The organism is Nocardia amikacinitolerans NBRC 108937, assembly GCF_001612615.1.
GTDB lineage: Bacteria > Actinomycetota > Actinomycetes > Mycobacteriales > Mycobacteriaceae > Nocardia > Nocardia amikacinitolerans.
Window position 1 is genome coordinate 57672 of sequence record NZ_BDAU01000026.1, and the last position, 52713, is coordinate 110384.

General features: G+C 69.3%; 45 protein-coding genes, 2 tRNA genes and 1 pseudogene (1 of these 48 cut by a window edge). 20 read left to right on the forward strand and 28 right to left on the reverse strand.

Features of this window, described 5'->3' with window-relative positions:
- The 11 genes from proB to NAM01S_RS19910 form a co-directional block, all read right to left on the reverse strand.
- Window positions 1-70, reverse strand: partial view of a glutamate 5-kinase gene (gene proB, locus NAM01S_RS19860; protein ID WP_067787494.1) — the beginning only. 1046 nt of this gene lie to the left of the window's left edge; the window shows 70 of its 1116 coding nt (coding positions 1-70); it begins with the start codon at window positions 68-70; its stop codon lies off the left edge, out of view.
- A 136-nt stretch (window positions 71-206) separates the two neighbouring features.
- Window positions 207-1661 (reverse strand): GTPase ObgE, encoded by a 1455-nt coding sequence (gene obgE, locus NAM01S_RS19865; RefSeq protein WP_067787414.1) that lies wholly within the window; start codon window positions 1659-1661, stop codon window positions 207-209.
- 141 nt (window positions 1662-1802) lie between these two features.
- On the reverse strand, window positions 1803-2069 hold the full coding sequence (gene rpmA / locus NAM01S_RS19870; protein ID WP_067478569.1) for a 50S ribosomal protein L27: 267 nt from the start codon (window positions 2067-2069) through the stop codon (window positions 1803-1805).
- A 22-nt stretch (window positions 2070-2091) separates the two neighbouring features.
- Window positions 2092-2403, reverse strand: coding sequence for a 50S ribosomal protein L21 (gene rplU, locus NAM01S_RS19875; protein ID WP_067787416.1), 312 nt, complete (start codon window positions 2401-2403; stop codon window positions 2092-2094).
- Window positions 2404-2701: 298 nt separating this feature from the next.
- Entirely contained in the window at window positions 2702-5842 is a 3141-nt protein-coding gene (locus NAM01S_RS19880) for a translation initiation factor IF-2 N-terminal domain-containing protein (RefSeq protein WP_067787418.1), read from the reverse strand.
- A 527-nt stretch (window positions 5843-6369) separates the two neighbouring features.
- A complete protein-coding gene (ndk, locus tag NAM01S_RS19885; protein WP_067787420.1) occupies window positions 6370-6786 on the reverse strand; it encodes a nucleoside-diphosphate kinase in 417 nt (138 codons plus the stop codon).
- Between the two features lie 113 nt (window positions 6787-6899).
- Window positions 6900-7184 (reverse strand): hypothetical protein, encoded by a 285-nt coding sequence (locus NAM01S_RS36160; protein WP_218018423.1) that lies wholly within the window; start codon window positions 7182-7184, stop codon window positions 6900-6902.
- Between the two features lie 432 nt (window positions 7185-7616).
- Entirely contained in the window at window positions 7617-8039 is a 423-nt protein-coding gene (locus tag NAM01S_RS19895) for a DUF4233 domain-containing protein (RefSeq protein ID WP_067787422.1), read from the reverse strand.
- Entirely contained in the window at window positions 8036-9493 is a 1458-nt protein-coding gene (gene folC, locus NAM01S_RS19900) for a bifunctional tetrahydrofolate synthase/dihydrofolate synthase (protein ID WP_372508405.1), read from the reverse strand. Before folC ends, NAM01S_RS19895 begins: the two co-directional genes overlap by 4 nt.
- Window positions 9490-12168 carry a valine--tRNA ligase gene (locus NAM01S_RS19905; protein ID WP_067787424.1) on the reverse strand — a complete coding sequence of 893 codons (2679 nt, stop codon included), beginning with the start codon at window positions 12166-12168 and terminating at the stop codon, window positions 9490-9492. The genes folC and NAM01S_RS19905 overlap by 4 nt, the downstream gene beginning before the upstream one ends.
- 233 nt (window positions 12169-12401) lie before the next feature.
- Window positions 12402-13352 carry an NAD(P)/FAD-dependent oxidoreductase gene (locus tag NAM01S_RS19910; protein WP_067787425.1) on the reverse strand — a complete coding sequence of 317 codons (951 nt, stop codon included), beginning with the start codon at window positions 13350-13352 and terminating at the stop codon, window positions 12402-12404.
- A 92-nt stretch (window positions 13353-13444) separates the two neighbouring features.
- Between NAM01S_RS19910 and NAM01S_RS19915 the strand changes: the two genes are divergently transcribed.
- Both NAM01S_RS19915 and NAM01S_RS19920 read left to right on the forward strand, forming a co-directional pair.
- Entirely contained in the window at window positions 13445-14041 is a 597-nt protein-coding gene (locus tag NAM01S_RS19915; RefSeq protein ID WP_067787427.1) for a helix-turn-helix domain-containing protein, read from the forward strand.
- 103 nt (window positions 14042-14144) lie between these two features.
- Window positions 14145-14837, forward strand: coding sequence for a P-loop NTPase family protein (locus tag NAM01S_RS19920; RefSeq protein WP_253798969.1), 693 nt, complete (start codon window positions 14145-14147; stop codon window positions 14835-14837).
- Between the two features lie 4 nt (window positions 14838-14841).
- Here NAM01S_RS19920 and NAM01S_RS19925 read toward each other — a convergent pair whose 3' ends face one another.
- Window positions 14842-15807, reverse strand: coding sequence for a diacylglycerol kinase family protein (locus NAM01S_RS19925; protein ID WP_067787429.1), 966 nt, complete (start codon window positions 15805-15807; stop codon window positions 14842-14844).
- Window positions 15807-17381, reverse strand: a complete 1575-nt coding sequence (locus NAM01S_RS19930) for an FAD-binding oxidoreductase (RefSeq protein WP_067787431.1) — start codon at window positions 17379-17381, stop codon at window positions 15807-15809. Before NAM01S_RS19930 ends, NAM01S_RS19925 begins: the two co-directional genes overlap by 1 nt.
- 139 nt (window positions 17382-17520) lie before the next feature.
- On the opposite strand from NAM01S_RS19930, the gene NAM01S_RS19935 reads away from it, so the two are divergent.
- Complete coding sequence (locus tag NAM01S_RS19935; RefSeq protein ID WP_084483108.1) at window positions 17521-18141, forward strand: TetR/AcrR family transcriptional regulator; 621 nt, start codon at window positions 17521-17523, stop codon at window positions 18139-18141.
- The gene (locus NAM01S_RS19940; RefSeq protein ID WP_067787433.1) at window positions 18138-19685 is read left to right on the forward strand and encodes a glycerol-3-phosphate dehydrogenase/oxidase; all 1548 of its coding nucleotides are present in this window, start codon (window positions 18138-18140) and stop codon (window positions 19683-19685) included. The genes NAM01S_RS19935 and NAM01S_RS19940 overlap by 4 nt, the downstream gene beginning before the upstream one ends.
- A gap of 390 nt (window positions 19686-20075) precedes the next feature.
- Here the strand turns inward: NAM01S_RS19940 and NAM01S_RS19945 are convergent, their stop codons facing one another.
- On the reverse strand, window positions 20076-20603 hold the full coding sequence (locus tag NAM01S_RS19945) for a GNAT family N-acetyltransferase (RefSeq protein WP_067787435.1): 528 nt from the start codon (window positions 20601-20603) through the stop codon (window positions 20076-20078).
- 376 nt (window positions 20604-20979) lie between these two features.
- Between NAM01S_RS19945 and NAM01S_RS19950 the strand changes: the two genes are divergently transcribed.
- The 4 genes from NAM01S_RS19950 (at window position 20980) to NAM01S_RS19965 (ending at window position 26128) form a co-directional block, all read left to right on the forward strand.
- Window positions 20980-22161: an FHA domain-containing protein gene (locus tag NAM01S_RS19950; RefSeq protein WP_169810876.1), complete on the forward strand. Its 1182-nt coding sequence runs from the start codon at window positions 20980-20982 to the stop codon at window positions 22159-22161.
- A gap of 82 nt (window positions 22162-22243) precedes the next feature.
- On the forward strand, window positions 22244-24553 hold the full coding sequence (locus NAM01S_RS19955) for an FdhF/YdeP family oxidoreductase (RefSeq protein ID WP_067787438.1): 2310 nt from the start codon (window positions 22244-22246) through the stop codon (window positions 24551-24553).
- A 64-nt stretch (window positions 24554-24617) separates the two neighbouring features.
- Window positions 24618-25454, forward strand: coding sequence for a formate dehydrogenase accessory sulfurtransferase FdhD (gene fdhD / locus NAM01S_RS19960; RefSeq protein ID WP_067787441.1), 837 nt, complete (start codon window positions 24618-24620; stop codon window positions 25452-25454).
- Between the two features lie 140 nt (window positions 25455-25594).
- A complete protein-coding gene (locus tag NAM01S_RS19965; protein WP_067787443.1) occupies window positions 25595-26128 on the forward strand; it encodes a hypothetical protein in 534 nt (177 codons plus the stop codon).
- A 139-nt stretch (window positions 26129-26267) separates the two neighbouring features.
- Here the strand turns inward: NAM01S_RS19965 and mihF are convergent, their stop codons facing one another.
- Window positions 26268-26582, reverse strand: coding sequence for an integration host factor, actinobacterial type (gene mihF / locus NAM01S_RS19970; RefSeq protein WP_067787445.1), 315 nt, complete (start codon window positions 26580-26582; stop codon window positions 26268-26270).
- Window positions 26583-26764: 182 nt separating this feature from the next.
- Here mihF and NAM01S_RS19975 point away from each other — a divergent pair, with 182 nt between their 5' ends.
- Both NAM01S_RS19975 and NAM01S_RS19980 read left to right on the forward strand, forming a co-directional pair.
- On the forward strand, window positions 26765-27376 hold the full coding sequence (locus NAM01S_RS19975; RefSeq protein WP_067787448.1) for a dihydrofolate reductase family protein: 612 nt from the start codon (window positions 26765-26767) through the stop codon (window positions 27374-27376).
- 295 nt (window positions 27377-27671) lie between these two features.
- Window positions 27672-28049, forward strand: a complete 378-nt coding sequence (locus tag NAM01S_RS19980; protein WP_067787449.1) for a nuclear transport factor 2 family protein — start codon at window positions 27672-27674, stop codon at window positions 28047-28049.
- A 61-nt stretch (window positions 28050-28110) separates the two neighbouring features.
- On the opposite strand, the gene NAM01S_RS19985 is transcribed toward NAM01S_RS19980, so the two are convergent.
- From NAM01S_RS19985 to NAM01S_RS20010, 6 genes are all read right to left on the reverse strand, one after another.
- Complete coding sequence (locus tag NAM01S_RS19985) at window positions 28111-28515, reverse strand: STAS domain-containing protein (protein ID WP_067787451.1); 405 nt, start codon at window positions 28513-28515, stop codon at window positions 28111-28113.
- A gap of 230 nt (window positions 28516-28745) precedes the next feature.
- Window positions 28746-30026: an ATP-dependent Clp protease ATP-binding subunit ClpX gene (gene clpX, locus NAM01S_RS19990; RefSeq protein WP_067787500.1), complete on the reverse strand. Its 1281-nt coding sequence runs from the start codon at window positions 30024-30026 to the stop codon at window positions 28746-28748.
- Window positions 30027-30466: 440 nt separating this feature from the next.
- Window positions 30467-31132: an ATP-dependent Clp protease proteolytic subunit gene (locus NAM01S_RS19995; protein WP_067787453.1), complete on the reverse strand. Its 666-nt coding sequence runs from the start codon at window positions 31130-31132 to the stop codon at window positions 30467-30469.
- Window positions 31133-31202: 70 nt separating this feature from the next.
- Entirely contained in the window at window positions 31203-31790 is a 588-nt protein-coding gene (locus tag NAM01S_RS20000; protein WP_067787454.1) for an ATP-dependent Clp protease proteolytic subunit, read from the reverse strand.
- A gap of 217 nt (window positions 31791-32007) precedes the next feature.
- Window positions 32008-33369 carry a trigger factor gene (gene tig, locus NAM01S_RS20005; protein WP_067787502.1) on the reverse strand — a complete coding sequence of 454 codons (1362 nt, stop codon included), beginning with the start codon at window positions 33367-33369 and terminating at the stop codon, window positions 32008-32010.
- 149 nt (window positions 33370-33518) lie between these two features.
- Window positions 33519-34079 carry an FKBP-type peptidyl-prolyl cis-trans isomerase gene (locus tag NAM01S_RS20010; protein ID WP_067787456.1) on the reverse strand — a complete coding sequence of 187 codons (561 nt, stop codon included), beginning with the start codon at window positions 34077-34079 and terminating at the stop codon, window positions 33519-33521.
- Between the two features lie 142 nt (window positions 34080-34221).
- Here NAM01S_RS20010 and NAM01S_RS20015 point away from each other — a divergent pair, with 142 nt between their 5' ends.
- The 4 genes from NAM01S_RS20015 to NAM01S_RS20030 all read left to right on the forward strand — a co-directional run bounded on the left by NAM01S_RS20015 (window position 34222) and on the right by NAM01S_RS20030 (window position 43277).
- Window positions 34222-36681 (forward strand): phosphoketolase family protein, encoded by a 2460-nt coding sequence (locus tag NAM01S_RS20015; RefSeq protein WP_372511693.1) that lies wholly within the window; start codon window positions 34222-34224, stop codon window positions 36679-36681.
- A 133-nt stretch (window positions 36682-36814) separates the two neighbouring features.
- Window positions 36815-38599 carry a 3' terminal RNA ribose 2'-O-methyltransferase Hen1 gene (locus NAM01S_RS20020; RefSeq protein WP_067787506.1) on the forward strand — a complete coding sequence of 595 codons (1785 nt, stop codon included), beginning with the start codon at window positions 36815-36817 and terminating at the stop codon, window positions 38597-38599.
- The gene (locus tag NAM01S_RS20025) at window positions 38599-41277 is read left to right on the forward strand and encodes a polynucleotide kinase-phosphatase (protein WP_067787457.1); all 2679 of its coding nucleotides are present in this window, start codon (window positions 38599-38601) and stop codon (window positions 41275-41277) included. The genes NAM01S_RS20020 and NAM01S_RS20025 overlap by 1 nt, the downstream gene beginning before the upstream one ends.
- 755 nt (window positions 41278-42032) lie before the next feature.
- Window positions 42033-43277, forward strand: a complete 1245-nt coding sequence (locus NAM01S_RS20030) for a serine hydrolase domain-containing protein (protein ID WP_067787459.1) — start codon at window positions 42033-42035, stop codon at window positions 43275-43277.
- A gap of 4 nt (window positions 43278-43281) precedes the next feature.
- On the opposite strand, the gene NAM01S_RS20035 is transcribed toward NAM01S_RS20030, so the two are convergent.
- Window positions 43282-43674 carry a DUF1801 domain-containing protein gene (locus NAM01S_RS20035; RefSeq protein WP_067787461.1) on the reverse strand — a complete coding sequence of 131 codons (393 nt, stop codon included), beginning with the start codon at window positions 43672-43674 and terminating at the stop codon, window positions 43282-43284.
- 215 nt (window positions 43675-43889) lie between these two features.
- On the opposite strand from NAM01S_RS20035, the gene NAM01S_RS20040 reads away from it, so the two are divergent.
- The 3 genes from NAM01S_RS20040 to NAM01S_RS20050 are packed head-to-tail and all read left to right on the forward strand — an operon-like array spanning window position 43890 to window position 45552.
- Entirely contained in the window at window positions 43890-44258 is a 369-nt protein-coding gene (locus NAM01S_RS20040; protein WP_067787462.1) for a hypothetical protein, read from the forward strand.
- Complete coding sequence (locus NAM01S_RS20045; RefSeq protein WP_067787464.1) at window positions 44255-44839, forward strand: WXG100 family type VII secretion target; 585 nt, start codon at window positions 44255-44257, stop codon at window positions 44837-44839. The genes NAM01S_RS20040 and NAM01S_RS20045 overlap by 4 nt, the downstream gene beginning before the upstream one ends.
- The gene (locus tag NAM01S_RS20050) at window positions 44836-45552 is read left to right on the forward strand and encodes an ESX secretion-associated protein EspG (protein WP_067787465.1); all 717 of its coding nucleotides are present in this window, start codon (window positions 44836-44838) and stop codon (window positions 45550-45552) included. Before NAM01S_RS20045 ends, NAM01S_RS20050 begins: the two co-directional genes overlap by 4 nt.
- A gap of 51 nt (window positions 45553-45603) precedes the next feature.
- Here NAM01S_RS20050 and NAM01S_RS20055 read toward each other — a convergent pair whose 3' ends face one another.
- A complete protein-coding gene (locus NAM01S_RS20055; RefSeq protein ID WP_253798967.1) occupies window positions 45604-47370 on the reverse strand; it encodes a TerD family protein in 1767 nt (588 codons plus the stop codon).
- A 286-nt stretch (window positions 47371-47656) separates the two neighbouring features.
- On the opposite strand from NAM01S_RS20055, the gene NAM01S_RS20060 reads away from it, so the two are divergent.
- Window positions 47657-48145, forward strand: a complete 489-nt coding sequence (locus NAM01S_RS20060) for an FBP domain-containing protein (protein ID WP_067787469.1) — start codon at window positions 47657-47659, stop codon at window positions 48143-48145.
- Window positions 48146-48326: 181 nt separating this feature from the next.
- Here NAM01S_RS20060 and NAM01S_RS20065 read toward each other — a convergent pair whose 3' ends face one another.
- The 3 genes from NAM01S_RS20065 to NAM01S_RS20075 form a co-directional block, all read right to left on the reverse strand.
- Window positions 48327-48575, reverse strand: a complete 249-nt coding sequence (locus NAM01S_RS20065) for a hypothetical protein (RefSeq protein ID WP_067787471.1) — start codon at window positions 48573-48575, stop codon at window positions 48327-48329.
- A gap of 36 nt (window positions 48576-48611) precedes the next feature.
- Window positions 48612-48688: transfer RNA gene (locus NAM01S_RS20070), tRNA-Pro, on the reverse strand.
- Window positions 48689-48735: 47 nt separating this feature from the next.
- A tRNA-Gly gene (locus tag NAM01S_RS20075) sits at window positions 48736-48806 on the reverse strand.
- 648 nt (window positions 48807-49454) lie between these two features.
- Here NAM01S_RS20075 and NAM01S_RS20080 point away from each other — a divergent pair.
- Window positions 49455-50411 carry a GGDEF domain-containing protein gene (locus NAM01S_RS20080; protein ID WP_067787473.1) on the forward strand — a complete coding sequence of 319 codons (957 nt, stop codon included), beginning with the start codon at window positions 49455-49457 and terminating at the stop codon, window positions 50409-50411.
- Between the two features lie 45 nt (window positions 50412-50456).
- Here NAM01S_RS20080 and NAM01S_RS20085 read toward each other — a convergent pair whose 3' ends face one another.
- Together NAM01S_RS20085 and NAM01S_RS20090 are read right to left on the reverse strand one after the other, a co-directional pair.
- A complete protein-coding gene (locus NAM01S_RS20085) occupies window positions 50457-51254 on the reverse strand; it encodes an Fpg/Nei family DNA glycosylase (protein WP_067787475.1) in 798 nt (265 codons plus the stop codon).
- A 14-nt stretch (window positions 51255-51268) separates the two neighbouring features.
- Window positions 51269-51742 carry a ribose-5-phosphate isomerase gene (locus tag NAM01S_RS20090; RefSeq protein ID WP_067787476.1) on the reverse strand — a complete coding sequence of 158 codons (474 nt, stop codon included), beginning with the start codon at window positions 51740-51742 and terminating at the stop codon, window positions 51269-51271.
- A 305-nt stretch (window positions 51743-52047) separates the two neighbouring features.
- On the opposite strand from NAM01S_RS20090, the pseudogene NAM01S_RS37370 reads away from it, so the two are divergent.
- Window positions 52048-52713, forward strand: a pseudogene (locus NAM01S_RS37370) (hypothetical protein); the annotation flags it as partial.

Here is a 52713-nt window from a genome sequence, read left to right on the forward strand (position 1 = left end):
CGATCTTCACCACGACGCTGCGCGCGGCGGCGATCGCCTGCCGCGCGTCGCTGAGCCCGCCGGGCGACACCGCGTCCGCTAGCCCCGAATTCACCTGCGTCACAACTGAACTCCCTGTACCGCAACCGAATGTGCTGTCCGACGGGCGGTCCGCCCGAACCCACCGCCGAACGATCGAAACCGTTCGGCGGCAACGGTTTGCACGATCAATCCTCGTCCTCGGTGACCAGACCGCGGCGCACCCGCGAGGCGTGCTTGCGCTCCGCCGCGCTGACCCGGTCGGTCTGCTCCAAGCGGATGTCGGTGCCGCGCCCGGTCGGCACGTGGTCGATGCCCGCCGAGATCTGCGGCTCCCAGTCGAAGCTGACGTCGCCGATGGTGACCGGAGCGCCCGGTTCGGCGCCGAGGCGCACGAGCTCGTCCTCGACACCGAGGCGGGCCAGCCGGTCGGCCAGGTAGCCGACGGCCTCGTCGTTGTCGAACTGGGTCTGGCGCACCCACCGCTCGGGGCGCGTGCCGCGCACGATGAAGCCGCCCGGCTCGTCCGGATCGGCGATCACGCTGAATCCGGACTCGTCCACCGCGATCGGCCGGATCACCGGACGCTTCGGCGCGGCCTTCGGGTGCGCCTCGCGGTACTCGCGTACCAGGTCGGCGAGCGCGAAGGTCAAGGGGCGCAAGCCAGCTCGGCTCACCGCGGAGATCTCGAAGACCGGCCAGCCGCGCGCGGTGAACTCGGGCGTCACCATCTCCGCCAGCTCGGCGCCGTCGGGGACGTCGGTCTTGTTCAGGATCACCACGCGCGGGCGGTCGGCCAGGTCACCGAGGCCTGCGTCGGCGGCGAGCGCGGGCTTGTAGGCGGCGAGTTCCGCTTCGAGGGCGTCGACGTCGGAGACGGGATCGCGGCCCGGTTCGAGGGTCGCGCAGTCGACGACGTGCGCGAGCACCGCGCAGCGCTCCAGGTGGCGCAGGAAGTCAAGGCCGAGGCCGCGGCCCTGGCTGGCGCCGGGGATCAGGCCGGGCACGTCGGCGATGGTGAAGGTGGTGTCGCCGCTGGCCACCACGCCGAGGTTGGGCACGAGCGTGGTGAACGGGTAGTCGGCGATCTTCGGCTTGGCCGCGGAGAGCACCGAGACCAGCGACGACTTGCCCGCCGAAGGGAAGCCGACCAGGCCGACGTCGGCGACGGACTTGAGCTCGAGGACGAGCTCGCGTTCCTCGCCCTCCTCGCCGAGCAGCGCGAAACCGGGCGCCTTGCGCGCCTTCGAAGCCAGCGCCGCGTTGCCGAGTCCGCCGCGTCCCCCGCGCGCGGCGACATAGCGGTTACCCGCGCCGACCAGGTCGGCGAGGATCTCGCCGTCCTTGTCCAGCACGACGGTGCCGTCGGGCACCTTCAGCAGCAGGTCGCCGCCGGTCTTGCCGTCCCGGTTGCCGCCCTCGCCCGGCTTGCCGTTGCCCGCCTTGGCGTGCGGGTGGAAGTGGAAGTCGAGCAGCGTGTGCACGTTGGCGTCGACCTCGAGGATGACGTCGCCGCCGTTGCCGCCGTTGCCGCCGTCCGGTCCGCCGAGCGGCTTGAACTTCTCGCGGTGCACCGACGCGCACCCATGACCGCCCTTTCCGGCACGCACGTGCAGCACGACACGGTCGATGAATTTCGACATGGTCGAATCATCCTCCTTCTGGGCTGGTCGTTCTTCGAGGGCTCGCGCTGATTCTTCGGCGGTCGCCGCCACGAGAACGCGAAAAGCGGGTCAGGGTGACATACCCTGACCCGCTCGGCTTTGTCTGGATCGGCTAGGCGGTCAGGCCTGAACCGGCTCCGGGACGACGATGTTGACGGTCTTGCGGCCACGCTTGCTGCCGAACTCGACCGCGCCCGCCGCGAGGGCGAACAGGGTGTCGTCACCACCGCGACCGACGTTCACGCCGGGGTGGAAGTGGGTGCCACGCTGACGCACCAGGATCTCGCCTGCCTTGACGGTCTGGCCGCCGAAGCGCTTGACGCCGAGTCGCTGGGCGTTGGAATCGCGTCCGTTCCGGGAGCTGGACGCGCCCTTCTTGTGTGCCATAGCTGAGTCTCCTCGGGATGTCTTACTTGATGCCGGTGACCTTCAGGACCGTCAGCGGCTGACGGTGACCCTGGCGCTTGTGGTAGCCGGTCTTGTTCTTGAACTTGTGGATGCGGATCTTGGGGCCCTTGGTCTGCTCGACCAGCTCCGCGGTCACCGAGCGCTTGGCCAGCTTGGCCGCGTCGGTGGTCAGTTCGGCGCCGTCCACCACGAGGACGGGCGAGAGCTCGACGGCGGAACCCGGCGCACCCTCGATCTTTTCGACCTTCACCAGGTCACCGACCGCGACCTTGTACTGCTTTCCGCCGGTCTTGACGATCGCGTACGTTGCCATCGGTCGGCTTCCTCCACTCGATGTCTTTTCGTGCTTCACTCACGCCACAAGTCGCGACGTGAATTGTCTTGGCTGGTTGCTGCACGGGGGCGCATACCTCGCTGCGTCAGCAGCTTCGGGCGCATCGCCAGGCAGCGACTGTCCAAGGCTACCAGACCCCCGGTCTCCGACCCAATTCGGTGGTCGGCAGCCTCCCGGCAACCCCGGCACGCGCGGTTTCCACCGAGCGGACCGGCGCCGGAACGGATTCGGCCGGTCGCCCCTCTCTGGTCCGACCGGCCGAATCGCCACGATCTTCTCAGTTCGGCGAGTCGACCGGCGGGCCCGCGGGACGGCCGACGGCCCTGCGCCTCGGACGTGCGCGCTGCGGCAGCTCGACCGGTGCCGGTTCCGAGTAGTCGACGGCGGGCGCGGTGTCCTGATCGCCACTCGACAGCACGAAGACCGCTCCGGCACTGTCGGCCGCCGGCGCGGCCGCCGAACGCGCCACGCGGCGACGGCGGCCGGTCTGCCGTGGCTCCGGTTCACCGTTGGCAACCGAACGATCCGCGGCGGCGACAGCGGCTTGCGCGACCGCGGGCTCCTCCCGGACCGGCTCGGCCGCGGCGGGAACCTCGGCCTCGGTCACCGGAGCCGGACCGGTCTCGACCGGCACCGCAACGACAGGCTCGGCCTCCCGCTCCTCGACCTCGACGACCGGCTCCTCCGCCGCCTCGAACTCGACGACCGTTTCGGCCTCGGCGGCCTCCTCGACCAGCGCCTCCTGCGCGGCGGCCACGGCATCGGCCACATTCGCCGCCACCGCGTCGGCATCGGTCGCGACGACCTCCACCTCGGCGACCTCGGCCTCGTCCGGCTCGGTGTCCGTCGCGCTGTGCGCGGCCATGGCAAGCGCCACCGGATGCGCCCGCTTGACGGCGGCTTCTTCGACCGACTCGCTCGGCTGCGGCGTCCCGTTGGTGGCGGCCGCGGCAGCCGCGCCCTTGTCCCTGCCACGTCGGCGGCGCGAACCGCCCTCGCGGCGGGTCGAGGTCTCCTCGGCGGCCGCCAGCTCGACCGGGTAGCTGTGCACCAGGATGCCGCGTCCGTGGCAGTGCTCGCAGGTGGTCGAGAACGCCTCGACCAGACCGGTGCCCAGCTTCTTGCGGGTCATCTGGACCAGGCCGAGCGAGGTCACCTCGGAGACCTGGTGCCTGGTGCGGTCCCGGCCGAGCGCCTCGGTCAGGCGGCGCAGCACCAGGTCGCGGTTGGACTCGAGCACCATGTCGATGAAGTCGACGACGATCATGCCGCCGATGTCGCGCAGCCGCATCTGGCGCACGATCTCCTCGGCCGCCTCCAGGTTGTTCCTGGTGACGGTCTCCTCCAGGTTGCTGTTGCCCGAACCGGTGAACTTGCCGGTGTTCACGTCGATGACGGTCATGGCCTCGGTGCGGTCGATCACCAGGGTGCCGCCGGAGGGCAGCCACACCTTGCGATCCAGCGCCTTGGCCAGCTGCTCGTCGATGCGGAAGGTCTCGAACACGTCCACGCCGTTGTTCTCGTGCCGGGAGACCCGCGCGAGCAGGTCAGGCGCGACGGTGCGGATGTAGTTCTCGACCGTGCTCCATGCCCGGTCGCCCTCGATGACCAGTCGCGAGAAGTCCTCGTTGAACAGGTCGCGGATGACCTTGACCAGGAGATCGGGCTCCTCGTACAGGGTCTTCGGCGCGCCGCCGTCCTTCTTGGTCTGCTCCTCGATGGAACGCCACGTGGTCTGCAACCGCTCCACGTCGCGAGCCAGCTCGGCCTCGCTGACACCCTCGGAGGCGGTGCGGATGATCACGCCGGCGTCGGCGGGCACGATGTCGCGCAGGATCTCCTTGAGCCGCTTGCGCTCGGTGTCGGGCAGCTTGCGGCTGATGCCGGTGGAGGTGCCGCCGGGCACGTAGACAAGGAAGCGACCGGCGAGGCTGATCTGAGTCGTCAACCGTGCGCCCTTGTGACCGACCGGGTCCTTGGAGACCTGGACGAGCACCTGATCGCCAGGCTTGAGCGCCTGTTCGATCTTGCGCTCCTTGCCGCCGAGCCCGGCGGCCTCCCAGTTCACCTCGCCCGCGTACAGCACGCCGTTGCGACCACGGCCGATGTCGACGAATGCCGCCTCCATGCTGGGCAGCACGTTCTGGACCTTGCCGAGGTACACGTTGCCGACCATGGACGCCTGGCCGGTGTTGGTGACGAAGTGCTCGACGAGGATGTTGTCCTCGAGCACCGCGACCTGAGTTGCGGTGGGGTGCTCGGAGAACGACTTCTCGCGCACCACCATCACCCGGTCGACCGCCTCGCGGCGGGCCAGGAACTCCGACTCGGTCAGGATCGGCGGGCGACGGCGACCGGCCTCACGACCGTCGCGGCGACGCTGACGCTTCGCCTCGAGACGAGTCGAGCCGGTGATGCCCTGCACCTCGTCCGAGACGGCGCGGCTGCGGCTCTTGTTGCGCGGCTCGCGCTCGTGCACGACCGTGTTCGGCGGGTCGTCGTCGGCGGGCTCGGCGTCGCCACCCTCACCGCCGACCTTCCTGCGGCGACGGCGACGGCGACGGCGGCTCGCGCCCTCCGGCACCGACTCGTCGGACTCGGTGTCGGTGTCGCCCTCGTCGGTCGGCTCGGCGGATTCCGCGCCCTCGGCGGTCTCGACGCCCTCGTCCTCGGTGTCGGACTCGGCCTGCTCGCCCTCGTCACCCTCGAGGTCGGAGTCGGCGTGCTGCTCACCGCGGCCGCGGCCACGACCGCGCCTGCCACGGCGCCTGCGACGCGGCTGCCCGTCGGCCTCGCCCTGCTGGTCGGCCGTTTCCCGCTCGTCCTCGGTGGTGTCGGGTTCCTCCTCGACCACCTCGGGGGCCGCGGACTCCTCGGTGCGCTTGGCCTCGCGTTCGGCACGACGCCGCTTGCGCATCTCCTCGGCGGCCGCCGCGTCGGGCGACAGGAAAAGCGGCGCGGCGACGGACGGCGCCTCGAAGACCGGCGGCGGCGGCGCGACGTGCGGCTCGCCCTGCACGGCGTGGGTGAACAGCTGGGTGGGCTGCGCAGGCGTGTCTGCCCCGGTCGGTAAGCCGGTGTGTAGCGGATCCGGTGCGGAGAAGAGCAACCCGCTCGGCTGCCCGGCCCGCTCCGGCTCGGCCGCGTCGGCTGCCTCGGCCGCCGGGGCCGGAGGTTCGGCTTCCGCGGCGGGCGTCGTCTCGGGTTCGGTGGCGACGAGTGCGTCGCGTACCGATTCCGCGACCGCCCGGTCGACATTGGATTGCGCGCTGCGCGCGTCGGCGCCCAGCTCGGTGAGTTTGGCCAGGATGCGCTTGCTCGTCACTCCCAGCCGCTTGGCAAGCGCGTGAACTCGGATTCGCTCCGGCAATTGATCGGCATCCTGTGATGTTGTTTCCAGCGGCTCTTGATCGGCCACGAAGTCTCCTCGGGCCCCCGGGCGCGTCCCTCCCGGTACGGAGTGACGCGGCCAACGCGGGGGCGCTGTCCGTACACCTCACGCCGTCGACGCGAGGTCCTGTGGTCTCGCCCCGCGTGCCCGGTTGTCACCTGGTTCTTCGTCTTCGGGCTAACTGGTCACGCGGCGCCTGGCTGTTGGCTGAACTCCACGGAAACGAGCGCTCATCCAGCGTGCCGACGCGAACTCCCACACCCTCAGCAACCGGGCGCGGCTGTCCGTGGCAGCGATGATCGGCATCGAACCGCGGTGTCATCCGGTCGCCATCGTCACCCACGATTCGCGTACCTGCGCGAACTGCCGGTGTCGTTGACGACCACTGCCAGTATCCCACACCGCGCGCCGGTGGTTCGCCATCGGCGCGTGACCTGCCCGATGCTCCGGGTTTGCCACCTCGCCGCGACCGGGCGCGACAAGGGCCGATGCGGTGCTCGAGCGGGGCTCGCCGCGCCGACGTGACGACGGCGCGGCGAGTACGCGGGGGGAACTCAGGCGGGGAACTCGGGGAACCAGAGTCCGATCTCGCGTTTGGCCGACTCCGGGGAGTCCGAGCCGTGCACGAGGTTGTACTGGGTCTCCAGGCCGAAGTCGCCGCGGATGCTGCCAGGCGCGGCCTTCTCGACGGGGTCGGTACCGCCCGCGATCTGCCGGAACGCGGCGATGGCGCGCGGGCCTTCCAGGACTGCGGCCACGACCGGGCCGGAGGTGATGAACTCGATCAAGGAGCCGAAGAACGGCTTCTCGGCGTGCTCGGCGTAGTGCTCCTTGCCCAGTTCCTCGGACACCTGCTTCAGCTCGAGGGCCGCGATCTTCAGGCCCTTGCGCTCGATACGGGCCAGCACCTCGCCGACCAGGCCACGGGCCACGCCGTCCGGCTTGATGAGTACCAACGTCTGCTCAGTCACGGCGCACAGCCTAATTGACCCTGCCGAACGGAGTCCGCCCAGAGCCCGCGCACGACCGGAGCGAAGGCGGAGGTACGCGTCATCGACCTTCGCGCCACTCACCGAGCCGGCGTTCAGCCGAGGTGCTCCCAGCCGCGTTCGGTGCGCGTCAGCTCGACGAAACCGCAGTCCAGCAGCAGTGGCAGCGCCTCGTCGTCAGGGTCGCGATAGTCGAGGACGCGGTCGATCCCGCCAAGTCGCAACCAGGAACCGGCCTGGCCGAAGAGCCACCGGACGACCTCCGGCTCCCCCTCCGTCCGGCACACGTCGGCCCAGCCGCCGAGCCGCGAGATCCGCTCCGGCGGCGCCAGATCCGTGTCGATCTCGAGGTAGCCGAGATCCGTGCCAAATGCGGCCACTGCTCGGGGAGGCCGTAGGTGGCCGGTGCGGGTTCCCAGTTCGCGGCCACGAACCATTCCAGGACTCCGGCGTCGCGGTAGTCGTCGGAAACCTCCCGACCCGCTCCGTAGCGCAGCAGGTGCGCGGCGGCGACCACCGCCCCGGCTTGTTCGGCGACCAGCGTGACGCGTTCGATCACCCACGGATCGATGATCACTTCGGCCGGACGCCGTTCCAGCTGGCTCAACACGGTGTTGACGGAAGCGGATACGCCGGGGATCACGGCCGCGATGTGGGCGTTGACGAGCCGGGTCAGCTGGTCGCGATCGTCGCGGCGGAAAGAACGGATGACGAATTCGGGCATGGCGAATCTCCGGTGTTCGGTCGAGAGCACTCGACGAGGGGGATCCGCCAGGGGGACGGTATAGCGAGAACTATCGCAGCGCAGCCGTTTACCGGTTCATCCGCTGGCTCGGCAGCAGTCCGTGCTCCATGCGGCGCTTGACGTCGGCGCGCAGGATCAGGATGAACGCCCAGACGGCCACGAACAGCAGACCGATGACGCCGATCGAGATGTGGATGAAGCCGCCAAGGATCACCAGCATTTGGAGGCCGAGGTTGAACGCCAGCGCCCATGGGCGGCGCTGCAAGCCCGCGCCCAAGATCATCAGCAGCGCCAGGATCACCAGGTAGCTGCCGGAGAACCAGCTGATCCCGCCGCCGACGTCGGCGACGACCGGCAGCGCCAGCAGCACCACGATGGACTCGAGGACCAGCGTGCCCGCCATGACGCCGCGCAGACCCTTCCACGGATCGGGCGCGGACGGTTGCGCGGGTGCGGTCGCGTCCTTGTCCCGCTCGCTTGGCTCACTCATGCCGGGTCCTTTCCGAACAGCGCGCGGGCCGCGCCCGCCGTGACCACCGAGCCGGTGACGATGACGCCCGCCCCCGAAACGGCCTCGCCGGGGTCGCCGACCTCTTCGGCGATGGCGATGGCGGACTCCAGCGCGTCGGGCAGCGTGTCGGCGGTGACCACGCGCTCGTCGCCGAACCGCTGCACGGCCAGATTCGCCAGGCTGTCGACGTCCATGGCGCGCGGCGAGCCGTTGGTGGTGACGACGATCTCGTCGAACACCGGCTCCAGCGCCTCCAGGATGCCCGCGGCGTCCTTGTCGCCGAGCACCGCGACCACGCCGACCAGCTTGCGGAAGTCGAATTCCTCGCCGAGGGTCGCGGCCAGCGCCCGCGCGCCCGCCGGGTTGTGCGCGGCGTCGATGAAGATGGTCGGCGCGCTGCGCATCCGTTCTAGGCGGCCGGGGCTGGTGACCGACGCGAAACCGGCGCGCACCGCATCGATGTCGAGCTGACGCTCGGCGCCCGCACCGAAGAACGCCTCCACCGCCGCCAGCGCCAGCACCGCGTTGCGCGCCTGGTGCGCGCCGTGCAGCGGCAAGAAGATCTCGTCGTAGACCCCGCCGAGGCCCTGGAGCTCGAGCTGCTGGCCGCCGACGGCGACGCGGCGCGCGAGCACCTGGAACTCGGAGCCTTCGCGGGCCACCGCGGCGTCCACCTCGACGGCCCTGCGCAGCAGGACGTCCATCGCTTCGGGTTCCTGCTGCGCGATCACCGCGACGGTGTCGCGCGGAACAAGGCTCTCCGGCGCGCGTTTGATGATTCCGGCCTTCTCCCCCGCGATCGAGGTGAGGTCGGGGCCGAGATAGTCGATGTGGTCCAGCCCGATCGGGGTGATCACCGCGACCTGACCGTCGATCACGTTGGTGGCGTCCCAGGTGCCGCCCATGCCGGTCTCCACGACCGCCACGTCGACAGGGGCCTCGGCGAACGCCGCGTAGGCCATGCCGGTGAGCACCTCGAACTTGCTCATCGCCGGACCGCCCGCCGTGGCCGACTGCGCGTCGATCATCTCGATGTAGGGCTGGATCTCCCGGTAGGTCTCGACGTACTTGGCCGGGCTGATCGGCGCGTTGTCGATGCTGATCCGCTCGGTGGCCAGCTGCAGGTGTGGGCTGGTGATGCGGCCCGTGCGCCGGTGCAGCGCGGTGAGCAGCGCGTCGATCATCCGGGTGACCGAGGTCTTGCCGTTGGTGCCCGCGACGTGGATCGCCGGATAGCTCTGCTGCGGGGAACCGAGCAGATCCATCAGCGTCGCGATGCGGGTCAGCGAGGGCTCGATCTTGGTCTCCGGCCAGCGCTGGTCGAGTTCGGCCTCGACCAGCGCCATCTCGGCGAGCTCCACCGGCGACGGGCCGGACCCGAGCCGGGCGCCTCCGTCGTCGTCGCGGTACTGCCGCTCCGGCTCCTCGTTCACTTGACCGCCAATTCCGCCAGGCGCGCCCCGATGCGCTCCACCTCGGCGGCGGCGACATCGCGACGGTTCTTGATCTTGGCGACCACCGGTTCTGGCGCCTTGGCCAGGAACGCCTCGTTGCCCAGCTTGGCCTCGGTGCCCGCCAGTTCCTTCTCCGCGGCGGCCAGATCCTTCTCCAGGCGGCGGCGTTCGGCGTCCAGGTCGACCGCGCCGGAGGTGTCCAGCTCGACGGTCACCGTCGCGCCGCTCAGCCGCACCTCGACCGAGGCGGTGGCCGCGAACTCGGCGCCGGGCGCGGTGAGCCTGGCGAGGTTGGCGACCGACGGCTCCAGCGCCGTCAGGTCGGCCTGCTCCAGACCGATCAGCTTGGCCGCGACCTTCTGCTTGTCGGCGAGGCCCTGGTCGCTGCGGAACCGGCGGATCTCGGTGATCAACCGCTGAGCGTCCGAAACACGCTGCGCCGCAACGGTATCGGTGGCGTTTCCACTGGCCTGCGGCCACGCGGCGATCACTACGGACTCACCGCCGGTGAGCGCCTGCCACAGCGACTCGGTGACGAACGGGATCACCGGATGCAGCAGGCGAAGCACCGAATCCAGCACGTTGCCGAGCACGGTCCTCGTCGCGGCCGCCCGCTCCTCGTCGTCGGAGAACTGCACCTTGGCCAGTTCCAGATACCAGTCGCACAGCTCGTCCCATGCGAAGTGGTAGAGCGCCTCGCACGCCTTGCCGAACTCGTAGGCGTCGAAAGCCGAATCCACTTCCGCCAGAACCTGATCCAGGCGATCGAGGATCCACCGGTCGGCGTCGGTGAGTGCCGCGCGGTCGGGCAGTTCGCCGGGCTCGGCGCCGTTCATCAGCGCGAACTTGGTGGCGTTGAACAGCTTGGTGACGAAGCTGCGCGAGGCCAGCGCGTGCGGCTCGCCGACGGACAGGTCGCCGCCGGGCTGCGCGCCGCGGGCCAGGGTGAAGCGCAGCGCGTCCGCGCCGTAGGCCTTGATCCAGTCCAGCGGGTCGATGCCGTTGCCGCGCGACTTCGACATCTTCTTGCCGAACTGGTCGCGGATCAGGCCGTGCAGGAAGACGTCCTTGAACGGCACCTGCACCGCACCGGACTTGCCCGCGAGAATCGCCGGATCCTCGGAGACGAACATGCCGAACATCATCATTCTGGCGACCCAGAAGAAGAGGATGTCGTAGCCGGTGACCAGCACGCTGGTCGGATAGAACTTCTCCAGCTCCGGCGTGGCCTCCGGCCAGCCCATCGTGGAGAACGGCCACAGACCCGACGAGAACCAGGTGTCGAGCACGTCCGGGTCCTGCACCCAGCCCTCGGGGGCGGTCTCGTCCGGGCCGACGCAGATCACTTCGCCTTCGGGGCCGTACCAGATCGGGATGCGGTGGCCCCACCACAGCTGGCGCGAGATGGTCCAGTCGTGCATGTTGTCGACCCACTCGAACCAGCGCGGTTCCTGGCTGGCCGGGTGGATGACGGTGTCGCCGTTGCGGACCGCGTCACCGGCGGCCTTGGCCAGCGACTCCACCTTGACCCACCACTGCATGGACAGCCGCGGCTCGATGGGCTCGCCGGTGCGCTCGGAATGGCCGACGCTGTGCACGTACGGACGCTTCTCCGCGACGACGCGGCCCTCCGCTGCGAGCCGCTCGCGGACCTTGACGCGGGCCTCGAAGCGGTCCATACCGTCGAATTCGGTTCCGGTGTTCGCGATGCGGCCGCGCTCGTCCATGATCGTCGGCATCGGCAGGTTGTGCCGCAGACCGATCTCGAAGTCGTTCGGATCGTGCGCGGGGGTGATCTTCACGGCGCCGGAGCCGAACTCGGGGTCGACGTAGTCGTCGGCCACGATCGGGATCTGGCGGCCGGTGATCGGGTGCTCCAGGGTGGTGCCGATCAGCGTCTGGTAGCGCGGGTCGTCCGGGTGCACGGCCACCGCGGTGTCACCGAGCATCGTCTCCACCCGGGTGGTCGCCACGATGACGTGCGGTTCGTCGTCGTTCAGCGAGCCGTAGCGCAGCGAGACGAGCTCGCCCGCGACTTCCTCGTGCTTGACCTCGATGTCGGAGATGGCGGTGCGCAGCTCGGGCGACCAGTTCACCAGTCGCTCGGCGCGGTAGATGAGCCCGGCGTCGTAGAGGCGCTTGAAGATGGTCTGCACGGCCCGCGACAGGCCCTCGTCCATGGTGAAGCGGTCGCGGCTCCAGTCGACGCCGTCGCCGAGGGCGCGCATCTGCCACTGGATGGCGCCGCCGGACTCGCGCTTCCAATCCCAGACCTTCTCGACGAACAGTTCGCGGCCGAAGTCTTCCTTGGTCTTGCCGTCGACGGCGAGCTGCTTCTCCACCACGGTCTGGGTGGCGATGCCCGCGTGGTCCATGCCGGGCAGCCACAGCACCTCGTAGCCCTGCATGCGCTTGCGGCGGGCGAGGGTGTCCATCAGCGTGTGGTCGAGGGCGTGGCCCATGTGCAGGGTGCCGGTCACGTTCGGCGGCGGCAGCACGATCGAGTACGCGGGCTTGCCGCTCGCGGTGTCGGCCTGAAAATACCCAGCGGCTACCCAGCGCTCGTACGTCTCGGCCTCCACGACGCTGGGGTCCCAGCTCTTGGGGAGGGCATCGGCACGATTACGCGAGTTGTCAGGGGCTGCGCTGGTCACTCCGTGATTCTAGGGGTTGGCTCGACATGGCCTCGCCGCCTCCCCGCGCCCGCGCTCCCGGTGCGGACTCGGGTGCGGAAAAGAAAGGAGGCGGAGCCTTCGGTGGATGAGGGACACCGAACACTCCGCCTACGCCTCACAGCTTACCGGCGATCCGCGAAACGGCCCCGAATCCTCGAGCAATTCTCAGCTTCCGCCGACACCGCAGGGAGGCATTCGGCCACGGGGCCGTTTCAGTGCACCGGAGCGGGGACCGCGGACTCCTCCTCGACCAGGTCACCGTTGATCGCGATGGCGGCCGCCGAGCCCGCGCCCGCTGCGGAGATCACCTGGGCGCCCGGGTCGGCGACGTTGCCCGCCGCCCACACCCCGGCCACGCTGGTCCGGCCGCGCGCGTCGGTGACCACGAAGCCGTCCGGACCGGTCGCGCAGCCGAGCGCGGTCAGCACGTCGTCGTTGGGCACGAAGGTGGGCGCGACGAACATCGCACCGCGCGGTACGGCCCGCCCGTCGACCATCTCCACGCCGCACAGTCGACCGTCCTCGACAACCAGCCGCGCGACCTCGCCGGGCACGACCCGCACACCGCGCGCGGCGAGCCGGGCCAGATCGTGCTCGGACAACTCCATCGTGTGCGGGAAGAACGTCACGTCGGCCGACCACTGCGGCAGCAGCAGCGCGACGTGCACAGCCCTCGCCACCGCACCCGGTTCTTTTCCGCCGAGCACGCCGAGCGGTCGATCGCGCACCTCGTAGCCGTGGCAGTACGGGCAGTGCAGCACGTCCGCGCCCCAGCGCTCGCGCACGCCGGGCAGCTCGGGCAGCACATCGCGCAAGCCGGTGGCGACCAGCACCCGTCGCGTCGTCAACCGCCCGCCGCCCGCCAGGTGGAGCGTGAATTCGCCCGTGCTCTCGTTCTTTTCGGCGCCGATCACCGCGTCGTCGAGCAACTCGCCGCTGTATCCCGCGACTTCCGCCGCGCCGATCGTCAGCAGCTCGCCGGGCGGAAGCCCGTCCCGCGACAGGAAACCGTGCATGTGCGCGGCGGGGGCGTTGCGCGGCGCACCGCCCCTGACCACCGCGACCCGCCGCCGCGCCCTGCTCAACACCAGCGCCGCCGACAATCCCGCCGCGCCGCCGCCGACGACGACCACGTCGTGGATCGCCTTGTCTTGTTCGATCATTCGCGATCACCTCCGAACCTCAGGCTGCCGAGGACGGCCCGGTATCGGCAACAATATTTGCCGTTTCCGGGAAATGAGCGTGCACTGGGGACATGGACCAACCGGGCATCATCCAGGCGCTGGCCGAGATCGGCCCCCGGCTCAGGGCGTTGCGCACCCACCGCGACATCACCCTGACCGCGCTCTCTGCGACGACCGGCATCTCCAAGAGCACGCTCTCGCGGCTGGAATCCGGCCAGCGCAAGGCCAGCCTGGAATTGCTGCTGCCGATCGCGCTGGCCTTGCAGGTGCCGCTCGACGAACTGGTGGCGGCCCCCAAGATCGCGGACCCCCGTGTGCACACCACGCCGCGACAGGTCAACGGGTACACCGTCCTTCCGCTCACCGCGCGGCCCGGCCCGCTCCATGCGTTCAAGATGATCCTGCCGCCCGAGCGCAAGGACCCCGATCCCCGCGTGCACGAGGGCTACGAGTGGCTCTACGTGCTGTCCGGCAGGCTGCGGCTGATCCTCGGCGAACACGATCTGATCATGGGTCCCGGCGAGACCGCGGAATTCGATACCCGGCAACCGCATTGGTTCGGCAGCACCGGGCGCGGGCCGGTGGAGATCCTGAGCCTGTTCGGCAGTCAGGGCGAGCGGATGCACGTGCGCGCCAGGCCGCGTCGCCCGGCGGTGACCGATCGGTAGCTCAGCGAGATACCAGCCGGTCGCGACGAATCATCCCTTCGATCGCGCGATCTCAGGGTTTTCCCGGTTGCCGAATCGGACCGGACTAGGGAGTCTGGAAGGGGTGAACCCCCCGCTCGATGCGCTCCCCCTGCACTCCCCCGAGCCGCGCATGCCGCTGGCCGCCGTCGGCGCGCTGACGCCGGTCGGCGTGCACGACCTGCGCGGTCGGACGATCGATGAATTGCGTTACCCCACAACGGCGGCCCTGATCTTCGCCGGAGTGCCCGGTGCGGGCAAGAGCACAGCGCTGCGGAAGTTCTTCGGTGCGACGGCGCAGGCCGAGGAGCCGCCCGCCGGTCCGTCCGGTTCGATCGTCCTGGATTCCCAGCACGCGCGAAACCGCTGGCGGCACCGGCTCGGCTGGCTCCCCTATCCGCTGTGGCGTCCGGTCGTGCACGTCGCGCACTACGCGGGGATCAAGGCGGCGCTGCGCGACGCCGACGGACCGGTGGTGATCCACGATTGCGGCACCTTCGGCTGGAGCCGCAGGATGATCGCGCGCTGGGCGGCGGAATATCGCAGGGACTTGCACGTCGTCATGCTCGACGTGCCCGCGACGGTGGCCAGGGCCGGCCAGTACGCCCGGGGCCGCCGCATCAACGGAATGTTCTTCACGTTGCACTGCCGCCGCTGGGACCGACTGATCCGAGACCTGGACCTCGAGGACCGGAACGCGCCGGTTCCGTCCTCGTCCGTCGTCATCGTGGACCGCTCCACCGTCAACCGCATGAGTCGCGTCGCGTTCGACGGCTGATCGCTCAGCGCACGAGCACCGTCAGTGCCGCGGGCACCGCGCGCAACGTGATCGGCAGCGTCCCCGCCGGTTCGCCATCGGCGGTGGCGGGCGCGCCCGGTGCGGTGAGAGTCACCGCGGCGGCACGGTATTGGGCCACGGCGGGATGGTCGATGCGTTTGCCCGCGGAGAGGGCGGGCAGCAGCCGCAGCATCTCCGCCCGGGACACCGCGCCGACCACCGTGAGATCCAGCAATCCGTCGTCCATTTCGGCGTCGGGGCAGATCAGCATGCCGCCGCCGTAGGTGCGGGTGTTGCCCACCGCGACCATCACCGCGTCGGTCTCGACGACGCCGTCGCCCGGCGGATTGTCCACCGCGCCTTCGGCAACGCCGGACAGCTCGATCCGGTAGGGCACGGTGAAACCGCCGGTGATCTCGGCCAGCGCGGCGAACGTGTAGCGGAGCCTGCCCTTGGGCCAGCTCATGCTGTTCGCGCGCAACGTGACTCGCGCGTCGAACCCGGTGCCGGTCACGGTGGCGAACCACATCGGAGTGAAATCCGGTGCGGGCGAATCGATCCGGCCGAGATCCAACACCTTGCGGCGCCCGGCGAGCACCACGTCGACCGCCGCGGCGGGATCGTCGGTGGGGATGCCGAGCGCCCGCGCCAGGTCGTTGCCCGTTCCGCTCGGCACCAGGCCGAGCGGGACGCCGGTCTGCGCGACCGCCTCCAGGATCACGCAGATCAGGCCGTCACCGCCGACGCACACCACCGCGTCGGGACGGGCGGCGGGATCCGGGTTCGCCAGCGAATCGCGCACCAGCCGGACGGATTCGGCGGCGGACGGCGCGCGAATCTCGGTGACCTCGACACCGCGCTCGGTGAGCCTGGCGATGGCCGCCGTCGCGGTGTCGTGGCCCTTGCCAGCGCCGGAGAGCCGGTTCGTGACGACCAGCGCCGAGCGAATGGCGCTTACCTGCGGGTTCATCAGATCAGTTTTCCAGGATTGAGGATGCCCGCGGGGTCCAATTCCCGTTTCACCGCGCGCAACACCCGGATGCCCAGCTCACCGACCTCGGCGGGCAGCCACGGGCGGTGGTCGGCGCCGACGGCGTGGTGGTGGGTGATGGTGCCGCCCGCGGCCATGATCGCGTCACCCACCGCGCGCTTGGCGATCTGCCACTGCGCGAGCGGATCGTCGAGTTGTTTGGCGACGACGGTGAAGTACAGCGAGGCGCCCGTCGGATAGGTGTGCGAGATGTGGCACATCACCAGCGGCGGCGTGCCCTGCGCACCGAGCGAATCGGTCAGCGCCGCGGTCACTTTCGCCTTGAGTTCGGCGATGTTGGACCAGGTCGTCGCGGTCTCCAGCGTCTCGCACAGCACCCCGACATCGAGCAGTGCGTCGCGCATGTAGGGCGCGGCGAACCGGCCGTGTTCCCATTCGCGGGCGGGTTTTTCGCCGAGTGCCGTGCCGCCCGCGGCGGTCAGCAGCGCGGTGGCTTCGGCGGAGCGGGCCGCGACGTGCTCGGCGGTGCCCTCGAAGGTGGTGATCGCGAGGCAGCCCGTCACCGCCTGGCCGCCGATGTCGCCGGAGCGGGCCAGGTTCAGGCCGGTCTCGGCCTCGTCGGACAGCCGGAAAACGGTCGGCGCGGCGCCCGCCTGCACCACGGTGCGCAGCGCGGCCGCGCCTGTGGTGAAGTCGGGGAACGACCACGCCTGGTACGCGGTGGTTTCCGGCAGCGGATGCACGCGCAGCGTGACCTCGGTGATCACGCCGAGCGCGCCTTCCGAGCCGACGAACAACTCGCGCAGATCCGGCCCTGCGGCGGAGGCGGGCGCGCGACCCAGCTCCAGCGAGCCGGTCGGGGTTGCGATCCGCAGGCGCTGCACCATGTCGTCGAAGCGCCCGTATCCGGCCGAGGCCTGACCGGAGGACCTGGTCGCGGCGAAGCCGCCGATGCTGGCGAATTCGAAGCTCTGCGGGAAGTGGCCCAGCGAAAGCCCGTGCGCGGCAAGCAGTTCCTCGGCCTGCGGTCCGGTGAGGCCCGCGCCGAGGGTCGCGGTGCCGCTCACCGGGTCGACCTCGGTGAGTCCGTCGATGCGGCGCAGGTCCAGTGCGATGACGCTGTCGAACTCGCCGCGCACCGGATCGACACCGCCGACGACGCTGGTGCCGCCGCCGAAGGGCACCACCGCGATGCCGTGCTCGGCGCAGTAGGCCAGCACCGCGAGCACCTGCTCGTGGTCGGCGGGAAAGACGATGGCGTCCGGTGCGTCTTGCGGACCCTCGGCGCGACGCCGCAGCAAATCGAGAGTGCTCTTGCCACCCGCGTGCCGTAGTCGATCGTGATGGTCGGCCGACACGTTGTCCGCGCCGACCACCTCGACCAACCCGTCCCGCTGCGCCGGCGTCAACGCCGACGCGCGGAGCGGCACGTCACCCTCATCGCGGCGCGCCACCGGGTCGCCGGACACCCCGAAAACCTGCGCGAGCAGGCCGCGGATCTGCGCCGAAAGCGGCTTGTGTCCGGCCGGGATACCCCAGGCGTCCCACACCATACTCGGTACCCGCGCGTCCGCGCCCGGGTTTGCCGCGGGAACGGAATGCCCGCCTGACTGCTGCGTCTCGACCATGCGTTACAGTTTGACATAGACTGTCAAGCAGTAACTGTCCGTCCCCGCTCGAAGCCCGGTGGTGATTCTCGTGACCGACGACCCGGACGCCGAACTTTCGGCCATCGACCTGGCCATTTTCGATGCCGCGCGCGCCTGCGTCCAGGAGTTCGGTGTCCGCCGGACCACACTCACCGAGGTGGCGCGGCGCGCCGGCGTCAGCAGGCCCACCGTGTACCGCCGCTGGCCAGACACCGGCGCACTGGTCGCCGAGCTACTGGTCCGCGAACTGCGCGGCATCCTCACCGCGGCCATGCCCGAGTCCGGCCCCGCGCGGGCCCGCCTGGTCGAAGGCGTGGTCGAGGGCGCGGGGATGGTGCGCTCGAATCCATTGTTCGGCAAGATCTTTCGCACGGACACCGATCTGATGCTCACCTACGTCTTCGGCAGGCTCGGGCGCAACCAGCGCACCCTCATCGAGCTGTTCGCCGCGGGGATCCGGGACGGCCAGCGCGACGGCTCCATCCGGTCCGGCGATTCGCTCCAGCTGGCCACCATGCTGCTGCTCATCGTCCAGTCCGCGGTGCAGTCGGCGGGGACGGTCGCGCCACTGCTACCCGCCCCCGAACTGGACACCGAACTGGCCCGCGCCATCGACGGCTACCTCCGCCCCGGCGATCCCGAACGACGAAAGGTTCTGGCATGACCGACAATCCGGTGACCCGCGGGGACTCCGCCCTCAATGCCGAGCGCCGCGCGCGCGAACTGCGCGCACTCGGCGACGGCGGCGCGATCGACGTGCTGGTGATCGGCGGCGGCGTCACCGGGGCCGGCGCCGCGCTGGATGCCGCCGCGCGCGGGCTGCGCACCGTGCTGGTGGAGCGGCACGACCTCGCGTTCGGGACGAGCCGGTGGAGTTCGAAGCTGGTGCACGGCGGTTTGCGCTATCTCGCCAGCGGGCGGGTCGGGATCGCGCACGAGAGCGCGGTCGAGCGCGGCATCCTGATCGGCACCACCGCACCGCATTTGGTGCGTCCGCTGCCGCAACTTGTTCCGCTGCTGCCGAATATCGGTGCGGCGCAACGGGCATTGATCCGCGCGGGGTTCGTCGCGGGTGACGCGCTGCGGCGCGGCGCGGGCACGCCTGCCTCGATCCTGCCGCGCTCGCGGCACGTCGCCGCCGCGGAGGCATTGCGTTTGGCGCCGACCGTGCGTCGGGCGGGTCTGCGCGGCGGGCTTCAGGCGTGGGACGGGCAGCTGGTGGACGACGCGCGCTTGGTCGTCGCGCTGGCCCGCACCGCGGCGGCCGAGGGCGCGACAGTGCTCACGAGAGTGGAAGCCATTGACGTGACTGGAGATTCGGCCTCCTTGCGCGACACGCTCTCCGGCGAGACCCTTTCCATCCGTGCCCGCGCGGTGATCAACGCCACCGGCGTGTGGGCCGACCAGGTCGACCCGAGCATCGAGCTGCGCCCGAGTCGCGGCACCCACCTGGTCTTCTCCGCCGAGGCCTTCGGCGGGCTCAGCGCCTCGCTCACCGTGCCGGTGCCCGGCAGCACCAGCCGATTCGTCTTCGCCTTCCCCGCCGCGCACGGGCGGGTCTACCTCGGGCTGACCGACGAAGACGCGCCAGGCCCGGTGCCCGACGACCCGCAGCCCACCGAGGCCGAGGTCGACTTCCTGCTCGACACCATCAACACCGCGCTACGAGAACCATTGACCCGCGCCGACATTCGCGGCCGCTACGCGGGTCTGCGCCCGCTGCTGAAGACCGAAGACGGCAGCACCGCCGACATCTCCCGCGAGCACGCCGTGCTGCACTCACCGACCGGCGTGATCACGATCGTGGGCGGCAAACTCACCACGTACCGGCAGATGGCCGAGGACGTCGTCGACGCGGCGGTGCGCCACGCCCGCCTCGACGCGGCGCCCTGCTCGACCAAGCGGCTGCCGCTGGTCGGCGCGGTCTCCGGCGCGGCGCGGGATCGCCTCGTCGCCGCCCCGCTGCTGGTGGAACGCTACGGCAGCGAGGCGCCCGCCGTCACCGCCCTGGCGGCCCTCGACCCGGCCCTGCGCGAACCCGTCGCGCCCGGAATGGACGTCATCGGCGCCGAATTCGCCTTCGCCCTCTCCCATGAGGGCGCACTGCACGTCGACGACCTGCTCGACCGCCGCACCCGCATCGGCCTCGTTCCGGAAGACCGCACCGCCGCCCTCCCCGCGGCCACCGCGGCCCTCGCCACGACCTGACCGACCGCGGTTCGAGCTACGTGCCTCGCCCTGCTCTCAGACAACGCATTACATACCCGGTATGCTGAGACGCGTCACATGAGTGATGCTGAGAGGTGGGACCGCCGTTCGAGCGACGGCCCCACCGGGTGGGTCAGGAGGCCCGCACTCGGCGGACCAGAACGAGTGCCCCGGCGATCACGGCAGCTATGGTCAAGATGATGCCGTAATCGACCGGGGCCTCACTCTTTTTCCGGCGATGTTTCGCCACTCCCACCACCTCCTCCCTGGGCGCGGTGTCTGGACCAATGTCCACCGCCCCTCGGCAGGAGGTGAGAGCACTCTACGTGAGCGCGCCGACGGAAATTCTTGCCCCCCAAAGTGATCCGATGACCAAATCGCCCCTGGTGATCAGTCGCGGACCCACGTCGCCAGTTCCGCGCGCATGCAGGCGCGGGGCCAGCGGTCCAGGCCGTGGTCGGCTTCGGCGCGGCGCAGGGTGCGCAGGCCCGGCGTCTCCTCGTCGGATGCGAGGTAGCGGAAACCGAGGCGCTCGTAGTACGGCCCGTTCCAGCTCACGTCGGTGAAGGTGGTCAGGGTGATGGCGGGCAGGTCGTGTGCGCGCGCCCAGTCGACGGCGTGGTCGATGAGGTGCTTGCCGATGCGACGACCGGCGTATTCCGGGTCGACCGATACCTGGTCGACGTGCGCGTTGCCGTCGACGATGCCGAGGACGAGGTAGGCGATCGGCCGGTCGCTGTCGTCGGTCGCGACCCAGGCCCGCCCGGCGCGCTGGAACTCGCGGAGGGTGGCGAGCGGCGGCGGCTCGTCGTCCGCGACGGCCGTCATGCCGATATCGGCGAAAGGCTTACCGGCCGCGCGTTCGATGTCCTGGAGAACGGGCAGGTCGGCCTCGGTCGCCGGTCTGATGGTTGGCATGTCAGGAGTATCGCCGGACAGCCGGACGAAGTCGCGCGCATTTCCCGCCCGGGGATGTGCCCCGCCCCGGGGCACATCCCCGGATCCGTCTACGTCGACTCTCGGTCATGCACCGGCAACCCCGCAGCGGCGGAACGAGACCGCACGTGATCGAGACGACAACGGAGCGCGGGGGAACACCCGTCGGCCGCGAAGTCGACTCGATCACGACCGACCGATCCGCCGGGCCGGAATCTTCGCGCGACTCTCCGCGTTTCCCTGCGGATTCCCCGCTCGGAGCGACCGGTCGGCCGGTTGCTCGCGACCCGATCCGCCCGGTCGCGTAGCGTGCGAGCCTCTATGCTGGACGCCGGTAGTGCGCGGGAAGGAGGCGCGGGTGCGCAAGAACCCGTCGACCGTAGGGATCGCGCCGGGCGATGGTCTGATTGCACGCTTCGGCGCGGTGGTGGTGTATCTCGCGGGTGAAACCGCTTCCACCGACCGGATTCTCGGTGCGATCGAGGCGGTCGCCGAGGGGGACCACCCCGGTGCCGCGATCGCACAACGACTGGCCGCCGTGGTGTTCGGCAGCGGCTCCGAACCCCCGCCGTTCGGGGTGGTCGCACCGACCGACGACGGCACGGTGATTCTGCTGCGCGGAAAGGTCGCCGCCGAGATCCACGGCGCGGAGGGCGCGCGCAGGCTCTCCGGCGCGCGTGCGTTCACCTGGGTGGACGAGATCGTGCGCGAGCCGGTGCGCCGCATCACCGTGGGCGCCGACACCGGTTCCACGATCACCGCGCTGCCCCGAACCGACCTGCGCGCGGGCATTGTGCCGGGCGGCGGGTTCGAATGGCGCGTGGCCGTGCGTCGAGCGGGCGGCGCACCGAAGTCACCGCAGCGCGCCACCGTCACCGCGAAACCCGGGGCCGCCGAACCGCCCGCGACCGCGCCCGCCGGCTTCGAGGCCTTGACCGACGATTCCGACGACGCCCGAAGCGACGACCTCCCCGCCGAGACGAGCGCCGGTCGCCCGTCCGTGACCGACCGCCCGCTGGACATCGGCACCAGGGCGATGCCGCTGGCCTGGTCCCAGACGTCCGGCTTCGGCTCCGCACGACCCGAACCCGTTGCCTTGCAGAAGAACCCCGCCACCCGCGGCGTCCGCGTCCCGCCGCCGCGGCCGCCGAAGGGCTCGCCGCAGGCCGACGCCCCGACGGGCGCGCTGGTCTTCGAGGACACCGCCTACCCGCTGGACCGCCCGTACGTCATCGGTCGCAGCCCCACCGCCGACGACTCGGTGCGCAACGCCATCGCGTCCCCGCTGGCGGTGCCGAGGGACCGCCACGTCTCGCGGGTGCACGCCTACATCTCGCTCAATCGCGGCAAGGTCTTCGTCCGCGACGCGTCCACGCCCGCGGGCACCTACGTCGCGGGCCCCGGCACGGACACCTGGACTCGGATCGGGACCGCGCCGGTCGAGCTGCCGCCCGGCTGGCGTATCCGGATCGGCGAGAAGGTCCTCACCCACCGCACCGACGAGCGCCATCCGGCGACGGCCCAGACCCGCAGATCCTGAGGCGACCGGCCCCGCTCCGCGGCCTACGATGCGAAGACTGCGCCAGCTGAGACAGTCGTCGTGCGGAGAGGACAATAGGGACATGCATCGTCACGGCCCGACCGAGGACATCGATGAATCCGCGCTGACCGTCACCGCGCCGAAAGAGCAGGCCGCGGGGGTCACGGCGGTGGCCGTGGCGCTGAAACGCTCGGTCGAGGAGATGGGCGTCGTCCGCACCGCCCGCACGCTGGCCAGGCTCAACCAGGTCAACGGCTTCGACTGCCCCGGCTGCGCGTGGCCGGAGCCGAGCGGGCACCGACGCCCCGCGGAGTTCTGCGAGAACGGAGCCAAGGCCGTCGCCGAGGAGGCGACGCTGCGCACCGTGACGCCGGAGTTCTTCGCCACCCACTCGGTCGACGAGCTGGCCGGGAAATCCGGCTACTGGCTCGGCCAGCAGGGCAGGCTCACCCATCCGATGGTGCTGCGCCCCGGCGACACGCATTACTCCCCCATCGCCTGGGACGAGGCCTACCGCCTGATCGCCGACCAGCTGCGCGCACTCTCCTCGCCCGACGAGGCCGTGTTCTACACCTCGGGCCGCACCGCCAACGAGACGGCGTTCCTCTACCAGTTGCTGGTCCGCAGCTACGGCACCAACAACCTGCCGGACTGCTCGAACATGTGCCACGAGTCCTCCGGCGCGGCGCTGATCAGCTCCATCGGCATCGGCAAGGGCTCGGTCTCGATCGACGACTTCGGCAAGGCCGATCTGATCATCGTCGCGGGCCAGAACCCCGGCACCAATCATCCCCGCATGCTCAGCGCGCTCGCCGACGCCAAGGCCAATGGCGCCAAGGTGATCGCGGTCAACCCGCTGCCCGAGACCGGTCTGCTCGGCTTCCGTGACCCGCAGACCGTGCGCGGCGTCACGACCGGCGTCGCCATCGCCGACGATTTCCTGCAAATTCGGCTCGGCGGCGATATGGCTCTGTTCCAAGGTCTCGGCAAATTGCTCTTCGAGGCCGAAGACCTGGCACCGGGCACCGTGATCGACCGCGCGTTCGTCGACGCGCATTGCGCGGGCTTCGCCGACTACGAAAGGCACACGCGCGCGGTCGATCTCGATGTCGTGCAGGCCGCAACCGGACTGTCCATGGCGGAACTCGAGCGCACCGCGCGGCTGCTCGCCGAGTCGCGCAGCACCATCATCTGCTGGGCGATGGGCCTGACCCAGCAGGCGCACGGCGTCGCCACCATCGAGGAGGCGACCAACCTGCTGTTGCTGCGCGGCATGATCGGCAAGCCGGGCGCGGGCGTGTGCCCGGTGCGCGGACACTCCAACGTGCAGGGCGACCGCACGATGGGCATCTGGGAGAAGATGCCCGACACCTTCCTCGACGCGCTCGACCGCGAGTTCGGCATCACCAGTCCGCGCGAACACGGCTGGGACACAGTCAATTCCATCCGAGCCATGCGCGACGGCCACGCCAAGGTGTTCTTCGGCATGGGCGGCAACTTCGTCTCGGCCACCCCCGACACCGAAGTCACCGAGGCCGCGCTGCGCAATTGCGAACTCACCGTGCAGGTCTCGACCAAACTCAACCGCAGCCACGTGGTGCACGGGCGCACCGCGCTGATCCTGCCCACCCTCGGTCGCACCGACAAGGACGTCCAAGACGGGACGAAACAGCAAGTGTCGGTCGAGGATTCGATGTCGATGGTGCACCTGTCCACCGGCCGCCTCGAACCCGTCAGCGATCAGCTGCGCAGCGAGGTCGCCATCGTCTGCGAACTCGCCCTCGCGCTGTTCGGCGCGGACCATCCCGTGCCGTGGGCGCGCTACCAGCGCGACTACGACAAGATCCGCGACGCCATCGCCCGCGTGGTGCCAGGGTGTTCCGACTACAACACCAAGGTCCGGCAGCGCAACGGTTTCGTCCTGCCGCATCCGCCGCGCGACAGCCGCGAATTCCGCACGTCGACCGGTCGGGCCAACTTCGCGGTCAACCCGCTGACCTGGGTGCCGGTACCCGAAGGCAAGCTGATCTTGCAGACGCTGCGCAGCCACGACCAGTACAACACCACCATCTACGGGCTCGACGACCGCTACCGCGGCGTGCACGGCGGGCGGCGGGTGGTCCTGGTGAATCAGCAGGACATCGCCGAATTCGGCTTCGCGGACGGCGATCTCGTCGATCTGGTCTCGGAGTGGACCGACGGCGTTGAGCGTCGCGTGCAAGGCTTCCGCGTGGCCGCCTACCCGACGCCGCGCGGCAACGCCGCCGCCTACTATCCCGAGACCAATCCGCTCGTCCCGCTGGATCATGTTGCGGCGCGGTCCAATACGCCGGTCTCCAAGGCGGTGCCCATCCGGCTGGAGCGACACGTGCACGTCGGAGCCGGGTCGTGAAGGAGCGTCGGCGAGTGAACCGTCACCACGGCCCGACGCCGCACAGCGCAGGCGAGGCGACGTCGTGAGCAGGGTTACCGCGCGCCGCCGCACACTGCGCCTGTCTCCCTCCGGCGAGATCCAGCGCCCCGACACGCTGGCCGTGGAGGAACCGCTGGAGATCCGCCTCGGCGGGCAATCGCTGACGGTCACCATGCGCACCCCCGGCTCCGATATCGACCTGGTGCACGGATTCCTGTTGAGCGAGAACATCATCGGGTCGGCCGAAGACGTGGTCAGCGCCCGGTACTGCGCGGGCACCGACGCGGAGGGCCGCAACACCTACAACGTGCTCGATGTAGCACTGCGCGTCCCCGCCCCTGCTCGCGCCCGCAACTTCCTCACCACCAGTTCGTGCGGACTCTGCGGCAAAACCGCACTGGACGAGGTCGGGGCGCGCACCCGCTACCCGATCCCGGCCGACTCCTTGGCTGTCGACCCGTCCGCGCTCGCCGCGATGCCCGAGACCCTGCGCGCGCGGCAGTCGGTCTTCGACGCCACCGGCGGTCTGCACGCGGCGGGCCTGTTCACCGCCGACGGGACCGCGCTCGCGGTGCGGGAAGACATCGGCAGACACAACGCGGTGGACAAGGTACTCGGCTGGGCGTTGCGCGAAAAACGCGTTCCGGCAGCGGATCTGGTGCTCATCGTGAGCGGAAGGGCGTCCTTCGAGCTGGTCCAGAAGGCGGTGATGGCTGGCGTGCCGATGCTGGGCGCGGTGTCGGCGCCGAGCTCACTGGCGGTCGACTTGGCCGACGAATCCGGCCTCACCTTGGTCGGGTTCCTGCGCGGGGACACCATGAACGTCTACTCCGGCGCGCACCGCTTGGAGCGACGTTCCTCCGCCCGTCCGGCGAGCTGACCCCACCCCTTCGGCGAGCTGACCCAGCCCGTCCGGGCGAGCTGTCCCAGCCCCGCCGAGGTGACTATTGCCCGGCCCCCGATGTCCGATTTACCGTGACTTCACCCCCGAACGCCCTTCGGCGAGGAACGGAGCCAACGATGCGGATCTCGGTAGAAGGAAAGTCCGGCGGCGTGCGCGTCCGTATGCGTTTCGAGCAGCACCGCCGCCGTTGGCTGGCCGTGCGAATCATGTTGGGAATTCTGACCTTCCAGGGCGCCGTGATCGGCCTGTGGGCGGTGCTCGCGCCGCACTCCTGGTACACCAGCTTCCCCGGGTTCGGTATGCAGTGGATCGCCGTCGACGGGCCCTACAACCACCATCTGGCCGGCGACGTCGGCGCCTTCTTCTTGGCCCTCGCCGCGGTGAGCGGCTTCGCGCTGTGGCGCGGCGGCAGCGCGCTGGCACAGGCCGCAGGACTGGGTTGGCTGGTCTTCGCCACCCCGCATCTGATCTACCACGCGTCGCACAAGCCGGACGCGATGAGCGGCGTCAGCTTCACATTGAGCCTGCTCGCCGCCGCGGCCCTGCTGGCGCTCGGCGCGGCCTGCCTGTTGGTGCCGCCGCGTGGTCCGCAGGCGCCGGACCCCAAACCCATCGATTTCCATTTCCCACGCCGCCGCACGACCCGCTGAGGGCGGGGTGGAAGTGCCTGGCCGGAGGCGATGCGCGTCGCACGGAAAGCCCGGGGAGACCGTCGGCGCGAGCCGCTGGTAGGTCACCTCGGGCGTGCTGGCGTGCGCCTCCGGCTCGAGCCAGGTCGCTACGGCGTCGTCAGTCCTTCAGTGCTTCGAGCAGCGCCGCCCGCTGCCGGGCGCCCAGGCCGCCGATGCGGCGGTCCTCGGGAATCTCGGCCTGATCCATCAGCTTCGCGGCCTTCACCGGACCGACGCCGGGCAGGGCCTTGATCACCGCCGCGACCTTGGTCTTCTTCACCAGATCGTCGGACTCCGCCTTCTTCAGCAGGTCGGCGACCGACACCTTGCCGGCCTTCACCTTGCCGATCAATTCGGAGCGCGCCTTGCGCACCGCAGCCGCTTTGGCCAACGCCTCGGTGCGTTGCTCGGCGGTCATCGTGGGCAGTGCCATGTCTCCTCCGCTTTCACTCGTCACTCGAACATCTGGTTGACCGCACCGAGTAAACAGCACCGCACCGGCGGCACACCGACGACACACCGGTCAGAGGTTGCGATGAGTTTTCTGGCGCGCCGCCGTCAGAACCGGTGAAGGGCAGGCGCGAAGTGCGCGAACCGGACGAAAGGAAGCCCCCCATGGAACTGTCACTCACCCAGTTCGTCACCATCGACGGCGTCTGCCAGGCCCCCGGCGCACCGCAGGAGGACACCAGCGACGGCTTCACGCATGGCGGCTGGACCGCACCCTACTTCGACGAGGCCGGGGGCGAGTTCATGAACCAGGTGTTCGCTCGCGCGGACGCCTTCCTGCTCGGCAGGCGTACCTACGAGATCTTTGCGGGCTACTGGCCGCAGCACGACGATCCCGCGGACCCGATCGCCTCGAACCTGAACGCGCTGCCGAAATACGTTGGCACCCACACGCTCTCGCACGCCGACTGGGCGGGCACCGAAGTGCTGCGCGGCGATCTCGCCCAGCGAGTCGCCGAACTGAAGTCCCGCCCTGGTCGGGAGATCCAGATCCACGGCAGCGGCAACCTCGCCCAGACCCTGCTCGCCGCGGGCCTGATCGACACCTTGCACCTGCTGACCTTCCCGGTCCTCCTCGGCACCGGCAAACGCCTCTTCGCCACCGGATCCACCCCGACCGCCTTCCACCTGACCGACTCGCGCACCACCCCCACCGGAGTCCACATCACGACCTACCGCGCCGCAGGCACCCCCGAATACGGCACCGTCGGCCAGTAGCCGACCGTTCACCGGAAAAGATCTTTGTGACCCACGTAACACACGGAGCGGCAGCGGCGAAAGTCAGTACAGCAGCATTCGTTCGGGATCAAGGTTCAACGGCGAACCAGGGGGATCAACGGCGCTCCCCATCTCGGGCGCGATTCGTTCGACGACGAATCGTCACCGCGTCCCGGCGAGGCAGACACAACCGCACAACGATCCGCGTCCCGATGAACGGCCTTCGGACTACACGACGCGGGCACGGACTGCTAGCCTCCGGATTGGAACACGTTTCAATTCGTCAGGGGTTGACATGACAGAACAGATTCGCGACGTCGTCGAGCAGTACGTCAAGCTGGTCGGCACCGGGCCGACAGAAGACATCGTGGAGCTCTACGCCGCCGACGCGACCGTCGAGGACCCCGCGGGCACGCCGCTGCGGCAGGGCCACGACGCCATCCGCGAGTTCTACTCCGTGTTCGACAACCTGGACCGGTCGACCGCGCTGCACGCCGACACCGTGCGGGTCGCGGGCAACCACGCCGCGTTCATGTTCGACGTGATCACCAAGGTCGGCGATCAGCGCTTCACGCTGACGCCGATCGACACGATGGAGTTCGACGAGCAGGGCAAGATCGTCAAGATGCGCGCCTACTGGAGCCAGGACGACATGCGCGGCGAACCGATCTGAGCCGCCCACGACGCCGACGCCGCCCCGGAATCGCCTCCGGGGCGGCGTCGCGTCGTCTGGGTCATGCCGCGTCGAGCAGCGCGCCCGCCAGGGCGGTCGTCGTCTCGAAGGTCACGACGTCGGCGGCCACTCGGAGCAGCCGGTCCACGCACGGCGGGCCGGTCACCAGCAGCAACCGTCCTCCGGTCTGCTCGAGCACGGAACGCGCCTCGAACAGCACGCGCAGCCCCGGAATCCCGAAGAACGTCACCATCGACATGTCGACGACCACGCGCGGGGCGGCGGTGTCGAGCGATCCGATCAGGTGCCGCCGGAACTCCTCGACGGTGAATTGGTCCACCTCACCTGCCACGGCGCACAGCGTGATCTCGTCGCCCGGGGCGGTGATCGAAACCCGTAGCCGCGCAGCGGGATCGGGTCGGTGCGAGCGGGTATCGGTGGATTGGGTGGCAAATACGGTCGACATGAGGACCCCGGTCCCGTCGCGCCCGGACTGGAATACGTGCCGGGCGATTGTTCGTCCCGGCTGCCCGAGGCCCCGGAACTGGGCTGGCTACTCAACCCTGACCAACGAGTACCCGGACAGACAAGTCAGTACACCCCGAATTACGAATCAATCTCGGCAATTCGGACATGCCCGACATAAATCCGGGCCCGCGGGACGATTTCCCGCGGGCCCGGATTCGAAGTTCCGAATTACGCCGACTTCTCCCGGCGCTCGGCGCGCTGCTGCTTGCGCGGCACGATGGTCGGCAGCACGTTGTCGTTCACGGTGTCGGCGTTCACGACCACCTTGGCGACATCGTCGCGGCTCGGGATGTCGTACATCACCGGCAGCAGGACTTCCTCCATGATGGCGCGCAGACCGCGAGCGCCGGTACCGCGCAGGATGGCCTGATCGGCGATGGCTTCCAGCGCGTCCTGGGTGAACTCCAGCTCGACGCCGTCCATCTCGAACAGCCGGATGTACTGCTTGACCAGCGCGTTCTTCGGCTCGGAGAGGATCTTGACCAGCGATTCCTTGTCCAGGTTCGTCACCGACGCGACCACGGGCAGACGGCCGATGAACTCCGGGATCAGACCGAACTTGATCAGGTCCTCGGGCATCACCTCCGCGAAGTGGTCGGTGGTGTCGATCTCGGCCTTGGAGCGCACCTCGGCGCCGAAGCCGATGCCGCGGTGGCCGGTGCGGTCGGAGATGATCTTCTCCAGGCCTGCGAACGCGCCCGCCACGATGAACAGCACGTTCGTGGTGTCGATCTGGATGAACTCCTGGTGCGGGTGCTTGCGTCCGCCCTGCGGCGGCACGCTCGCCTGGGTGCCCTCCAGGATCTTCAGCAGCGCCTGCTGCACGCCCTCACCGGAGACGTCGCGGGTGATCGAGGGGTTCTCGCTCTTGCGGGCGATCTTGTCCACCTCATCGATGTAGATGATGCCGGTCTCGGCCCGCTTGACGTCGTAGTCCGCGGCCTGGATCAGCTTCAGCAGGATGTTCTCGACGTCCTCGCCGACGTAACCCGCCTCGGTGAGCGCCGTGGCGTCCGCGATCGCGAACGGCACGTTCAGCATCTTCGCCAGGGTCTGCGCGAGGTAGGTCTTGCCGCAGCCGGTGGGGCCGAGCATGAGGATGTTCGACTTGGTCAGCTCGACGGTCTCGCCGCGGCTGTCGCGACCCTTGTCGCCCGCCTGGATGCGCTTGTAGTGGTTGTACACGGCCACGGCGAGGGTGCGCTTGGCGGTGTCCTGCCCGATGACGTAGTTCTCCAGGAACTCACGGATTTCGGCAGGTTTGGGCAGCTCGTCGAGTTTGACCTCGCTGGACTCGGCGAGTTCCTCCTCGATGATCTCGTTGCATAGATCGATGCACTCGTCACAGATGTACACGCCAGGTCCCGCAATGAGCTTCTTGACCTGCTTCTGGCTCTTTCCACAGAACGAGCACTTCAGCAGATCGCCGCCGTCTCCGATGCGCGCCATCTCGTGGGTCCCTACTTCCTTGTCCGCGTGCAACCGTCTGTCCAGGTTGCCAGCAATCCGCCGAACTCGTGTGTAATCGCGAACACTTCGAGTATTTCGGGCGGGTCGAGCTATGCCGTCAACCGAGAGCAAAGGTCCCTAGGTCGACCGTACCCGGTGTGCGCGACGGAGGTCGACAACTCGAGCATGTTTCTCGCCGGGGTTGTGCGTGTTCTCACGACATCGAAACACGTTCGGCACATGTTCCGCCGGTGAGCGGCCGGTCCCGGCGCCCGGCCGACCGCCGTGATGTTCGCGCCGTCCGCCACCCTCGCGAACGGTCGATGACACCGTAGCGGAAGCGGCCGGGCAGCCTGCCTTCGGCACACTGCCCGGCCGTATTCGCCTGACGCACAGCAACTTGCGAGCGATCCCGCGAAACGGAAAAGCCCGCAAGCGCCTTACTTCTGCGCGCTCAGTTTGCGGTAGTCGAACACCGTGTCGATGATCCCGTATTCCTTGGCCTCCTCGGCCGTCAGGATCTTGTCGCGGTCGGTGTCCTTGCGGATGGTGTCCGCGTCCTTGCCGGTGTGCCGCGCGAGGGTGGTCTCCATCAGGCGACGCATGCGCTCGATCTCGGCGGCCTGGATCTCCAGGTCCGAGACCTGACCCTGGATGCCGCCCTCCAGCGAAGGCTGGTGGATCAGCACGCGGGCGTTGGGCAGGCAGGCGCGCTTGCCGGGGGTGCCCGCGGCGAGCAGCACGGCCGCGGCGGAGGCCGCCTGGCCGAGGCAGACCGTGGCGACATCGGCGCGCACGTACTGCATGGTGTCGTAGATGGCCATCAGCGAGGTGAACGAGCCACCCGGCGAGTTGATGTACATCGTGATGTCGCGGTCGGGATCCAGCGATTCCAGCACGAGCAGCTGCGCCATGATGTCGTTCGCCGAGGCGTCGTCGACCTGCACGCCGAGGAAGATGATGCGCTCCTCGAACAGCTTGTTGTACGGGTTGGACTCCTTGACACCGAAGCTCGAGTGCTCGATGAACGAAGGCAGGATGTAGCGCGACTGCGGCGAGGCAGGCGCGATGCCGGAGAGGCCGGCGCGTGGGTCGATCAGAGCCATTTCGTCTCCAAAGTCTATGTGTTCAACGACGGTTGACTACGGCGCGGGCCGGAGCTGGTCCGGCCGCCGCTCACTTGGCTGCGCCGTTGGCCTGGTTGGCGTGGCTGATCACGTGGTCGATGAAGCCGTACTCGAGGGCTTCCTTCGCCGTGAACCAGCGGTCGCGGTCGGCGTCGGCGGTGACCTGCTCCACCGACCTGCCGGTGTGCAACGCCTGGAGCTCGTTGAGTTCGCGCTTGGTGTGGGCGAACTGCTCGGCCATGATCGCGATGTCGGCCGCGGAACCGCCGATGCCCGCCGAGGGCTGGTGCATCATGATGCGCGCGTGCGGCAGCGCGTAGCGCTTGCCCTTGGTGCCCGCGGTCAGCAGGAACTGGCCCATCGAGGCGGCCAGACCCATGCCGTAGGTCGCGATGTCGCACTCGGCGAACTGCATGGTGTCGTAGATGGCCATGCCCGCGGTCACCGAGCCGCCGGGCGAGTTGATGTACAGCGCGATGTCCTTGGTCGGATCCTCCGCCGAGAGCAGCAGGATCTGCGCGCACAGCTTGTTCGCGATGTCGTCGTCGACCTGGGTGCCGAGGAAGATGATGCGCTCCCGCAGCAGGCGCTCGTACACCGAATCACTGAGGTTGAGACCAGCAGTCGCGGATGTCATGACCCCTGCCTGGTTGATTGTCACGGATACCTGCCTTCTCTTCTCACCGGCTTGTCACTGCAAGCTGAACAGCGCTGAGTGCCACACAGCCATCACTGGTTCGTTGTCACAAACATTAACGAAGCAGGGCGGCACCGAACTCCCGGTACCGCCCTTCTTCGCTTACAGCGCAATCACGAAACCATACGGCTGTGTCTCACGCTGCGCTTTCACAGTTCTACTCGGCGCTCTCGGCCTCGGTCTCGTCGGCGGAATCCGCGGGCGCGCCGAACATTTCGGCGGTGTCCACGGCGTTGCCCTCGGAATCGGTGACCTTCACCTTACCGACGACACCGGCCAGCGCCTTGCCGCGGCGCACGTCGGCGAAGACCGCGCCGAGCTGACCGGCCTGCTGCACCTGCTGGATGAACTGCTCCGGCGACAGGCCGTAGCGCTGCGACTGGAACAGGATCCGCTCGGTGAGCTCCTCCTGGCCGACCTGGGTGTTCTCCGCCTCGGCGATGGCGTCCAGCAGCAGCTGGGTCTTCACCGACTTCTCGGCGGCCTCCTTGGTGTCCTTGTCGAACTCCTCGCGGCTGGAGCCCTGCGCCTCGAGCGCCTCGGCCAGCTTGGCCTCGTCGTGGTCGAAGCCGTGCACGGCGTCGTGCAGCACGGCGTCGATCTCGGCCTGCACGACCTTCTCCGGCAGCGGGACCTCGGTCTTCTCCAGCAGGGTCTCCAGGACCTTGTCGCGGATCTCGCCCGCCTGCTGCACCTTCTTGACCCGCTCGACCCGGCTCTTCAGGTCTTCCTTGAGCTCGTCGAGGGTGTCGAACTCCGAAGCGAGCTGGGCGAACTCGTCGTCGGCCTCCGGCAGCTCGCGCTCCTTGACCGACTGCACCGTCACCGTGATGACGGCTTCCTTGCCCGCGTGCTCGCCCGCGACCAGCGTGGAGGTGAACTCCTTGGACTCACCGGCCGACAGGCCGACGATCGCCTCGTCGAGGCCCTCGATGAGCTGGCCCGAGCCGACCTCGTGGGACAGGCCGGTGGTGGCGGCGTCGGCCACCTCCTCGCCGTCCACGGTGGCGGCCAGATCGATCGAGACGAAGTCGCCGTTCTGAACCGGACGCTCCACGCCGGTCAGGGTGCCGAAGCGCTGACGCAGCGAGGTGAGCTGCTCCTCGATGTCCTCGTCGCCGATGCTGAACGCGTCGACGGTGACCTCGATCTCCTCGTAGCTGGGCAGCTCGATCTCGGGACGCACGTCGACCTCGGCGGTGAAGGCGAGCTCCTGGCCGTCCTCGATCTTGGTGATCTCGATGTCGGGCTGGCCGATGACCTTCACCTCGGCGGTGGTGACGGCCTCGCTGTAGCGACCGGGCAGCACGTCGTTGACGACCTGCTCGAGGACGGCGCCGCGGCCGAGGCGGGCTTCGAGGAGCTTGGCGGGCGCCTTGCCCGGGCGGAAACCGGGGATGCGGACCTGCTTGGCGAGGGCCTTGTAGGCGCGATCGAAGTCCGGCTTCAGTTCCTCGAAGGGCACCTCGACATTGATCCGGACCCGGGTCGGGCTCAGCTGCTCGACGGTGCTCTTCACGGACATGCTCCTTGGTTCGTTGTTCGTTCGGGTTGGCGCGACTCCCAGCGGGGTGCGCGTACGCATCCCGACCAGGGTAGTTGACCGGCCGTCGGCGCCTGCAATCGGTCACGGCGCGGCGCTGCCCGCAGCGCCGCGACCGGCTGCGTTCAGTTGCCGACGCCGACCGCGTCGGTGACGAAGACCAGCGTCTCGTTGGGCTTGATTCCGCCGCTGCCCGCGCCGTAGCCCAGGTTCGGCGGGATGATCAGCAGCCTGCGCGCGCCCTGCTGGACACCGACGAGGCCTTGGTCCCAGCCGGGGATGACCTCACCGGCGCCGAGGTTCAGCTGGAAGGGCTTGCCGCGATCGAACGAGCTGTCCAGTTTCTTCTTGTCCGACCAGGTCACCAGCACGTAGTTCATGGTGAGCGGCTGATCCGCCACCGCTCCGGGGCCGCTGCCCTCGACCAGATCCTTGACGATCAGCTGGGTGGGCGGGTCGCAGTCGTCGGGGATGGTCACCGTCGGCGTCTCGCCGAAGCCGCCCGTCACCCCGATGTCCTCGGCCGTGCATTCCCGGCCGTGCTTCGCCTGCGCGACGGCGGCGCTTGTGGTGGTCGCCGTCGCGGTGGCGGCGGTGTCCTTGTCGTCGTCGGAGCCGCAGGCGGCCAGCGTGAACGCGGCCGCGGCGATGGCCCCGACACCGATGATCCTGCCGAGTGTGTGCATGCGGCGGACCCTAGACCACAACGCGGCCTCGCGCCCAGCGGCGGTTTCCGGCCGTGTCGGGGTGTCGCCGCCCCCGAACGGGTAATGCGGCCGGTGAAGCGGATTTCCCAGCGACCGTGAGGAGAGTCGGCGAATGACGCAGATGGCCAGTTCCGGGGGCGACACCTCGGCGGACAATGTCGGCGAGCGAGGCGGCGTCTCCATCGCGCCCCGGCCCTATCGGCTGAGCGAGGTGTCCGGGCCGCTGGATCGCGCGGAACTGACCGCGATCGATGCTTGGTGGCGCGCGGCGAACTATCTGTCGGTCGGCCAGATCTATCTGATGAAGAACCCGCTGCTGCGCGAACCGTTGCGGCCCGAGCACATCAAGCCTCGGCTGCTCGGGCACTTCGGCACGGTGCCCGGGCTGAATCTGGTGTGGGCGCATGCCAACCGGGTGATCCGTCGCCGGGAACTGAACGCGGTGTTCGTCGCCGGTCCCGGCCACGGTGGTCCCGGTCCGAACGCCTGTGCGTGGCTGGAGGGCACCTATTCCGAGCTGTACAGCCACATTCCGCGCGACGGCGCTGGGATGGGGGCATTGTTCGCCCAGTTCTCCTTCCCCGGCGGGGTGCCCAGTCACTGCGCGCCCGAGACGCCGGGCTCCTTCCACGAGGGCGGGGAGCTGGGCTATTCCCTGCTGCACGCCTATGGCGCCGCGCTGGACAATCCGGACCTCACGGTCTTCTGTGTGATCGGCGACGGCGAGGCCGAGACCGGACCTTTGGCAGGCAGCTGGCACGCCAACAAGTTCCTCAATCCAGGACGCGACGGCGCGGTGTTGCCGATCCTGGCGCTCAACCAGTACAAGATCGCCAATCCGACCATTCTCGCGCGGATTCCGGAGCACGAGCTGATCGAGCTGCTGCGCGGATGCGGCTACGAGCCGATCGTCGTGGCGGGCGACGATCCGGCGACCGTGCACCAGGCGATGGCCGCTGCCGTTGACGGCTGCCTCGATCGGATCGACCGGATTCAGCGCGCCGCCAGGTCCGGCGCCGACGGCGCGCCCGCGAGCTGGCCGATGATCGTGCTGCGCACCCCCAAGGGCTGGACCTGTCCTCCGGTCGTGGACGGGGACCCGATCGAAGGCACCTTCCGCGCCCATCAGGTGCCGCTGCCCGCCGCGCGGGACAACGACTCGCATCGCGAGGTGCTCGAACGATGGCTGCGCTCGTATCGCCCGGAGGAGCTGTTCGACGACGCCGGCCAGCCGGTGCCGGAATTGCTCGACCAAGTGCCAGCGGGTGATCGGCGGATGAGCGCCAATCCGGTGGCCAACGGCGGCATGCTCGTTCGCGATCTGCGCCTGCCGGACTGGCGCGAGTTCGGCGTCGAGGTGGACTCGCCCGGCGGCACGAAACACGAGGCAACCCGGGTGCTCGGCGGCTGGCTGCGCGAGGTGACCCGGCGCAATCCGGACAACTTCCTCACCTTCGCGCCCGACGAGCTCGCCAGCAACCGGCTCCAGGACATCCTGGAGGTCACCGGACGCGACTGGCAGGCCGAGATCGGTGAATACGACGTCGCGCTGGACCGCACCGGCCGGGTGATCGAGGTGCTCTCCGAGCACATGTGCCAGGGCCTGCTGGAGGGGTATCTGCTGACCGGCAGGCACGGGGTGTTCACCTGCTACGAGGCGTTCATCCACATCGTCGACGCGATGTTCAACCAGCACGCCAAGTGGCTGGACGCGAGCGCGGCGGTGTCGTGGCGGCGGCCGATCGCCAGCCTGAACTATCTGCTGTCCTCGCACGTCTGGCGACAGGACCACAACGGGTTCACCCACCAGGATCCCGGCTTCCTCGACGTGGTGTTGAACAAGAAGCCCGAGATCGTGCGGGTCTACCTGCCACCGGACGCCAACACCCTGCTCTGCACCTACGACCACTGCCTGCGCTCACGCCACTACGTCAACGTGGTGGTGGCGGGCAAACAGCCGCAGGAGGACTGGCTGTCGGTTCCCGACGCAGCAACCCACTGCGCCAGAGGCCTCGGCATGTGGGAGTGGGCGGGCAACAACGACACCGTCGGCAGCACACCGGATGTCGTGCTGGCGTGCGCCGGTGACGTGCCGACGCTGGAGACACTGGCCGCCGCGGCGATTCTGCGTGATCGGTTGCCGGACTTGCGAGTTCGCGTGGTCAACGTGGTGGACCTGATGCGGCTGCTGCCCGCCGACGAGCATCCGCACGGCCTGCCCGACAGGGAGTTCGACACGCTGTTCACCACCGACCGTCCGGTGATCTTCGCCTTCCACGGCTACCCGTGGCTGGTTCACCGGCTGACCTACCGGCGCACCAACCACGGTGAGATGCACGTCCGCGGATACAAGGAAGAGGGGACCACGACAACTCCTTTCGACATGGTGATGCTCAACGACCTGGACCGATACCACCTCGTCATGGACGTCATCGACCGGGTGCCCGACCTGCGCGAGAAGGCCGCGGGGCTGCGCCAGGAGATGGTCGATGCCCGCTGGAAGGCACGCGCGTGGACCCGCGAGCACGGCGAAGACATCCCGTGCGTCGCGGAATGGAGCTGGCCCGAAGTCAGCCTCTGACAGTAGCCGCGCGGCGGGAGCGACAGCCGGTTGTTCACATATCGGCCCCGAAATTGTTTGTGCCAGATGGAAATACACCGCCGCTGTGGAAAACTTCCTTGCGGGCCCGTGGAGGGTCGGCGACGATCGCAGCATGCTGCTGACGATCACCTGCACGCGACCGGAGGGCGCGGACTGGCCCGCGACCGATCTCGGGTTCCTGCTGCACAAAAACCCCGAGCGGGTGCAGGCGTTCGAGCAGTCCTACGGCACCGCGCACGTGGTGTATCCGGAGGCGGATCCGGCGCGCTGTACCGCGGCGTTGGTCCTAGAGGTGGACCCGATCCGCTTGGTGCGCGGACGTTCCCGTGGCACACCGGATTTCAGCCTCGGTCAGTACGTCAACGACCGGCCGTACGCGGCGTCGTCGCTGTTGTCCGTGGCGATCGGCGCGGTGTTCCGCACGGCGCTGCACGGGCAGTGCAAAGCGCGTCCGGAACTCGCGCTCGCCGCGCTGCCGTTGCGGATCGAACTGCCCGCGGTGCCGTGCAAGGGTGGCGCCGAGGCCGCGGAGCGGGTGTTCGCACCGCTCGGCTGGAATGTCTCGACCACGCCGCTCCCCCTCGATCCCGCCTTCCCGGAGTGGGGTGATTCGCACTATCTGCGGTTGGCCCTGGCCGGTGACATGCGGCTGGCCGACGCCCTCTCGCACCTGTACGTTCTGCTGCCCGTCCTCGACGGAGCCAAGCACTACTGGATGGCCGCCGACGAGGTCGACAAGCTGATCCGCGCGGGCGGCGGGTGGTTGGCCGAGCATCCGGAACGCGGGTGGATCGCCCGGCGCTACCTGGCCCGGCGTCAGTCGCTCGTTCGGACAGCGCTGGCGCGCTTGGCGGAGATCGACGAGGCCGATCCGGATGATCTCGGCGCGGTGGAGGACTACGTCGATGGCGCGGATGCGTTGAGCTACAACGCTTCCGGTTCATCCGACCGTTCTTCGCACGGCGGCAGCGCTACCTCTTCGCGGGCGGACAGTTCGATTCCGGAGCACACCGCTGGAGCTACGGGTTCGCACGGGAACGGCATGGCGACACAGTGCACACCGCTAGACGCGGCAGACGCTCAGCCTGGATCGTCGCTGGGCGACGCAACATCCTACGGAATGCACCCTGCCCCGGACCAGGCCGTCTCGCTCGCGGTGACGCAGCGAACGGATGAATCCGCACTGGGCGCCGCCGCTGGCGCGTCTGCCGTCGACTCGGCGGGCGAACAAGGCACCGGCGAAACCCGCGCGCCGTCTCTGGCGGTGCAGCGGCGGCGGGCGGTGCTCGACGCGCTGGGTGAGGTCGGGGCGCAGCGGGTACTGGATCTCGGGTGCGGTGAGGGCGCTCTGCTGCGAGAGTTGCTTGCGGACAAGATGTTCACCGAGATCGTCGGCGTCGACGTGTCGATGCGGGCGCTGCACATCGCCAAGCGCAAGCTGCGGCTGGACCGCATGCCGGAGCGTGTCGCGCGCAGGCTCACGTTGCTCCAGGGCGCGCTCACCTACACCGACGCGCGGCTGCGCGGCTACGACGCGGCGGTGCTGATGGAGGTGATCGAGCACGTCGACCCGCCCCGCCTCGGCGCGCTGGAGCACGCCGTATTCGCGACGGCCGCACCGGGTTCCGTCGTGGTGACGACGCCGAACTCGGAATACAACGCGGCCTACGAGACCTTGCCCGCGGGCAAGTTCCGCCACGACGACCACCGGTTCGAGTGGACCCGCGCCGAATTCGCCGCCTGGGCGACCGGCGTCGCGCAGCGCAACGGGTACCGCGTTCGGCTGCGCCCCGTTGGCGACGAGCATCCCGGGCTCGGTGCGCCAACACAGCTGGCGTTGTTCACCAGAATCGACGGGCCCCGGCCCACCGGCGCGGACACGAAAGGAGCCGTGTGATGACCGAACTGTCCATCCCTGAACTGTCGCTCGTCGTGCTCATCGGCAGCACCGGCTCGGGCAAGTCGACGTTCGCGCGCAAGCACTTTCCGCAGACGGCCGTCGTCTCTTCCGACGCGTGCCGCGGCATCGTCAGCGACGATGAGAACGACCAGTCGGCCACCCCGGACGCGTTCGCGCTGCTGCACCACATCGCGGGTATCCGGCTGCGCCGCGGCCTGCGCACGGTGATCGATGCGACGAACGTGCAGCCGCGGGCGCGGCAGGAGCTCGTCGCGGTGGCGCGCGCCCACGATGTGCTTCCGGTGGCCATCGTGCTCGACGTGCCGGACGCGGTGTGCCTGCGACGCAATGCGCTGCGGCCCGATCGTTCGCATCTCGCCGCGCACGTGGTGCATCGCCAGCAGCGGGAGCTGCGGCGCGGTCTGCGCGGCTTGGAGCGCGAGGGCTTCCGCAAGGTGTACGTGTTGCGCGGGACCGAGGAGATCGAGGGCGCGACCGTCGTCGACGAGAAGGCATGGAACGACAAGCGCGAACTCACCGGGCCGTTCGACGTGATCGGCGACGTACACGGCTGCCGCGCCGAACTGGAGACGCTGCTCGGCGAACTCGGGTACGCGCTGGAGCGTGACGAGGCCGGGCGTGCGGTCGGCGCGCGTCATCCGCACGGACGCACCGCGGTGTTCGTCGGCGACCTTGTCGACCGCGGCCCCGACACCCCGGGTGTATTGCGGCTGGTGATGGGCATGGTCGCCGCGGGAACGGCGCTGTGCGTCACCGGCAATCACGAACACAAGCTGGTTCGCGCGCTGGACGGCAAGAAGGTCAAGGTCGCGCACGGCCTCGCCGAATCGCTGAGCCAGCTCGAGGCGGAGGACGAGGATTTCCGCAAGGCCACGCTCGACTTCTGCCGCGGGCTGATCAGCCACTACGTACTCGACGGCGGCAACCTCGTCGTCGCGCATGCCGGACTGAAAGAGGAGTACCAGGGCCGCGCGTCCGGCCGGGTCCGCGCGTTCGCGATGTACGGCGAATCGACCGGCGAGACGGACGAATACGGCTTTCCGGTGCGCTATCCGTGGGCATCGGACTACCGCGGCCGTGCCACCGTGCTGTACGGCCACACGCCGGTGACCGAGCTGCGCTGGGTGAACAACACGCTCTGCCTGGATACCGGCGTGGTGTTCGGCGGTCGTCTCACGGCGCTGCGCTACCCGGAGCGCGAGCCGGTTTCCGTTCCCGCCGAACAGGTTTGGTACGAGCCGGTGCGCCCGCTCGCGCCGGCCGTAGCCACCACGGCCGACACGACCGCCGCCGTGGTGCACCGCGATCCCGGCGTGCTGGATCTCGACGACGTGCTTGGCCGCCGCGTGGTGCACACCCGCCACCACGGCCGCGTCGGCGTGCAGGAGGAGAACGCCGGGGCCGCCCTGGAGGTGATGAGCCGCTTCGCGATCGATCCGCGCTGGCTGGTGTACCTTCCGCCGACGATGGCGCCGTGCGCGACTTCGTCGCTGGACGGCTACCTCGAGCATCCGGCCGAGGCGTTCGCCTACTACCGGAGCGAAGGGGTGGGCCGGGTGGTGTGCGAGGAGAAGCACATGGGCTCGCGCGCCGTCGTCCTGGTGACCCGCTCAGCGGCGGTCGCGCGGGACCGTTTCGGCGTCGAGGACGACGGCACGGGCGCGATCTACACGCGCACCGGCCGCCCGTTCTTCGACGACCCCGCCCAGACCGAGTCGTTGCTCGCGCGAGTCCGCGCGGCGGCCGAGGCCGCGGGGCTGTTCGAGGACTTGCGCAGCGAGTGGCTGCTGCTGGACACGGAACTGCTGCCGTGGTCGGCGAAGGCCGTCGGACTGCTGCGCAACCAGTACGCGGCGGTCGGCGCCGCAGCGAGGGCCGCGCTCGGCGACACCGCGGCGGTGCTGGCGGCCGTCGCGGCGCGCGGCCAGGACGTCACCGAGCTGGCCGAGCGCACCGCGGGACGGCGCGCGGACGCCGCGGCCTTCACCACCGCCTACGGACGCTACTGCTGGACGACCGACGGGCTGGCCGGGCTGCGCCTCGCCCCGTTCCAACTGCTGGCGGCGGAGGGCGTCAACCACGCCACCCGCGACCACGCCTGGCACCTGGCGGTGATCGATCGCCTGGTCGCCGCCGATCCGGAGCTGTTCACGCCGACGCGCCGGATGGTGGTGGATCTCGCCGATGCCGACAGCGAAGCGGCCGCGACGGCGTGGTGGATCGAACTCACCACCGCGGGCGGCGAGGGCATGGTCGTGAAGCCGTTCGATTCCCTCGTCCGAAGTCGATCCGTCGACCGCCCCGGCACCGACGGTGAGCGTGGTCTCGAGGGACCCGGTTCGGCACCGGATACTTCGGAAACGACCGACACGCCACCCCGAGAACAGTCGGCCCGCCTGGTGCAGCCGGGCGTGAAATGCCGTGGACCCGAATACCTTCGGATCATCTACGGCCCGGAGTACCTGCGCGAGCCCAACCTTCGCCGCCTGCGCACCCGCGGTCTCGGGCGCAAGCGGTCGATGGCGCTGCGCGAGTATGCGCTCGGGCTGGAGGCGCTGGACCGGTTCGTCGCGGGCGAGCCACTGTGGCGGGTGCACGAGGCGGTGTTCGCGGTGCTGGCCCTGGAATCGGAGCCGGTCGACCCGCGACTGTGACGGGCGGCGCTCGAGGCGGTTGTTCGTGGTGCTGGCTCTCGAATCGGAACCCGCCGAGCCGCGTCGGTGCGGACGGCGCAGGAGGCGGAATAGCCGGGCGTCGTCCGCCGCGCACGCGGCAGAGCGAAGGCTGGAGGAAGGGCAGCTGTCCGATGTGCGCATGCTTGTCCGTCCGGCCGTAGACGAGGAGGCCGATAGGTTGACCACCCGCTCGATACGGCTTCACCGTCGACGTGGAGGGCGACGAAACCGAGGCGCGTACCCGACGTCACCCGCCCGCGCGTACCCGACGTCACCCGCCCGCGCGTACCCGACGTCACCCGCCCGCGCGTACCCGACGTCACCCGTGCCGCGCGGCCCGACGTCACCGGTGGCGCACGTACCCGGCGTCACCGGTGCGCCGACCTTCGTTCTCGACCGCCGCTACGTGAACGAGGGCGGGCGCGTCGTCCAGAGGACTTTCACCGCGGCTCGGGACCTCCCGTCGGCACGGATTCGACGTCGGCAGCCGCTTGCCAGATGGATGCCGGGCGCGATATCCCCAGGTCGTCGCAGGTTCTCGGGGTCAGGCGAGCCCGCGATGTGAAGCGCTGAGGCATCGAAAGGTTCACCCTGGGTACCCCGCACACAGTGGGAACGACCGTTGCGGACGGATCGTGACGGCCGTTACAGTCTGCTAGCAGGGCGCTTGCAAGAGTAAGCAGCCCGCCTGCGCGGTTCGGCCGCGCGCAGCCGACAGACAAAGGAGTCTGACCATGACTGCACCCAACGACAACGGGCCGACGCACGAGTCCGACGCACGGACGATGCTGATCGACGAGCGCTTCACCGGACTGGCTTCGAAGTTCTTCGGCATGTTCCGCCGCAAGAGTCAGGGCGGCGGCGCGCTCGCGGTCTATCTGGACGGCAAACCGGTGCTCGACGTGTGGTCGGGCTGGGCGGACCGCGACCGGCCGTGGCGCGCGGACACCATGGCGCTGTCGTACTCGACCGGCAAGGGTGTTGCGGCCACCGTCGCCCATCGGCTCATCGATCGCGGACTGCTCGACGTCGACGCCCCGGTCGCCGAGTACTGGTCGGATTTCGCCGCCAACGGCAAGGCGGACATCACCCTGCGCGATGTGCTGAACCACCGCGCGGGCCTCCAGCGCATCCGCGGCCTGCTGCCCGACCCGCACGACTTCCTGAACCACGACGCGGTCTCCGCCGCGATGGCCGCCTCCGCACCAGATCCGTTGCGGCTGCGCGCATCCGGATACCACGCCATCACCTTCGGCACCCTGGTCGCCGAGATCGCCCAGCGCGCGACGGGTCGGGACTTCACCGATCTGGTCCGCTCCGAACTCGCTGAACCACTGGGCGAGCGCGACTTCTTCTACGGCGTTCCGCAATACGAGCGGCACCGGCTTGCCACGCTCTCGCCGCGGATCGGGGTCGCCAGGGTCCCGATCGACCGGCTGATCGCGCCCTTCGCGCCGCTGCAACTGGTGTATGCCGCCCGCGGCGCGGTCTACGACGGCTGGGCTGACATGTCGATCGGCACCCGACCGTACGACGCGATGATGCCCGGCTGGAACGGCGTCTTCACTGCCCGCGCGCTGGCCAAGATGTACGGCGCGATCGCCAACGACGGCATGGTGAGCGGACGTCGCCTGCTGCGCGCCGAGACGACCGAGCGCATCGCGGAGATGCCGCCCAACGGCCGCTTCGACTACGTGCTCGGCGCGTCGCCGCACTTCGCGCTCGGCTACCACCGCGCCATCGTCGGTCCGCGCATCACCCGAAGGGCGTTGGGGCACTTCGGGATCGGCGGATCGGGCGGCATCGCGTTTCCCGAACTCGGCCTCTCGGTCGGCTTCGTCACGAATCATCTGGGCAATCACGCCATGTCGGTCGGCGACGCCCGGCTGCCGATGCTCGCCGCCCGCGCCGAGCGCATCGCTCGCGCCGCCCGCGGCCAAGCGCCCGTCCCGGTCGAGCCGGAGGCAGCGGCCAGCTGAAGGGTCAGCGCCCCTTGATCTTTCGCCAGCCACCCGCGCGGTTGTCGGCGATGATCTGACGGAACATGGCCGAGAGGGCGCGAGCGTTGACGGTCTCGCCCTCGCGAATGGCCACGGTGCGCGCGGTCTTGTTGTCGTGTCCGCCGGTGATGATGCCCTCGGGATCGGGGACGATGCCTCCGTCGTAGAGGAACACGTTGACGTGCGTCTTCGCGGCGAGCAACGCGCAGATATTGCCGTCGAGCACGAAGTAGGGCTGGACGGTGCGCTTGATCGTCTCCTCGACCTCGGGGTCGGCGGCGTGCACCAGGTCGCGGACCTCGCGGCAGATCGCCTGCTGCCAGGCGGGTAGGGCGTCGATGTAGGCGTCGACGCGCGGGTCGGCCACATACGGCATATGCCGATCGTGGCACAGATACCGGTCCGTCGACAGGGTTTCGGGTCCACCCGATGACCTATCGCACGCGCACCGATGACCCAGCACAAGCGCTCGCCGACGACGCTGTGCGATCCACGAACCGTGCACGATTCACCCGAAAGGCGCTGTCCGCCGCTGATAGGCTGCCTTGCTCACGACCGTCGTGTCGAGGAAGAGCGAGGGGGCCGATTCCAGTGCAACCGGAACAGGCACGGGCCGCCGGAGTGTTCGACGCCGCGCTGACCGGTGAGCTGCGCATGTCGGAACAGACGGCGCTGCGACTCGCGTCGGCCTGCGACGCGCTTGTCGACGGATTGCGACAGCTGCGCGGCACCGACCTCGGCGAGGTGAGCGGTTTTCCCGAGCTGCCCTCCGGAGTCGCGCTGACCCGCGGGTTCGCGGCCAAAGGGCAGGAATTCGCGGACACGCTGACCCTGCTGCAGGAAGCGGCGCTGCGGTACAAGGCCGGATATCTGGCGGCCGGGCAGTTGGTGTCCGAGGCCGACGCCGCCCAGCGCGCGGCACTGGAACTGGCCGCCGACCGCTTGGACGACGGCGCATGAACAGCGCGCCCGACCGCGTCGACGCGGCGACCGACCCGCCGTACGTCACCGATCGGGAATCCTTCGACGCCTACACCCACCGCGAGATCTGGGAACTCGTGCACGAAGCGCTGCGGCCCGCCGAGCTCGGCCGCGTCGCGGCGGGCTGGCAGGCGGGAGCCGAGGCGCTCGACGAGTTGTTCGCGGCGTTCGCGGCTGCGGTGCGACGCGAGTTCGCGGAGTGGCACGGCGAAGCCGCGACGGCGGCGCGCGAATCGACCGAGCAGTTCCTCCGCGCCGGTGCGGCCGTGCGCGACGTCTGCGCCGAACTGCACCGGCTGATGGAGTCGAATTCGTCGGCGGCCCAAGCGATCCGCGATGCCATTCCACCGCCGCCCGAACCCTACGCGCCGAATCCGGACCCGGTGCTCGAGGCGATCGAGGGCGGTCCGCGCAAGATGGCGCACGATATCGCCGCCGCCGAGGCGCTTGCCGACGCGCAGGACACGCTGACCTTCGGCTACAACTCCACCCTCGTCGCCTCCGGCGACGCCGTGCCCGTGTTCGGCACGCCCGACCCGAGCGGTGAGGGCGCGCGGTGAAGTGGGTCTTCACGCCGGACGAGTTCACCTACGTGTGGTCGGTGGAGACCGGCCTCGACCGCCGCCCCTACCCGATCAACATGGCCCACCGCGGCACCGTCCGCAGCGAAAACGACTGGGACAAGCTGAAACTCGCCGAACGCTTTCCCCGCAACGCCGACCCCGACCTGACCGGCGCGCTCACCCTCTGCGCCCGCGGTGACGTCACCACCATCACCGTCTCCGGCGACCGCTACCTCCGAGACGGACGCACCGACGAGCCCATCCTCGCCTTCGGCGCCACCCACCTGGTGTGGGGAACGGTGATCGTCGCTGGACCGTGCGATGTCACCGTGATCGCCTGCCACGCAAGGAAAGTTGCCCAGCACCTGGTAGCCGCCATGGGCTCGGCTCCCTCTGGCCGCCTCGGGCCGATGCGTGAACCACGCGAGGCCGTCCTCCACGCGGATCCCCATCTCTGGCAACAGTCCGATGCCGCACTGCGCGCCGCCACCTTCCGCGAGACCCTGCACCGTCCGATCGACGCGCGCGGGTTCATCACCGTCACCGTCGCGCCGCAAGACCCGATGTCACCACCGACCCGCCACCGCACCTGGTTGGACTTCACCGACGACGGCCGCTACCTCCTGACAACCACCACCGACCTGACCCTCGCCCCGGTCACCGCCCCCGCCCTCGCCACCCACCTCACCCGCTTGGCCGCAATCCGCTGACTCCGCTCTGCCTCCGGATTTCGACGAGCTGTGGCCCGATCAGCTCGGCGGCTACTCGTCCACCTCGACGCCATAGCTTCGAGCGAGCGCCGCAAGCCCAGTTGCGTACCCCTGACCGATTGCCCGCAGTCGCCAGTTGTCGCCGCGCAGGTAGACCTCGGCCAGTAGCAGAGTTCGTTCCTCGGTGGCGGCATCGAGCGTTGCCCTGGCCATCGCCACCGCTTCGCCGCCCGGCGCGAGTTCTATCTCGACCGCGCCGATGTCACCAAAGGTCACGCCCGGGCTGTCGAGTGCGGCGGCGACCACTATTCGACGGCAGTTCACCGGCAGCTCGTCCAGATCTATCTCGATCGACTGTTCGCTGGGGCCCTCCACCACGAGCCCGGCTCCGCCCGTCCGGGGCTGGTTGTAGAAGACGAAATCCTCGTCTGCGGAGACACGCTCGGCGCCGTCGACCAGAAACGCGATCAGATCGACCTCCCATGTCGTGCTCTGCGTCCACGACGCGCGCAGCTGCCACTGGACGCCGCGTTGAGCTATCGGCAGATCGATCACCTGCCCGCGCGCCAGATCGATCGGATCGATGACGGCTTCGGCGACCGCCACCGGACTCACGGCGATCGACGGCCCGCCCGACAACAGCTCCGGGCCGTGCACCGGCAGCCCGAGCTCGATCGCTTTCGCGTGCCTGCGATCGCCGTCGGCCCCCGGCAGCGCGAGCACATCGGTCACCCGAGCCGACATATTCACCGCCGCCGAACCGCCCAGTTCCACGACGCGCGCCCGAGCATTTGCCGCTTCCCCGTGTGCGCCGCCGAGTACCAGGATGCGCCGACCTGCCAGAGGTCCGTTCGCTTTCGACGAGGCGGCGCGACTCGATGCGGCAGGTGCGTCCTTACGCCGTCCCGGTCGAACCTCGCCGAGCATCGCGACGAATCGCCGCTCGCTGATGATCGGCGTGCCCAATTCCGCTGCGCGGCGGGCCTTTCCGGTCGGTCCATGTGGAGTGTTCGTGACCAACAGGCTGGTTCGTCCACTGACACCACCCGTCACATCCAGACCTGCGGCTTCCGCCATGGCGATCAGAGCTTCGCGTTCCGTCTCCGTCTCTCCGGTGAACGCGACCTTCATTCCCTGAACGAGACGGCCATCGTCGCCGAGAACACCTGGGTAGCTGTACTCGCACGGAGTCTTCGGACCCGAACGAGCGCCAGGGCGTCGCCAGGAACTTCGGCTGTTCTCTTTCGGCGGGCAGCGAAGCAGCGGCGGCGCCACCCCGAGACGCGCCGCGTCCGCGACCAAGGCGCGAAAGACCCCTGCCAAAACACGAGTGTCATCCAGTGCGTCGTGCGCTTTCCATCGCGGCACACCGTAATAGGAGGCAAGCGTTCCGAGCTTGCAGTCCGGTGTCGGCGGGGCGACCCGGCGCGCGAGCGCCAGGGTGCACAACCGGTGCCCCACTGGCAGTACGCCACCACTGCGGTCGAACTCGTTCATCAGAAAGCCGTAATCGAAGCCCGCATTGTGCGCGACCATCACCCGTCCGGTCAGCAACTCCGACAGCTGCTCCCGCACGTGTTCGAATCGCGGTGAGCCACGCAGGATCTCGGCGGTGAGCCCGTGCACGTGCACCGGACCGGGATCGCAGCCGGGATCGAGTAGCGTGTGGAACTCTCGCGCGACGCGCCCATCGCTCTCCAACGTCAATGCGGCCACCGACAGAATCCGGTGATCGGACGCGCGTAGGCCGGAGGTCTCGACGTCCACGATCGTGAAGGATCCGAATCCGCCGTCCTGCGGCACTCCTTGGGCAACCATGCTCCCCTGCATGCGAAGGCAATCGGCGGCAGTGCCGAAAGTGTTGCAGGCGAGTCAGTTACGGGCGGCGATCAGCTCGGGAGCTCGAAGCGCAGGCCGACACCCGGTGTCGCGTGCATGGTCACTCGACCTTCATCTCGCCAGCATCGCAAACGTGCGGGACTCGCTTCGCCGAGGGGCCGTTCTCGCCTGGTCTCCGCCCCGGAAAATCCGTTGTTCCCGGGGCGGCGGGTCCGTAGCGTCACGTCGGTTTGTTCACCATCGACCGGAAGGAGTCGACACTGTCATGAAACCTGTCACCGAACGCGATATCAGGTCGTCGTTCGTCAACTGTTCCAAGGGTGACGCCAAGCGGCTGTCCGTGCCGCGCGATCTCGCGGAGCGGCCGTGGGACGATCTGGATTTCCTCGGCTGGGGTGATCCGACGTTGCCGGGTCGCTGCTACCTGGTGGTTCCGCAGGACGAACGGCTGGTCGGCGTCGCGTTGCGCTACGAGACCGGCGGGACCGGCAAGCCGCAGCTGTGCGCGATCTGCCTGACCACGCACACCGGCGGCGACGTCGTCCTGATGACCGCGCACAAGGCGGGCGATTCCGGTCGCCGAGGCAACTCGATCGGCACCTACATGTGCACCGATCTGGCCTGCTCGCTGTACGCGCGCGGCAAGAAGCGTCCCGCCCTCGGCAGCCGCTACCGCGAGGACCTCACACCCGAGGAGAAGATCGACCGGGTCCGCGACAACATGAACGCCTTCCTGACCCGCCTCTACAGCTGACCCACCCGCAGCACCGACTGCCCATCCGATAGGAGGTAGATGCCATGCGCCGACACTCGACACCCCGCACCCCGCAGGCACCCGAGTCCCCTCTCCCTCAACGGGACTCGGGATGCCCGGGATTCCTCTCCGGTCGAGACGCGCCGCCCAGTCCGGCCCGCCCCGTCCGGAGAGGAATCCCCTACGGCCAGCACTTGTTGCACACGCCCTTGCCTCGACGACGCGCGTCAGCGGAGGTCACCTGTTCGACCGGCGCGATCCGTCCGCCGCGTCGACGCGAGTTCTCGACACCCTGCCGATACCCGGGACAGTCGACGCCGCGATGAAAGACCCGCTCGGTCTCCGTCACGATGCCGACGGTCGCGTCGGGCGGCCAGGGCCGCTGAAACTGAGTGGGGCCGTGCCCCATCGCATCCACCACGGCGATCACGGTACCGATCCCGAGCGGTCCGGGAGGGTCGAAAGATGGTCGGGGTGACAGGATTTGAACCTGCGACCCTCCGCTCCCAAAGCGGATGCGCTACCAAGCTGCGCTACACCCCGAGGCCTCGCGGTGGCGGGGGCCGCCGACGAGTATGAATCGTGCGTTGAGCGGGTGACGGGAATCGAACCCGCACCATCAGCTTGGAAGGCTGAGGTTCTACCATTGAACTACACCCGCAGGCATACGACATCGATGGGATCGCCACGATGTCGTGTGCACCACGCACTGTACCGAATCCGGTTCAGGAAACGCCAATCGCCCCCGTCCGCACGGTGCATCGTCAGCCCTCGGCCCTGATCAGATCGCCGGACGAGTCGCGGAGGTCTCGCGGCCGACAGGCACCGACCCCGTGTCGTGCGTGGACCCGTCGCTGAACGGATTCCAGCTCGGCGACCACCCTCGCGACACGCCGAACGAATCACCGACGGCGACCACCGCGTTCCGGACGGAACGAACCCTGCGGTCTCAGACCGCGGCGCACGCGCGGAACCCCGCGTCGACCGGCCCGTTCAGCACACTCCCGGCGTGTCGACCCGCGACTCTCCAGCGAACGAAAATTGATGTGTAACACCCGCGCCGCTGTAACGATCACACATCCGATCGCCATTCGCGAGGCATCGAAAACTCGTTGTAAAACGCCGTTTTTCAGTGCCGAGTGGCTTGCTAGGATCCTTTTTGCCGGACGGGGGTATCTGGAAAGGGGGCGGTGAGCGTGCGCCGAGCGAGGTGGACACAACCGCGTAGCAGTAGTGATCGGGGTGAGGCCGGCACCTGTGTGCGCACAGGGCACCCGGGTACCGACGTTGCCCACGGTCGGTGAATGCGATGGCGACCGACATCGAACCGCCAGTCGCCGCGATGTGTCGCGCCTGGGCACGGGCCGTGTGCTCCGAACCGGGTTCGCATACGACGCCGCATCAGCTGGAGCCTGTTCTCATCGAGCTGGTCGAACGGTTGCTGTATCTGGCCAGGCACGAGCCTTTCCCGGTGCCGGAGGCGCGGATGCTCGGCGCCCGGCTCGCCGAGCCGCCGTTCGAGCGGACCAGGATGCTCGCGCAGGCCAGTCGCTGGCTGCTCGGCTTCCCCTCGGGCCGACCGGGCTCGTTGGTGGCGACCCGCTGGCCGTTCGTCGCCAGCCAGGCCATCGACAGTTACGCCCAGGCCCTGCAGGAGCGGGCGCTGGCCCAGCAGGAGCAGAGTCTTTCGGCCAAGGTGTCGCTGCGGGTGCAGGAGATCGCCGCCCTCCAGCACCGGCTCCGCCACGAGGCCACTCACGACGCGCTCACCGACCTCGCCAACCGGACCTTGCTCCAGGACCAGGTGCGCCGCATGGCCACCGACCCGAACAGCTGCGTGGGGCTGCTGCTCATCGACCTGGACCGGTTCAAGCAGATCAACGACGGATACGGGCACGCCGTCGGAGACGAGGTGCTCGTCGAACTGGCCAACCGGCTGCGCGAGGTCTGCCCGCCCGACACGGTGATCTGCCGGTACGGCGGTGACGAGTTCGTGCTCGCGGTGAACCGGGACGGCAAGACGCTCACCGAGATCGCCAACCGCATCGTGGGAGCGCTGCGCGACCCGGTGTGGTCGTCGGCGGGCCCGGTGCCGGTCTCGGCGAGTGTGGGCACCGCCTACAACCCGCCGGGCGCCCCGTGCGACTTCACCGATCTGCTGCGGCGCGCCGATCGGGCGATGTACACGGCCAAGACGGCGGGCGGGCGACGGTTCGCGTTCTCCGATTCCGACGAACCGGAGATAGACGCGGCCGTCGCCGGCTGAACCCGCAAACCCCGTCCGCGGGCGCGGGTGGGGTCCCGAAGGAGGTCAGCTCGGCTGGCAGGCGGGGCACCAGAAGAGGTTGCGCCCTTCCAGCACCGCGTGGGCAACCGGCTCGGCACATACTCGGCAACCCGCGCCGAGGCGGCGGTAGACGTAGGTGCGCGGGCGGTCGGGAGCGTAGGACGGCTCGCCGTGATCGTGCTCGGGACGGACGACGTGCATGCGGCCGGTCGCCACGCCGACGGGCATCAGCTCGACCAGATCCGACCAGAGTGCGCTCCACTCTTCGGCACTCAGGTCGACGCCGGGGCGGTAGGGCGAAATGCCGTGCCGGAAGAGCACTTCGGCGCGGTAGACGTTGCCGACACCGGCGATCACGCTCTGGTCCATCAGCAGCGCGCCGATCGGCCTGCGGGAACGGCGGATTCGCGCGAAGGCGCGGTCCGGATCGGCGTCGGGGCGCAGCGGGTCGGCGCCGAGGCGGTCGGTCAGCGCCTCGACCTCCGGCGGCAGCAGTACCTCGCAGGCCGCGGGACCGCGCAGATCGGTGCCGAAGCCGTCGCCGACCATCCGCATCCTGACCTGCCCGACGGGCACGCCCATCGGCGGTTCCGCGTCGTAGAACTTGCCGTAGAGCCCGAGGTGCACGTGCACCGCGAGGCCCGATTCGTAATGGTGCAGCAGGTGTTTGCCGTGCGCTTCCGAGCGCACGAGTCGCTGTCCGTCCACCAGCGCGGCGCCGTCGGCGAACCGGCCCTGCGGACTCGACACCCGGACCACACCGCCGGCGAAAGCTCGCTGATGCTGATTCGCCAAGCGGTGCAGCGTGTGCCCTTCAGGCATCCGTCGTCGCGACCTCAGTACGCAGGGACGGCGGGAGCGATACCGGTCTTCTCGTACTCGGCCAGGATGTCGATGCGGCGCTGGTGGCGCTCCTCGTCGGACCACGGGGTCGAGACGAAGGCGTCGACGATGGCCAGCGCCTCCTCGGTGGAGTGCATGCGGCCGCCGATGCCGATCAGCTGCGCGTTGTTGTGCTCACGGGCCAGCTTCGCGGTCTCCACGCTCCACGCGAGGGCGCAACGGGCGCCGGGCACCTTGTTCGCGGCGATCTGCTCGCCGTTGCCGCTGCCGCCGAAGACCAGGCCGAGGCTGCCCGGATCGGCGACGGTGCGACGGGCCGCCTCGATGCAGAAGGCGGGGTAGTCGTCCAGAGCGTCGTACTCGAGGGCGCCGCAGTCGACGACCTCGTGGCCCGCCTGCTGGAGATGGGCCTTGACGTGATTCTTCAGTTCGAAACCGGCATGGTCGGCACCCAGGTATACGCGCATGGCTGCGATTCTGTCAGGCCGCTCGACGGCCGATCCGGGTGGGCACCATCCGCCATCAACACCGGAGCCGTCCGGCGCGAATCTGCTGACACGAGACGTGCCAGCGGGCACTGACCAGCGTGTGTGCGATAGCACGCGGCGCTGGCACCTCGGACGCGAGAACCCCGCCCCCACCGATGAATAGAGTGCATTTCATGCAGCCGCACGAACCGACGCCGCCGGACCGAGCCGACCAGCCGGAGTCCCCGTACGCGCCGCCGAGCGGGTGGGGGCAGGAACAGCAACCGCCGCAGCCCGGCTCGGCGATACCGCAGCACACCGGCGCCCACCCGACCTACGGCACCGCGACTTCGAGGCCGCACGGCACCGAACCGACGTCGCCCTACGGCGCTGGGTCTGCGTCGCCTTACAGCGCTGGATCCACCTCGCCTTACGGCGCTCAGCCAACGCCGCCTCACAGCACCGGATCCACCACGCCTTACGGCGCTCAGCCAACGCCGCCTCACAGCACCGGATCCACCACGCCCTATGGCGCTCAGCCAACGTCGCCTCACGCCGAGCACATGACGCCCTACGGCGCGCCACCACCCGTGCCGCCGAAGAACATGCCGCGCGGTCTCTCTCCGTTCGGGATGCCCGCCAGGCACAGCTGGGAGATCCCGCTGCTCGTTCTGGTGGTGGTGTGCACGGCGGTCGCGTATCTGATCGCGATCGTCATGCTCATCGTGGTGCTCGCCGACGGGGCCGTGCCGAGCGACTATCTGCTGCTGCTCGTCTTCGCGCCGATCCTGGTCTGGGTCGGGCGCGGTATCAACTACGCGTCGCAGCGGGTGAACGGGGTGAAGATGTCGCCGACGCAGTTCCCCGAGGGCTACCAGATGGTGGTCGACGCGGCGGCCCGCTTCGGCATGGCGAAGGTGCCCGACGCCTACGTGGTGCTCGGCAACGGCCAGATCAACGCCTTCGCCTCC

Excerpts from the sequence above, each read along its gene's own strand:
- NAM01S_RS19940 (WP_067787433.1), top strand. The coding sequence starts at position 18,138 with ATGACCGACAATCCGGTGACCCGCGGGGACTCCGCCCTCAATGCCGAG.
- NAM01S_RS19980 (WP_067787449.1), top strand. The coding sequence starts at position 27,672 with ATGACAGAACAGATTCGCGACGTCGTCGAGCAGTACGTCAAGCTGGTC.
- NAM01S_RS19895 (WP_067787422.1), bottom strand. The coding sequence starts at position 8,039 with ATGAGTGAGCCAAGCGAGCGGGACAAGGACGCGACCGCACCCGCGCAA.
- NAM01S_RS19910 (WP_067787425.1), bottom strand. The coding sequence starts at position 13,352 with ATGATCGAACAAGACAAGGCGATCCACGACGTGGTCGTCGTCGGCGGC.
- NAM01S_RS19975 (WP_067787448.1), top strand. The coding sequence starts at position 26,765 with ATGGAACTGTCACTCACCCAGTTCGTCACCATCGACGGCGTCTGCCAG.
- clpX (WP_067787500.1), bottom strand. The coding sequence starts at position 30,026 with ATGGCGCGCATCGGAGACGGCGGCGATCTGCTGAAGTGCTCGTTCTGT.
- NAM01S_RS19955 (WP_067787438.1), top strand. The coding sequence starts at position 22,244 with ATGCATCGTCACGGCCCGACCGAGGACATCGATGAATCCGCGCTGACC.
- NAM01S_RS20080 (WP_067787473.1), top strand. The coding sequence starts at position 49,455 with ATGGCGACCGACATCGAACCGCCAGTCGCCGCGATGTGTCGCGCCTGG.
- rpmA (WP_067478569.1), bottom strand. The coding sequence starts at position 2,069 with ATGGCACACAAGAAGGGCGCGTCCAGCTCCCGGAACGGACGCGATTCC.
- NAM01S_RS20010 (WP_067787456.1), bottom strand. The coding sequence starts at position 34,079 with ATGCACACACTCGGCAGGATCATCGGTGTCGGGGCCATCGCCGCGGCC.
- mihF (WP_067787445.1), bottom strand. The coding sequence starts at position 26,582 with ATGGCACTGCCCACGATGACCGCCGAGCAACGCACCGAGGCGTTGGCC.
- NAM01S_RS20060 (WP_067787469.1), top strand. The coding sequence starts at position 47,657 with ATGAAACCTGTCACCGAACGCGATATCAGGTCGTCGTTCGTCAACTGT.
- NAM01S_RS20000 (WP_067787454.1), bottom strand. The coding sequence starts at position 31,790 with ATGACATCCGCGACTGCTGGTCTCAACCTCAGTGATTCGGTGTACGAG.
- NAM01S_RS19995 (WP_067787453.1), bottom strand. The coding sequence starts at position 31,132 with ATGGCTCTGATCGACCCACGCGCCGGCCTCTCCGGCATCGCGCCTGCC.
- obgE (WP_067787414.1), bottom strand. The coding sequence starts at position 1,661 with ATGTCGAAATTCATCGACCGTGTCGTGCTGCACGTGCGTGCCGGAAAG.
- NAM01S_RS19915 (WP_067787427.1), top strand. The coding sequence starts at position 13,445 with ATGGACCAACCGGGCATCATCCAGGCGCTGGCCGAGATCGGCCCCCGG.
- NAM01S_RS20030 (WP_067787459.1), top strand. The coding sequence starts at position 42,033 with ATGACTGCACCCAACGACAACGGGCCGACGCACGAGTCCGACGCACGG.
- NAM01S_RS20045 (WP_067787464.1), top strand. The coding sequence starts at position 44,255 with ATGAACAGCGCGCCCGACCGCGTCGACGCGGCGACCGACCCGCCGTAC.
- NAM01S_RS19930 (WP_067787431.1), bottom strand. The coding sequence starts at position 17,381 with ATGGTGTGGGACGCCTGGGGTATCCCGGCCGGACACAAGCCGCTTTCG.
- NAM01S_RS20090 (WP_067787476.1), bottom strand. The coding sequence starts at position 51,742 with ATGCGCGTATACCTGGGTGCCGACCATGCCGGTTTCGAACTGAAGAAT.
- NAM01S_RS19965 (WP_067787443.1), top strand. The coding sequence starts at position 25,595 with ATGCGGATCTCGGTAGAAGGAAAGTCCGGCGGCGTGCGCGTCCGTATG.
- NAM01S_RS20035 (WP_067787461.1), bottom strand. The coding sequence starts at position 43,674 with ATGCCGTATGTGGCCGACCCGCGCGTCGACGCCTACATCGACGCCCTA.
- rplU (WP_067787416.1), bottom strand. The coding sequence starts at position 2,403 with ATGGCAACGTACGCGATCGTCAAGACCGGCGGAAAGCAGTACAAGGTC.
- NAM01S_RS20025 (WP_067787457.1), top strand. The coding sequence starts at position 38,599 with ATGACCGAACTGTCCATCCCTGAACTGTCGCTCGTCGTGCTCATCGGC.
- NAM01S_RS20020 (WP_067787506.1), top strand. The coding sequence starts at position 36,815 with ATGCTGCTGACGATCACCTGCACGCGACCGGAGGGCGCGGACTGGCCC.
- NAM01S_RS19945 (WP_067787435.1), bottom strand. The coding sequence starts at position 20,603 with ATGCCAACCATCAGACCGGCGACCGAGGCCGACCTGCCCGTTCTCCAG.
- NAM01S_RS20055 (WP_253798967.1), bottom strand. The coding sequence starts at position 47,370 with ATGGTTGCCCAAGGAGTGCCGCAGGACGGCGGATTCGGATCCTTCACG.
- NAM01S_RS19925 (WP_067787429.1), bottom strand. The coding sequence starts at position 15,807 with ATGAACCCGCAGGTAAGCGCCATTCGCTCGGCGCTGGTCGTCACGAAC.
- NAM01S_RS19985 (WP_067787451.1), bottom strand. The coding sequence starts at position 28,515 with ATGTCGACCGTATTTGCCACCCAATCCACCGATACCCGCTCGCACCGA.
- NAM01S_RS20085 (WP_067787475.1), bottom strand. The coding sequence starts at position 51,254 with ATGCCTGAAGGGCACACGCTGCACCGCTTGGCGAATCAGCATCAGCGA.
- NAM01S_RS20015 (WP_372511693.1), top strand. The coding sequence starts at position 34,222 with ATGGCCAGTTCCGGGGGCGACACCTCGGCGGACAATGTCGGCGAGCGA.